This is a genomic window from Streptomyces sp. NRRL WC-3626, from assembly GCF_000718785.1.
GTDB classification, from domain to species: domain Bacteria; phylum Actinomycetota; class Actinomycetes; order Streptomycetales; family Streptomycetaceae; genus Streptomyces; species Streptomyces edwardsiae.
On the sequence record NZ_JOCA01000003.1, the window covers coordinates 168,413 to 224,501 of the forward strand.

53 protein-coding genes and 1 tRNA gene (2 of these 54 cut by a window edge) are annotated in these 56,089 nt (G+C 71.9%); 23 read left to right on the top strand and 31 right to left on the bottom strand.

Annotated elements, in window-relative coordinates; all coding sequences use genetic code 11:
• The 4 genes from IF28_RS0106415 to IF28_RS0106430 form a co-directional block, all read right to left on the bottom strand.
• A protein-coding gene (locus IF28_RS0106415; protein WP_078620937.1) for a dihydrolipoamide acetyltransferase family protein crosses the window boundary here: on the bottom strand, positions 1-117 show its beginning. It extends 1,251 nt beyond the left edge of the window; 117 of the gene's 1,368 nt are visible here — the first part of the coding sequence; the start codon lies at positions 115-117; its stop codon lies beyond the left edge, outside the window.
• Between the two features lie 20 nt (positions 118-137).
• A complete protein-coding gene (locus IF28_RS0106420) occupies positions 138-1,115 on the bottom strand; it encodes an alpha-ketoacid dehydrogenase subunit beta (protein ID WP_030215243.1) in 978 nt (325 codons plus the stop codon).
• Position 1,116: 1 nt separating this feature from the next.
• Positions 1,117-2,316: a pyruvate dehydrogenase (acetyl-transferring) E1 component subunit alpha gene (pdhA, locus tag IF28_RS0106425; protein ID WP_030215246.1), complete on the bottom strand. Its 1,200-nt coding sequence runs from the start codon at positions 2,314-2,316 to the stop codon at positions 1,117-1,119.
• Between the two features lie 398 nt (positions 2,317-2,714).
• Positions 2,715-4,334 (bottom strand): protein kinase domain-containing protein, encoded by a 1,620-nt coding sequence (locus IF28_RS0106430; protein ID WP_030215249.1) that lies wholly within the window; start codon positions 4,332-4,334, stop codon positions 2,715-2,717.
• Between the two features lie 347 nt (positions 4,335-4,681).
• On the opposite strand from IF28_RS0106430, the gene IF28_RS0106435 reads away from it, so the two are divergent.
• Positions 4,682-6,322 (top strand): protein kinase domain-containing protein, encoded by a 1,641-nt coding sequence (locus IF28_RS0106435; RefSeq protein WP_030215251.1) that lies wholly within the window; start codon positions 4,682-4,684, stop codon positions 6,320-6,322.
• 116 nt (positions 6,323-6,438) lie between these two features.
• Here the strand turns inward: IF28_RS0106435 and IF28_RS0106440 are convergent, their stop codons facing one another.
• On the bottom strand, positions 6,439-6,978 hold the full coding sequence (locus IF28_RS0106440) for a bacterial proteasome activator family protein (protein WP_030215253.1): 540 nt from the start codon (positions 6,976-6,978) through the stop codon (positions 6,439-6,441).
• A gap of 178 nt (positions 6,979-7,156) precedes the next feature.
• Here IF28_RS0106440 and IF28_RS39395 point away from each other — a divergent pair, with 178 nt between their 5' ends.
• A complete protein-coding gene (locus IF28_RS39395; protein ID WP_199808959.1) occupies positions 7,157-7,804 on the top strand; it encodes a hypothetical protein in 648 nt (215 codons plus the stop codon).
• Between the two features lie 17 nt (positions 7,805-7,821).
• Here the strand turns inward: IF28_RS39395 and IF28_RS0106450 are convergent, their stop codons facing one another.
• Entirely contained in the window at positions 7,822-8,805 is a 984-nt protein-coding gene (locus IF28_RS0106450; RefSeq protein ID WP_030215259.1) for an NAD(P)H-quinone oxidoreductase, read from the bottom strand.
• A 318-nt stretch (positions 8,806-9,123) separates the two neighbouring features.
• Between IF28_RS0106450 and IF28_RS0106455 the strand changes: the two genes are divergently transcribed.
• Both IF28_RS0106455 and IF28_RS0106460 read left to right on the top strand, forming a co-directional pair.
• Positions 9,124-10,134, top strand: a complete 1,011-nt coding sequence (locus IF28_RS0106455) for an ATP-binding cassette domain-containing protein (RefSeq protein WP_030215262.1) — start codon at positions 9,124-9,126, stop codon at positions 10,132-10,134.
• Entirely contained in the window at positions 10,131-10,979 is an 849-nt protein-coding gene (locus tag IF28_RS0106460) for an ABC transporter permease (protein WP_030215265.1), read from the top strand. The genes IF28_RS0106455 and IF28_RS0106460 overlap by 4 nt, the downstream gene beginning before the upstream one ends.
• Before the next feature lie 109 nt (positions 10,980-11,088).
• Here the strand turns inward: IF28_RS0106460 and IF28_RS0106465 are convergent, their stop codons facing one another.
• From IF28_RS0106465 to pdhA (IF28_RS0106490), 6 genes are all read right to left on the bottom strand, one after another.
• The gene (locus IF28_RS0106465; protein ID WP_030215267.1) at positions 11,089-12,183 is read right to left on the bottom strand and encodes a potassium channel family protein; all 1,095 of its coding nucleotides are present in this window, start codon (positions 12,181-12,183) and stop codon (positions 11,089-11,091) included.
• Positions 12,180-13,541, bottom strand: coding sequence for a molybdopterin molybdotransferase MoeA (locus IF28_RS0106470; protein WP_030215268.1), 1,362 nt, complete (start codon positions 13,539-13,541; stop codon positions 12,180-12,182). The genes IF28_RS0106465 and IF28_RS0106470 overlap by 4 nt, the downstream gene beginning before the upstream one ends.
• Positions 13,538-14,500, bottom strand: a complete 963-nt coding sequence (locus IF28_RS0106475) for an NTP transferase domain-containing protein (protein WP_030215269.1) — start codon at positions 14,498-14,500, stop codon at positions 13,538-13,540. Before IF28_RS0106475 ends, IF28_RS0106470 begins: the two co-directional genes overlap by 4 nt.
• 145 nt (positions 14,501-14,645) lie before the next feature.
• On the bottom strand, positions 14,646-15,992 hold the full coding sequence (locus IF28_RS0106480; protein ID WP_030215270.1) for a dihydrolipoamide acetyltransferase family protein: 1,347 nt from the start codon (positions 15,990-15,992) through the stop codon (positions 14,646-14,648).
• Positions 15,992-16,996, bottom strand: a complete 1,005-nt coding sequence (locus IF28_RS0106485) for an alpha-ketoacid dehydrogenase subunit beta (RefSeq protein WP_030215271.1) — start codon at positions 16,994-16,996, stop codon at positions 15,992-15,994. The genes IF28_RS0106480 and IF28_RS0106485 overlap by 1 nt, the downstream gene beginning before the upstream one ends.
• Positions 16,996-18,135: a pyruvate dehydrogenase (acetyl-transferring) E1 component subunit alpha gene (pdhA, locus tag IF28_RS0106490; RefSeq protein WP_030215273.1), complete on the bottom strand. Its 1,140-nt coding sequence runs from the start codon at positions 18,133-18,135 to the stop codon at positions 16,996-16,998. The genes IF28_RS0106485 and pdhA (IF28_RS0106490) overlap by 1 nt, the downstream gene beginning before the upstream one ends.
• Before the next feature lie 185 nt (positions 18,136-18,320).
• On the opposite strand from pdhA (IF28_RS0106490), the gene IF28_RS0106495 reads away from it, so the two are divergent.
• Entirely contained in the window at positions 18,321-18,806 is a 486-nt protein-coding gene (locus IF28_RS0106495; RefSeq protein ID WP_030215276.1) for an Lrp/AsnC family transcriptional regulator, read from the top strand.
• A 4-nt stretch (positions 18,807-18,810) separates the two neighbouring features.
• Here the strand turns inward: IF28_RS0106495 and IF28_RS0106505 are convergent, their stop codons facing one another.
• Positions 18,811-19,401, bottom strand: a complete 591-nt coding sequence (locus IF28_RS0106505; protein WP_030215279.1) for a TetR/AcrR family transcriptional regulator — start codon at positions 19,399-19,401, stop codon at positions 18,811-18,813.
• Positions 19,398-20,912 (bottom strand): 3-hydroxyacyl-CoA dehydrogenase, encoded by a 1,515-nt coding sequence (locus IF28_RS0106510; RefSeq protein ID WP_030215282.1) that lies wholly within the window; start codon positions 20,910-20,912, stop codon positions 19,398-19,400. Before IF28_RS0106510 ends, IF28_RS0106505 begins: the two co-directional genes overlap by 4 nt.
• Positions 20,913-21,073: 161 nt before the next feature.
• Between IF28_RS0106510 and paaN the strand changes: the two genes are divergently transcribed.
• The gene (gene paaN / locus IF28_RS0106515) at positions 21,074-22,765 is read left to right on the top strand and encodes a phenylacetic acid degradation protein PaaN (protein WP_030215285.1); all 1,692 of its coding nucleotides are present in this window, start codon (positions 21,074-21,076) and stop codon (positions 22,763-22,765) included.
• Here paaN and IF28_RS0106520 read toward each other — a convergent pair.
• From IF28_RS0106520 to IF28_RS0106530, 3 genes are read right to left on the bottom strand one after another with little or no spacing between them, the layout of a single operon-like run.
• Entirely contained in the window at positions 22,762-23,553 is a 792-nt protein-coding gene (locus tag IF28_RS0106520) for a TrmH family RNA methyltransferase (RefSeq protein ID WP_037892766.1), read from the bottom strand. The two genes, paaN and IF28_RS0106520, sit on opposite strands and share 4 nt — an antisense overlap.
• Positions 23,554-23,563: 10 nt before the next feature.
• Positions 23,564-24,787 carry an HTTM domain-containing protein gene (locus tag IF28_RS0106525; RefSeq protein WP_030215291.1) on the bottom strand — a complete coding sequence of 408 codons (1,224 nt, stop codon included), beginning with the start codon at positions 24,785-24,787 and terminating at the stop codon, positions 23,564-23,566.
• Positions 24,784-25,752, bottom strand: coding sequence for a DUF5819 family protein (locus IF28_RS0106530; protein WP_063829309.1), 969 nt, complete (start codon positions 25,750-25,752; stop codon positions 24,784-24,786). The genes IF28_RS0106525 and IF28_RS0106530 overlap by 4 nt, the downstream gene beginning before the upstream one ends.
• 301 nt (positions 25,753-26,053) lie before the next feature.
• Here IF28_RS0106530 and paaA point away from each other — a divergent pair, with 301 nt between their 5' ends.
• The 5 genes from paaA to paaE are packed head-to-tail and all read left to right on the top strand — an operon-like array spanning position 26,054 to position 29,670.
• Positions 26,054-27,061, top strand: coding sequence for a 1,2-phenylacetyl-CoA epoxidase subunit PaaA (gene paaA, locus IF28_RS0106535; protein WP_030215299.1), 1,008 nt, complete (start codon positions 26,054-26,056; stop codon positions 27,059-27,061).
• A complete protein-coding gene (gene paaB, locus IF28_RS0106540) occupies positions 27,058-27,345 on the top strand; it encodes a 1,2-phenylacetyl-CoA epoxidase subunit PaaB (protein WP_030215302.1) in 288 nt (95 codons plus the stop codon). The genes paaA and paaB overlap by 4 nt, the downstream gene beginning before the upstream one ends.
• Positions 27,342-28,076 carry a 1,2-phenylacetyl-CoA epoxidase subunit PaaC gene (gene paaC / locus IF28_RS0106545; RefSeq protein ID WP_030215304.1) on the top strand — a complete coding sequence of 245 codons (735 nt, stop codon included), beginning with the start codon at positions 27,342-27,344 and terminating at the stop codon, positions 28,074-28,076. The genes paaB and paaC overlap by 4 nt, the downstream gene beginning before the upstream one ends.
• Positions 28,070-28,612 (top strand): 1,2-phenylacetyl-CoA epoxidase subunit PaaD, encoded by a 543-nt coding sequence (paaD, locus tag IF28_RS0106550; RefSeq protein WP_030215307.1) that lies wholly within the window; start codon positions 28,070-28,072, stop codon positions 28,610-28,612. Before paaC ends, paaD begins: the two co-directional genes overlap by 7 nt.
• On the top strand, positions 28,612-29,670 hold the full coding sequence (paaE, locus tag IF28_RS0106555; protein ID WP_030215310.1) for a 1,2-phenylacetyl-CoA epoxidase subunit PaaE: 1,059 nt from the start codon (positions 28,612-28,614) through the stop codon (positions 29,668-29,670). The genes paaD and paaE overlap by 1 nt, the downstream gene beginning before the upstream one ends.
• A gap of 9 nt (positions 29,671-29,679) precedes the next feature.
• Here the strand turns inward: paaE and IF28_RS0106560 are convergent, their stop codons facing one another.
• From IF28_RS0106560 to IF28_RS0106575, 4 genes are all read right to left on the bottom strand, one after another.
• Complete coding sequence (locus tag IF28_RS0106560) at positions 29,680-30,009, bottom strand: rhodanese-like domain-containing protein (RefSeq protein WP_030215313.1); 330 nt, start codon at positions 30,007-30,009, stop codon at positions 29,680-29,682.
• Positions 30,010-30,062: 53 nt separating this feature from the next.
• Positions 30,063-30,902 carry a hypothetical protein gene (locus IF28_RS0106565; RefSeq protein WP_030215316.1) on the bottom strand — a complete coding sequence of 280 codons (840 nt, stop codon included), beginning with the start codon at positions 30,900-30,902 and terminating at the stop codon, positions 30,063-30,065.
• A gap of 130 nt (positions 30,903-31,032) precedes the next feature.
• Positions 31,033-32,466, bottom strand: a complete 1,434-nt coding sequence (locus IF28_RS0106570; protein ID WP_030215320.1) for a DUF2252 domain-containing protein — start codon at positions 32,464-32,466, stop codon at positions 31,033-31,035.
• A 156-nt stretch (positions 32,467-32,622) separates the two neighbouring features.
• Positions 32,623-33,288 (bottom strand): ScbR family autoregulator-binding transcription factor, encoded by a 666-nt coding sequence (locus IF28_RS0106575; RefSeq protein WP_030215322.1) that lies wholly within the window; start codon positions 33,286-33,288, stop codon positions 32,623-32,625.
• A gap of 257 nt (positions 33,289-33,545) precedes the next feature.
• On the opposite strand from IF28_RS0106575, the gene IF28_RS39780 reads away from it, so the two are divergent.
• Together IF28_RS39780 and IF28_RS0106585 are read left to right on the top strand one after the other, a co-directional pair.
• A complete protein-coding gene (locus tag IF28_RS39780; protein WP_158713667.1) occupies positions 33,546-34,508 on the top strand; it encodes a ScbA/BarX family gamma-butyrolactone biosynthesis protein in 963 nt (320 codons plus the stop codon).
• Positions 34,505-35,434: an NAD-dependent epimerase/dehydratase family protein gene (locus IF28_RS0106585; protein ID WP_037892694.1), complete on the top strand. Its 930-nt coding sequence runs from the start codon at positions 34,505-34,507 to the stop codon at positions 35,432-35,434. Before IF28_RS39780 ends, IF28_RS0106585 begins: the two co-directional genes overlap by 4 nt.
• Positions 35,435-35,492: 58 nt before the next feature.
• On the opposite strand, the gene IF28_RS0106590 is transcribed toward IF28_RS0106585, so the two are convergent.
• Positions 35,493-36,125: a response regulator transcription factor gene (locus IF28_RS0106590; protein WP_037892772.1), complete on the bottom strand. Its 633-nt coding sequence runs from the start codon at positions 36,123-36,125 to the stop codon at positions 35,493-35,495.
• A 23-nt stretch (positions 36,126-36,148) separates the two neighbouring features.
• A complete protein-coding gene (locus IF28_RS0106595; RefSeq protein WP_234324988.1) occupies positions 36,149-37,432 on the bottom strand; it encodes a sensor histidine kinase in 1,284 nt (427 codons plus the stop codon).
• 178 nt (positions 37,433-37,610) lie between these two features.
• Here IF28_RS0106595 and IF28_RS0106600 point away from each other — a divergent pair, with 178 nt between their 5' ends.
• On the top strand, positions 37,611-38,054 hold the full coding sequence (locus IF28_RS0106600; protein WP_030215335.1) for an ATP-binding cassette domain-containing protein: 444 nt from the start codon (positions 37,611-37,613) through the stop codon (positions 38,052-38,054).
• Positions 38,048-40,492, top strand: a complete 2,445-nt coding sequence (locus IF28_RS0106605; protein WP_030215337.1) for an ABC transporter permease — start codon at positions 38,048-38,050, stop codon at positions 40,490-40,492. Before IF28_RS0106600 ends, IF28_RS0106605 begins: the two co-directional genes overlap by 7 nt.
• 218 nt (positions 40,493-40,710) lie before the next feature.
• Here IF28_RS0106605 and IF28_RS0106610 read toward each other — a convergent pair.
• Positions 40,711-40,794: transfer RNA gene (locus tag IF28_RS0106610), tRNA-Leu, on the bottom strand.
• Between the two features lie 524 nt (positions 40,795-41,318).
• Here IF28_RS0106610 and IF28_RS0106615 point away from each other — a divergent pair.
• The 6 genes from IF28_RS0106615 (at position 41,319) to pknB (ending at position 49,512) form a co-directional block, all read left to right on the top strand.
• The gene (locus tag IF28_RS0106615; RefSeq protein WP_030215340.1) at positions 41,319-42,188 is read left to right on the top strand and encodes an FhaA domain-containing protein; all 870 of its coding nucleotides are present in this window, start codon (positions 41,319-41,321) and stop codon (positions 42,186-42,188) included.
• A 10-nt stretch (positions 42,189-42,198) separates the two neighbouring features.
• Positions 42,199-42,711 carry an FHA domain-containing protein FhaB/FipA gene (locus tag IF28_RS0106620; protein WP_030215344.1) on the top strand — a complete coding sequence of 171 codons (513 nt, stop codon included), beginning with the start codon at positions 42,199-42,201 and terminating at the stop codon, positions 42,709-42,711.
• Between the two features lie 140 nt (positions 42,712-42,851).
• Positions 42,852-44,393: a Stp1/IreP family PP2C-type Ser/Thr phosphatase gene (locus IF28_RS0106625; RefSeq protein WP_037892775.1), complete on the top strand. Its 1,542-nt coding sequence runs from the start codon at positions 42,852-42,854 to the stop codon at positions 44,391-44,393.
• 27 nt (positions 44,394-44,420) lie between these two features.
• A complete protein-coding gene (locus IF28_RS0106630) occupies positions 44,421-45,869 on the top strand; it encodes an FtsW/RodA/SpoVE family cell cycle protein (protein ID WP_030215350.1) in 1,449 nt (482 codons plus the stop codon).
• Positions 45,866-47,341 carry a peptidoglycan D,D-transpeptidase FtsI family protein gene (locus IF28_RS0106635; protein ID WP_030215355.1) on the top strand — a complete coding sequence of 492 codons (1,476 nt, stop codon included), beginning with the start codon at positions 45,866-45,868 and terminating at the stop codon, positions 47,339-47,341. Before IF28_RS0106630 ends, IF28_RS0106635 begins: the two co-directional genes overlap by 4 nt.
• A gap of 170 nt (positions 47,342-47,511) precedes the next feature.
• Complete coding sequence (gene pknB / locus IF28_RS0106640; RefSeq protein WP_030215359.1) at positions 47,512-49,512, top strand: Stk1 family PASTA domain-containing Ser/Thr kinase; 2,001 nt, start codon at positions 47,512-47,514, stop codon at positions 49,510-49,512.
• A gap of 70 nt (positions 49,513-49,582) precedes the next feature.
• Here pknB and IF28_RS0106645 read toward each other — a convergent pair whose 3' ends face one another.
• The 5 genes from IF28_RS0106645 to IF28_RS0106665 form a co-directional block, all read right to left on the bottom strand.
• Positions 49,583-50,347, bottom strand: a complete 765-nt coding sequence (locus tag IF28_RS0106645) for a class E sortase (RefSeq protein ID WP_030215361.1) — start codon at positions 50,345-50,347, stop codon at positions 49,583-49,585.
• Positions 50,348-50,360: 13 nt separating this feature from the next.
• Positions 50,361-51,473 (bottom strand): class E sortase, encoded by a 1,113-nt coding sequence (locus IF28_RS0106650; protein ID WP_030215365.1) that lies wholly within the window; start codon positions 51,471-51,473, stop codon positions 50,361-50,363.
• Positions 51,470-52,108: an aminodeoxychorismate/anthranilate synthase component II gene (locus tag IF28_RS0106655; RefSeq protein WP_030215369.1), complete on the bottom strand. Its 639-nt coding sequence runs from the start codon at positions 52,106-52,108 to the stop codon at positions 51,470-51,472. The genes IF28_RS0106650 and IF28_RS0106655 overlap by 4 nt, the downstream gene beginning before the upstream one ends.
• Positions 52,105-52,266: a hypothetical protein gene (locus IF28_RS0106660; RefSeq protein WP_040906698.1), complete on the bottom strand. Its 162-nt coding sequence runs from the start codon at positions 52,264-52,266 to the stop codon at positions 52,105-52,107. Before IF28_RS0106660 ends, IF28_RS0106655 begins: the two co-directional genes overlap by 4 nt.
• Positions 52,267-52,473: 207 nt before the next feature.
• On the bottom strand, positions 52,474-53,253 hold the full coding sequence (locus IF28_RS0106665; RefSeq protein WP_030215374.1) for a DUF881 domain-containing protein: 780 nt from the start codon (positions 53,251-53,253) through the stop codon (positions 52,474-52,476).
• 141 nt (positions 53,254-53,394) lie between these two features.
• On the opposite strand from IF28_RS0106665, the gene crgA reads away from it, so the two are divergent.
• The gene (crgA, locus tag IF28_RS0106670) at positions 53,395-53,649 is read left to right on the top strand and encodes a cell division protein CrgA (RefSeq protein ID WP_030215376.1); all 255 of its coding nucleotides are present in this window, start codon (positions 53,395-53,397) and stop codon (positions 53,647-53,649) included.
• A 279-nt stretch (positions 53,650-53,928) separates the two neighbouring features.
• Here the strand turns inward: crgA and IF28_RS0106675 are convergent, their stop codons facing one another.
• Positions 53,929-54,816 carry a rhomboid family intramembrane serine protease gene (locus IF28_RS0106675; protein WP_030215378.1) on the bottom strand — a complete coding sequence of 296 codons (888 nt, stop codon included), beginning with the start codon at positions 54,814-54,816 and terminating at the stop codon, positions 53,929-53,931.
• Positions 54,817-54,920: 104 nt separating this feature from the next.
• Positions 54,921-55,457: a peptidylprolyl isomerase gene (locus IF28_RS0106680; protein ID WP_030215381.1), complete on the bottom strand. Its 537-nt coding sequence runs from the start codon at positions 55,455-55,457 to the stop codon at positions 54,921-54,923.
• Positions 55,458-55,797: 340 nt separating this feature from the next.
• Between IF28_RS0106680 and IF28_RS0106685 the strand changes: the two genes are divergently transcribed.
• On the top strand, positions 55,798-56,089 hold the beginning of the coding sequence (locus IF28_RS0106685) for a DUF5324 family protein (RefSeq protein WP_030215384.1). 395 nt of this gene lie beyond the right edge of the window; the window shows 292 of its 687 coding nt (coding positions 1-292); the start codon lies at positions 55,798-55,800; its stop codon lies off the right edge, out of view.

Here is a 56,089-nt window from a genome sequence, read left to right on the forward strand (position 1 = left end):
CACCTGGCCGTCGGTGACCGTGTCACCCGGCTGGACGTACCACTTGAGGATCTCGGCCTCGGTGAGGCCCTCGCCCACGTCCGGCATCTTGAACTCGCGTACGGACGCGTTCGTCATCGTCGTCACGACCCTCTCCCTCAGTACGCCAGCGAGCGGTCGACGGCGTCGAGCACCCGGTCCAGGTCCGGGAGGTAGGACTCCTCCAGACGGGCCGGCGGATACGGGGCGTGGTAGCCGCCCACCCGCAGGACCGGGGCCTCCAGGTGGTAGAAGCAGCGCTCCGTGATCCGCGCGGCGATCTCCGCGCCGGAACCGAAGAACACCGGCGCCTCGTGGACCACGACCAGGCGGCGCGTCCTGCGCACCGACGCCTGGATCGCGTCGAAGTCGAGCGGGGAGACCGAGCGCAGGTCCAGCACCTCCAGGGAGCGGCCCTCCTCGGCGGCCGCGTCGGCGGCCTCCTGGCAGAGCTTCACCATCGGGCCGTACGCCGCCAGCGTCAGATCCGTGCCCTCGCGCACCACACGCGCGGTGTGCAGCGGGCCCGGGATGGCCTCCGTGTCGACCTCGCCCTTGTCCCAGTAGCGCCGCTTCGGCTCGAAGAAGATCACCGGGTCGTCGCTCTGGACGGCCTGCTGCATCATCCAGTACGCGTCCGACGCGTTGGACGGCGACACGATCTTCAGGCCCGCGACGTGCGCGAACAGCGATTCCGGGGACTCGGAGTGGTGCTCCACCGCTCCGATGCCGCCGCCGTAGGGAATCCGCACGACGACGGGCATCTTGACCTTGCCCAGCGAGCGGGCGTGCATCTTCGCGAGCTGCGTGACGATCTGGTCGTACGCCGGGAAGACGAAGCCGTCGAACTGGATCTCCACCACCGGGCGGTAGCCGCGCAGGGCCAGGCCGATCGCCGTACCGACGATGCCCGACTCGGCGAGCGGGGTGTCGATGACGCGGCTCTCGCCGAAGTCCTTCTGCAGGCCGTCCGTCACCCGGAACACGCCGCCGAGCTTGCCGACGTCCTCACCCATGACCAGGACCTTGGGGTCCGCGTCCAGAGCGTGCCTCAGCGACTCGTTGATCGCCTTGGCCAGGGCCATCTTCTGTGCCATCTCACTTACCCCCGTCCGCGTCCGCGAACGACGCCTGGTAGGCGGCGAACTGCGCACGCTCCTCGTCCACGAGAGCGTGTCCGTCCGCGTACACGTTCTCGAAGATGGCGAAGTGGTCCGGGTCCGGCATGGCACGGACCGCTTCGCGCACTCGTTTGCCCAACGCCTCGCTCTCGCTCTCCAGTTCCGCGAAAAATCCCTCGTCCGCGTGGTTTGCGGACTCCAGGAAGCGGCGAAGGCGCAGGATCGGGTCCTTGGCCTCCCAGGCCAGCCGCTCCTCGTCGCCCCGGTAGCGGGTCGGGTCGTCGGACGTGGTGTGCGCGCCCATGCGGTACGTGAAGGCCTCGACGAGCGTCGGACCCTCACCCGCGCGGGCCCGCTCCAGGGCCCACTTGGTGACGGCCAGGTTCGCCAGCACGTCGTTGCCGTCCACGCGCACGCCCGGGAAGCCGAAGCCCTGCGCGCGCTGGTACAGCGGGACGCGGGACTGCTTCTCGGTCGGCTCGGAGATCGCCCACTGGTTGTTCTGGCAGAAGAACACCACCGGCGCGTTGTAGACCGCGGAGAAGGTGAAGGCCTCGGCCACATCGCCCTGGCTGGACGCGCCGTCGCCGAAGTAGGCGATGACCGCGCTGTCCGCGCCGTCCTTGGTGATGCCCATCGCGTAGCCCGTGGCGTGCAGCGTCTGGGAGCCGATGACGATCGTGTACAGGTGGAAGTTGTTGCCGTTCGGGTCCCAGCCGCCGTTGTTCACGCCGCGGAACATCCCGAGCAGATTGGTCGGGTCCACCCCGCGGCACCACGCGACGCCGTGCTCACGGTAGGTGGGGAAGACGTAGTCGTCGTCGCGCAGTGCCCGGCCGGAGCCGATCTGCGCAGCCTCCTGGCCCAGCAGCGAGGCCCACAGGCCCAGCTCGCCCTGGCGCTGGAGCGCGGTGGCCTCGGCGTCGAAGCGGCGGGTGAGGACCATGTCGCGGTACAGGCCGCGCAGCTCCTCGGCGGTGATGCCGTCGACGTACCTGTCGAACTCGGCGTTCTTGACGCGCTTGCCCTCGGGCGTCAGCAGCTGGACGAGCGCGGGCTCGGCGCTCTTCCCGGCGCCTGCGGCCTTCTTGCTGGTGGTGCGCTTGGCGCCGGTGGTGCCGGCCTTCGTTCCGGCGCTGCGTCGCGGTGTGCGCGCGGCAGTGCTCTCCACGGTCACGTGTGCTCCTCCGTCGGTCCGGCCCCCGGGGTTGCCGGCAGGCCAGTGCGGCTCACCTGTTTCTCGACCACCGGGCACGGGGTGGGTGCCACTCGGCCGGGGAACAGGCGTGACAGGTGCCCCGGCGAGCGCCCTGCAATAGGCACGGTACCCAGTGCTCCACATATCTGTGAAACCCCACCTGACCTGCGATTTTGCTTGGATTTCCAAGTAAATCGGGGAAGGCCTGGAAGGCGCGCTGGTCACAGCCTTGCAGGAGGCCGGGGCAACGGCACGTTATCCCGGCCACCCCGGGCACGGGAAGGGTCGAGTTTCGCGACCGGACGTGGTACTCCGCGCGAGGTGAGCAGGGGCGCGACCGGAGCCGGAGGAGGCCGGCCGGTCGCGCCCGGACGGGGTCAGCCCGTCACGCCCTCGATGCTGCCCGCGCCGCCGTCCGCGGCGCCGCCGTCCGCACCGCCGTCCGCGGTGCCGCCGGTCTCCGTGCCGCCGTTCTCGGTCCCGCCGTCCTCGGTGCCGCCGTCCGCACCGCCGGGGCTGGTGCCGCCCGTCTCGGTCGGCTGGCTGGCGGACGGCTGGCCGGTCGGCTCCTCGGGCTGCGTCTCCGTGTACGTCGGCTCCTGCGGCGGCGTGTACGGCTGGTCCCAGTTGCCGCCCGATCCGTTGCCGGGGTCGGTGCCGGTCTCGTCGCCCGGGTCGGTCGTCTCCTCGGTCGCCTCGTCGCTGGGGCTCTCGCTGGACTTCTCGTCCTCGGTGCTCTGGGTGACGGACGGGGACGTGTCGGGCTTGCCGCCGCCTCCGCCGCCGCCGTTGTTCATCGCCAGCGCGACACCCGCCGCGACGGCGATCACCGCGAGCACCGCGAGGATCCACAGCCTGCCGCGGCCGCTGCCCTGGTTGCCGTGGCCCTCGAAGCCGCCGTCGTCCCCGTTGCCGTAGCCGGAGGGCAGGATCGGCTGCGGGATCGCCGCCGTACCGGCCATGTCCGGGTGCTGCATCGCGGTCGTGCCCGCGAAGCCCGCCGCAGGGGTGCGCGGGCCCTCGTGCATGTCCACCGGGCCGGTGTTCCAGGTGCCGGTGTGGCCGCCCTGGTCGTAGAGCATCTGCAGCGCGTACTGGATCAGCCCGCGCATCTCCTCGGCCGTCTGGAAACGGTCGTCGGGCTCCTTGGCGAGGGAGCGCATGACCATGCCGTCCAGCTCCGGCGGGCAGGCGTCCGAGGCCTCCGACGGAGGCGTGGGGATGTCCTGGACGTGCTGGTAGACCACCGACAGCGGCGTCTCGCCCGTGAAGGGGGGCCGCAGGGCCAGCAGTTCGTACAGCAGACAGCCGGTGGCGTACAGGTCGGACCGGTAGTCGACGGCCTTGCCGAGCGCCTGCTCGGGGGAGAGGTACTGCGGGGTGCCCATGACCATGCCGGTCTGGGTCATCGTCGTGGACGCGCCGTGCAGCGCGCGGGCGATGCCGAAGTCCATCACCTTCACCGCGCCGTTGTGCGTGATGATGACGTTGGCCGGCTTGATGTCGCGGTGCACGATGCCGTGCTGGTGCGAATAGGCGAGCGCCTCCAGGACACCGGAGACGATGATCAGCGCCTGCTCGGGACCCGGCGCCTCCGCGTTCATCAGCAGGTCGCGGATGGTGCGGCCCTCGACGATCTCCATCACGATGTACGGCACCGACTGGCCGCCGACGACGTCCTCGCCGGAGTCGTACACGGCGACGATGGCATGGTGGTTGAGACCGGCCACCGACTGCGCCTCACGCGTGAAGCGCGCTTTGGAGACGGGGTCCTCGGCGAGGTCCGCGCGGAGCAGCTTGACGGCGACGGTACGGCCGAGTCGTACGTCCTCGGCGGCGAACACCTCGGCCATGCCGCCCCGGCCGAGCCGGTGGGTCAGCCGGTACCGGCCGTCGCCCACGAGCCCGCCGTTACCCCAGTTGTCCGGCGCGTCCGAGATGCCGCCGCCAGTCGCCTCGGGGTCGGACGGGCCCTGAGCGCGCTGCTGCTGTGCCATCAGTCCTCGCCGTCGTTTCTGCCCGCGGTGCGCGCGGTGTTGTCACGGTCTTCGTCGGGCCACGCTACAGCCTCGGCGTGTGCCGCCGGTCCGGGACGGGCTCCCCGGTCCGGCACGAGACGGACCGGCCATGAAACCCGTTCTCCTTACTGTCGTGCAAATTCCGTGTACCGGTAGTACGACCGCTGTAACGCTTCCGCGACGCTTCCTTCGCGTACGGTCACGGAACGGGCACCGCGCTTGACGTGTCAGTGGCCTGGGGCAGACTTGGCCGGGAATAGCACATTGGATCTACGACGGATCGGCCACCGACGGCGGCGCCGGAGAGGCTACGGGGGACGCGGAACATGAGCCAGGACGGCGCACAGGGCCAGTACGCGGGGCGGGCGCTCGCCGGCGGACGCTACCAATTGCGGGACCTGCTCGGCCAGGGCGGCATGGCGTCGGTGCACCTCGCCTACGACAGCGTGCTGGACCGTCAGGTCGCGATCAAGACGTTGCACACGGAACTCGGCCGGGAGCAGGCGTTCCGTGAGCGCTTCCGCCGCGAGGCCCAGTCCGTGGCGAAGCTCACGCACACCAACATCGTCTCGGTCTTCGACACCGGCGAGGACGATGTGGACGGCATGACGACGCCGTACATCGTCATGGAGTACGTCGAGGGCCGCCCGCTCGGCTCCGTGCTCGACGAGGACGTACGGCAGCAGGGCGCGATGCCCGCCGACAAGGCGCTGAAGATCACCGCGGACGTGCTGGCGGCGCTGGAGATCAGCCATGAGATGGGGCTGGTCCACCGCGACATCAAGCCGGGCAACGTGATGATGACCAAGCGCGGTGTGGTCAAGGTGATGGACTTCGGCATCGCCCGCGCCATGCAGTCCGGGGTCACGTCGATGACGCAGACCGGCATGGTCGTCGGCACCCCGCAGTACCTCTCCCCCGAGCAGGCGCTCGGCCGGGGCGTCGACGCGCGCTCCGATCTGTACTCGGTCGGCATCATGCTGTTCCAGCTGGTCACCGGGCGGCTGCCGTTCGAGGCGGACTCGCCGCTGGCCATCGCGTACGCGCATGTGCAGGAGGAGCCGCCGACGGCGTCCTCCATCAACCGTTCGCTGCCGCCGGCCGTGGACGCGCTGATCGCCCGCGCGCTGAAGAAGAATCCGAACGAGCGTTTCCCCAGCGCGGAGTCCATGCGCGGGGAGTGCCTGCGGGTGGCGCAGTCCTTCCAGCCGGCCCCGCCGAGCATCGTCCCGGGCTCCCAGGGGCAGAGCGGCGCGGGTGTCGGTTCCGCGGTGTTCCCGCCGGTCGGCCAGGGCACCCCGGCGCCCACGGGCCCTGTGCAGACGCCGTACCAGCCGGGTCCGGCGCCGACGCCGAACCCGTACGGCACGCCGTCCCCCGCCTACGGCTATCCGCAGCAGGGCGGCTACCAGACGCCCGCGCCCTCGCCGTACGCGCCGCAGCCGGGGCCGTCGACCCCGGCGCCGTACAACATCACGCCCCAGACGTCCGGTCCGGGCGGCTCGGGCGGCGGCGGCCGGAACAAGTCGGTGATCATCGGTTCGGTCGCCGTCTCGCTCCTCGCCGTCGGCGGTCTGATCACGGCGCTGATGATGAACGGCGGAGGCGACGAGGACCCGCAGGGCGGTGGAGGCGCCTCCACGTCGGCCTCGACCGGCCCGGCGGAGGGTTACCGCGGTCCGGACACGTCGAAGACGATCGACAAGGAAGAGTGCGAGGAGCCGCACGAGGCGTACAACGACCCCGACAAGATCCGGCTGCCGAACTTCAAGTTCAAGTACATCGGCTCCGTGAAGGAGTGCCTCCAGGCCGCCGGCTGGGGCGACTTCAAGATCGTCGACGTGGACGAGAACACCTACGGCGAGGGCTCCATCCGGGAGCAGTTCCCGCCGGCGGGCACGGACGTCGACCCCGAGGACATGCCGGAGATCACGTTCAAGGTCTCGACGGGCAACCCCCCGTCCTGACCCGGCCGTACCAGGCGACACGGCGAAGGGGCCCGGCATCGGATGCCGGGCCCCTTCGCGCTGTCCGTGTCGTCCGGGGGGTACGGGCTTACGGGTACGGGTTCACACGTTGGGGTCTACAGGTACGGGCCGCCCGCGCGGCCGCCCATGGTCGGGTCCTCCTGACCGTCACCGACGCCCGGCGGAAGGGCGCGGCGCATCTGCTCCAGCTGGGCACGGGCGGCCATCTGCTGGGCGAAGAGGGTGGTCTGGATGCCGTGGAAAAGGCCCTCCAGCCAGCCCACCAGCTGGGCCTGGGCGATCCGCAGCTCGGCGTCGCTCGGGGTGCCCTCGTCCGTGAACGGCAGCGAGAGCCGCTCCAGCTCCTCGACCAGCTCCGGGGCCAGACCGTCCTCCAGTTCCTTCACCGAACTGGCGTGGATCTCCTTGAGACGGACCCGGCTGGCCTCGTCCAGGGGAGCAGCGCGCACCTCCTCCAGCAGTTGCTTGATCATGCTGCCGATCCGCATGACCTTCGCCGGCTGCTCCACCTGCTCCGTCACCGGGATCTCGCGGGAGTCCTCGTCCCCTGTACCTCCGCCGAGCGCCATTCCGTCCTGACCGACGACCAGGATCTGCGGATTGTCGGGCGACCGTTCGTTCCTCGGCATCTCCATACGGCCATTGTCGCGCACGGCCCTGTGCCGCTCGGGCGGTGCCCCCGGAAGCGGGGTCCTCCTGACGGCCGTATCCGGAATGCCGGACGTGTATGGGGATGCGAGGCTGTCAGGCGTCCATCCGGCCCATCTTGCCGACGGTGCGGACAGGCACCGGCCGGCGCGGGAGGTCACGGTCGTGACTCCATGGCTGCGTGCAGTGGGAGCGACGGTCGCTCTGGTGGCGGGGGCCGCGGTGCTGCCGTACGGCTCCGCCGCGGCGCCCTTCGGTCCGGGGGCGGCGTACGGTGCTCCGTCGACCCGGGCCCCGTCGGCTGACTCGGCGTCCTCGTCCTCTTCGTCGCCCTCGTCCTCATCGTCGTTTCCGCCGCGCGGGCCGTCGCCCTCCGGGGCGCCGTCGCGGGCCGACCGGCCGGGCCAGGAGCGGGACCGGCCGGGGCGGCACAAGGACGCGCACGAACGGGAGCACGGCGACCGGGACGGTACGGACGACGGGGGAGCCGGTGCCGTACCGCGGAAGCCGGGGCGGGCCGACGGCGGGGCGAGCGACCGGCCGGACGCCGAGGACATGCCCGGCCCCGGGGACGACGAACAGGCCGTGTCCGAGGCACCGGACGCGGGCGGCACCGTCCCGGCGGCGCCCACGTCCCAGGCCGCGGTACCGGTGCCCTCCGCGACCTCGCGGGCACCCGGGCACGACACCGTCGCGGCCACCGAGCCCGTCCTGCGCATCCTGCCGCTGGGCAGCGGGCTGATGCTCATCGGGCTCGGCTTCGGCCTCGCCTTCGTGGCCCTGCGGATGCGGCAGGGGCGCGGCGCGTCCTGATCCCCCCGCGCGGGGGCTCAGTTCGGCGTGACCAGCAGGACCTTGCCGATGTGGCCGCTCTCCTCCACGACCCGGTGGGCGGCGGCCGCGTCCGGCATCGGGATCTCCCGGTCGACGACGGGACGTACGTGTCCGCCGGTGACGAGCGGCCACACGTGCTCGCGTACGGCCGCCACGATCGCCGCCTTCTCCTCCAGCGGCCGGGCCCGCAGCGAGGTCGCGCTGATCGCCGCGCGCTTGCTGAGCAGGGCGCCGATGTTCAGCTCCGCCTTCACCCCGCCCTGCATCCCGATGATCGCGAGCCGGCCGTTGACGGCGAGGGCCCGCACATTGCGGTCCAGGTACTTGGCGCCCATGTTGTCCAGGATCACGTCCGCGCCGGTGCCGCCGGTGGCCCGCTCCAGCTCGGCGACGAAGTCCTGCTCACGGTAGTTGACCAGGATGTCGGCGCCGAGTTCGGCGCAGCGCTCCAGCTTCTCCCCGGTCCCGGCGGTGACGGCGACACGCGCGCCGACGGCCTTGGCGAGCTGGATCGCCATCGTGCCGATGCCGCTGGAGCCGCCGTGCACCAGGAGGGTCTCACCGGGGCGGAGGTGGGCGACCATGAAGACGTTGGACCAGACCGTGCAGACGACCTCCGGGAGCGCCGCGGCCTGGTCGACGGTGAGCCCTTCGGGGACGGGCAGCAGCTGCCCGGCCGGTACGGCCACCTTCTCCGCGTAGCCGCCGCCGGACAGCAGCGCGCAGACCTCGTCGCCCACGGCCCAGCCGCTCACCCCGTCGCCGAGCGCGGCGATCCGTCCGGAGCATTCGAGGCCGGGGTAGGGGGAGGCGCCGGGCGGGGGGTTGTAGAAGCCCTGCCGCTGGAGGATGTCGGCCCGGTTGACGGCACCGGCCACCACCTCGACCAGGACCTCACCGGGACCGGCCACGGGGTCGGGGACCTCGTCCCACACCAGGGCATCGGGTCCGCCGGGTTCGGGAATCGTGATCGCATGCATGAGGGGGACGGTACTCCTGGGGGGAGGTGGGGCCGGGGTTCGTCGGTCGTCCCGAGTGCGTCGCCGGTGAGTGGTGCGCCCGTGGTGCCGTGGTGGGTCCGTGGTGCCGTGGTGGGTCCGTGGTGCCGTGGTGGGTCCGTGATGCCGTAGTGCCGTGGTGCCGTGGTGCGTCCGTCGTGCACCGGTCGTACGTCCGGAGGCGGGTCCGTTCTCGGTCGTGCGGCCGGTTCCGGGAAAAGCCGGGTGCGGGACCGATGAGTTTGCGCGACGGTAAAGGTCTGTCCATGCGTAGCCCAAGCATGCGGAAGGACCCGAAGCATGAGCACGCAGACGTCCGGCCTGGCGATCGAGACCGCGGGCCTGGTCAAGACCTTCGGTGAGACACGAGCCGTCGACGGTGTCGATCTCGCCGTACCGGCCGGCACGGTGTACGGGGTCCTCGGACCGAACGGCGCCGGCAAGACCACCACCGTGAAGATGCTCGCCACCCTGCTGCGGCCCGACGGCGGCGAGGCCCACGTCTTCGGCCACGACATCGTGCGCGAGGCGGACGAGGTACGCGGCCGGGTGAGCCTCACCGGCCAGTACGCGTCCGTGGACGAGGACCTCACCGGCACCGAGAACCTGGTCCTGCTGGGCCGGCTCCTCGGCCACCGCAAACCCGCCGCCCGCACCCGCGCCGCCCAGCTCCTGGAGGCGTTCGGCCTCACGGAGGCGGCCGGGAAGCAGGTCAAGCACTACTCGGGCGGCATGCGGCGCCGTATCGACATCGCCGCGTCCATCCTCAGCACCCCCGACCTGCTGTTCCTCGACGAGCCGACGACCGGGCTGGACCCGCGCAGCCGCAACCAGGTGTGGGACATCGTGCGCGCGGTCGTCGCCCAGGGCACGACGGTGCTGCTGACCACGCAGTATCTGGACGAGGCCGACCAGTTGGCGTCCCGGATCGCCGTCATCGACCGCGGCAAGGTGATCGCCGAGGGCACCAAGGGCGAGCTGAAGGCGTCCGTCGGCGCCGGCTCCGTCCATCTGCGGCTGCGGGATCCGGAACGGCGGGAGGAGGCCGTACGCATCCTGCGGGACCTGCTCACCGCCGAGGTGCAGCTGGAACCCGACCCGGTCGCGCTGACCGCACGCCTCGGCGTGGCGGCGAGCGACACCGCGGCCGACCAGGCCGCGCGGGCCCTCGGTGAACTGGCCCGGGCCGGCATCACCGTCGACAACTTCTCCCTGGGTCAGCCCAGCCTCGACGAGGTCTTCCTGGCGCTGACCGGACACGACACCGGTCAGGGCACCGGCCCCGAGACGAAGGACGAGGTGGCGGCATGAGCACGGCCACGAGCACCGAGAACAAAGAACTCGCCCCGGTCAGCACCGAGTCGCTGGCCGCGCTGCTCGTCGCGAAGGAGCGGCCGCCCCGGCCCGGCTCACTGTCGACCTCGCTGACCTTCGGATGGCGCGCGATCCTCAAGATCAAACACGTCCCCGAGCAGCTGTTCGACGTCACCGCCTTCCCGATCATGAACCTCCTGATGTTCACGTACCTCTTCGGCGGTGCGCTGGCGGGGTCGCCCCGTGACTACATCCAGTTCGTGCTGCCCGGCATCCTCGTGATGTCGGTCGTGATGATCACCATGTACACCGGGGTCTCGGTCAACGTCGACATCGAGAAGGGCGTCTTCGACCGCTTCCGCTCGCTGCCGATCTGGCGGCCGTCGGCGATGATCGGCTATCTGCTCGGCGACGCCCTGCGCTACACCATCGCGTCCGTCGTCATGCTCTCCGTGGGCCTGCTCCTCGGCTACCGGCCGGACGGCGGCATCGGGGGTGTGGTCGCGGGGATCGCGCTGCTGCTGGTGTTCTCGTTCGCGTTCTCGTGGATCTGGACGATGTTCGGGCTGATGCTGCGCACCGAGAAGTCGGTCATGAGCGTCAGCATGATGGTGATCTTCCCGCTCACCTTCCTGTCCAACGTCTTCGTCGACCCGAAGACCATGCCGGGATGGCTGCAGGCGTTCGTCAACAACAGCCCCGTCACCCACCTGGCGTCCGCGGTGCGCGGACTGATGGCGGGCGACTGGCCGGCCGACGAGATCGCCTGGACGCTGGGCTGGTCCGCCGCGTTCGTGCTGGTCTTCGGACCGGTCACGATGCGGCTGTACAACCGGAAGTAGGGGGCGGCCGCAGGGCCTGGGCGGACACGCGCCCGGGGTACGTGCGGTCGCACAGCCGCGCGGACACGGCCGTACGGCAGTCGTGCCGTACGGCCGGAAGGCGCCGGCCTCAGCTGCGCAGCGGGCGGAAGTCGGGGGCGACCTGCGTTCCCGGCGACGCCCGCACAATGGTGATCAGCCGGTCCGTCAGCTCCAGCGTCCCGACGTCCCGGTCGTCGTAGCCCAGCACCCGGTGCCCGCGGACCACGCTCACCACCAGGTCGCCGAGCTCGCGGGGCGTCTTTCCCACCTCGGCCTTTATGACCGGCCGCTCGACCATGTCGAGCCCGGAGCCCTGCTGGATGAGATCCTCCATCACCATGCCGGCCGCGGGGCTGAGCACGGAGAGGCCCAGCAGCCGACCGGCCGCGCTGGCACTGGTGATGACCGCGTCGGCGCCCGACTGCTTCAGCAGCGGGGCGTTCTCCTCCTCGCGCACCGCGGCCACGATCTTCGCGCCCCGGTTGATCTGCCGCGCCGTCAGCGTCACGAGGACGGCCGTGTCGTCGCGCTGGGTGGCGATGATGATCTGCCGGGCCCGCTGCACCTCGGCACGCATCAGCACCTCACTGCGCGTGGCATCCCCTATGACGCCCGCGTAGCCGTCCGCCGTGGCCGCCTCGACCGCCTTCGCGCTGGGGTCCACGACGACGACCTGCTCCTTCCTGAGCCCGGTCGCGCAGACGGTCCTGATCGCGGACCTGCCCTTGGTGCCGAACCCGACGACGACGGTGTGATCCCGCAAGGTGGACCTCCAGCGGTTCAGTCGCCACTCCTCCCGGGTGCGTTCGGTGAGTGCCTCGAGGGTGGTGCCGACCAGGATGATGAGGAACAGCACGCGCAACGGCGTGATGACGAAGATGTTGGTGAGCCGGGCAGCGTCGCTGACCGGCGTGATGTCGCCGTATCCGGTGGTGGAGAGGGTGACGGTCGCGTAGTAGAACGCGTCGAGGAAGTCGAGGGATCCGTCGGCGTTGTCGTTGTAGCCGCCGCGGTCGGCGTACACGACGAACGCCGTGACCACCAGCACCATCAGCGCCAGCGACAGCCGCTTGGCGACCTGGCGGATCGGGTGCTCCACCAGCTGCCTCGGGAGTTTCACCCGATGGGTCACCAGATGTTCGTCGGCCTGGCGGGCGATGGCGTCCTGGCCCGGAAGTTTCACGTGAAACACACCCCGATTCCCCCGGATGCCCAGGGCAGGTCGAGCAGTTCCGCCTCCTGGCCGGGCCGTGTTCCGCCCGGAGGTACGACGGCGAGCGCGTCGGCCGCCGCGATACCGCGCAGCATGGCCGGGCCGTTGTAGAGCAGCGGCAGCGCCCGGTCGCCGCGCAGGGCCACGGGGATCAGCCGGGTGTCGTACGGGTGCCCCTGCACCGCGTCGCGCAGCGGCAGCGTGTACGGCTCGGGGGCGGGGCGGGCCGCGAGGGTACGCAGCAGCGGCTCGGCAAGGGTGAGCAGGCCGGAGACGGCGGCGAGGGGGTTGCCGGGCAGCCCGACGAGGTGCTGGTCCTCCTTGGTGCGGGCCAGCAGCATGGGATGGCCGGGGCGCACCTTGACGCCGTCCACGAGGAGTTCCGCGCCCATGCGGCGCAGGGCGGGGTGCACATGGTCGACGGGGCCCGCGGCGGTGCCGCCGGTGGTGACGACGACATGGGCGTCGGACGCGGTGATCGCCTCGTACAGCGCCTGCTCGGTGTCGCCGACCCGGCGCACGGCGGTCACCTCGGCGCCGAGTGCGCGCAGCCAGGGCGGCAGCAGCGGGCCGAGCGCGTCCCGGATCAGTCCGTCGTGCGGGAGGCCCTCGGCGAGCAGTTCGTCACCGAGGACGAGCACCTCGGCGCGCGGGCGGGGGACGGCGGTGAGGGTGTCGTAGCCGGCGGCGGCGGCCATGCCCAGGACGGGCGGGGTGATCAGGGTGCCGCTGGGCAGCAGCTGGTCGCCGCTGCGGCACTCCTGGCCGCGCGGGCGGATGTCCTGGCCGTGGGTGACGGTGTGCGGCGGCCGGGTGGCGGCGGTGACGTGCAGCCGCCCCTTGTCGTCGGTGCGGCCGTGTTCGCTGCGCAGTACGGCGGTGGTGTCCGGGGGGATGCGGGCGCCGGTGGCGATGCGGACGGCGCCTCCGTCGGTGAGGGGCTCGTGCGCGGTGTGCCCGGCGAGGACACCCTCGTCCCGTACGGACCAGGGGCCGGGGCCGGAGACCGCCCAGCCGTCCATCGCCGAGGTGTCGAAGGAGGGCAGGTCGGTGAGGGCGGTGAGGGGAGCGGCGAGGGTGAGGCCCAGGGCGGAGCCGAGGGGGACGGCGACGGGGGGCAGACAGCCGGTGCGCCGTGCCGCGCCGTGACGCGGAGCGCGTTCGGCGACGGCACGGGCCTCGGCCCAGTCGGTGGCGTCGTGGCGCGGGTGGCGGGGGGTGCCGGTGGTGCCGGGGGCGCCGCCGGGGTGTTCCTTCACGAGGGCGAGCGCCTCCTCGACGTCGAGGTCGTCGCCGTTCTGTCCGGCCCGGGCGGCGCGCGCGGTCATCCCGCGTCCGGGCGGGTCTCGGGGGCGGTGCCGGCGGGGGGCGCGGGGTCCGTGGCGTCCGGGGTGTCCTCGTCGGCCCAGCGCAGGGCGAGCGCCGTGGCCTTGCGGGCCGCCTCGGCGACGGCCTCCGGGCCGCCGCCCGCGTGCGCGGCCGCGTAGCCGACGAGGAAGGTGGTCAGCGGGGCGGCGGGCCTGGCCACGCCGTGGGCGGCGTCACGGGCGAGGTCGAGCAGTACGCCGGTGTCGACGTCCAGGTCGATGCCCAGCTCGTCCTTGACTGCGGAGATCCATTCATCCAACACGTGTCCATGCTCCCTGATGCGTGCCCTGGCAGTGGCGATGTCGTCCCAGGTGTCGCAGTCGAAGGACGCCACCGGGCCGGGGATTCGGGTGAGGTCGAGCGAGCCGGTCAGCCGGCGCAGGGGGAGCCCCGCCAGATCGCCGTGGCGGCCGGTGAGCACGGCCAGTTCGCGGCGCAGGGAGGCCGTCCGGTACGCGGCGACCAGCGGCTGGTCCCGGCCGTCGGCGTCGGTCAGCAGCACGCCGTCGGCGGTGGCGCCGTGGCCGAGGGGTGCCAGCAGTCCCCGGACCGTGCGGCGGTCGAGGAAGGGCAGGTCGGCGGAGAGCAGGACGACACGGTCGGCCGTGGTGTGCCGCAGTCCGGCGGCGAGCGCGGCCAGCGGGCCGCCGCCCGGGGGTTCCTCGCGGGCCCAGATCACGGGCCGGGCGGTGGGCCGGGGGCCGGCCACGACCACGGTGGTGCGGGCGCCGGCGCAGGCGGTGAGCACCCGGTCGAGCAGCGCCCGTCCGCCGACGCGCACTCCGGGCTTGTCCGCGCCCCCGAGCCGCCGGGCGGCGCCGCCCGCGAGCACGACGGCGTCGTACGCGGGACCGGGGTCCCCGCAGGCGCCGCCGGACGGATCACCGGAGGAGTCGCCGGGTGGCTGATACTCGGTCACCCTCCGAGTATGCGTGCCCCCGCGATCACAGGGAACGCGGGGGCACGAACCGACGATCGCGGAGTACCGGTGACACGGTCCGGACTCCCGGAGTCCGCGGGGGCACCCGCCTATTCACCGGGGCCGTGGCAGCACCGTCACCGGCTCACAGGGTTCGCAGCAGCACCGCCGGCTGTTCCACGCAGTCCGCCACGTACCGCAGGAAACCGCCCGCCGTGCCGCCGTCGCAGACCCGGTGGTCGAAGGTGAGCGAGAGCTGCACGACCTGCCGCACCGCCAGCTCGCCCTCGTGCACCCACGGCTTGGGGACGATGCGGCCGACGCCGAGCATGGCGGCCTCGGGGTGGTTGATGATCGGTGTGGAGCCGTCGACGCCGAACACGCCGTAGTTGTTCAACGTGAAGGTGCCGCCCGTGAGTTCCGCCGGTGTCAGCGCGCCGGTGCGGGCCGCCTCCGTCAGCCGGGCGAACTCGGCCGTGAGCGACTCGGCGTCCCGCGTGTGCGCGTCCCGGACGACGGGGACGACCAGCCCCCGGTCGGTCTGCGCGGCGAAGCCCAGGTGCACGGCCTCGTACCGGACGATCTCCCTGGCCCCGGTGTCCACCGAGGAGTTGAGCTCGGGGAAGCGGGCGAGCGCGGCGGCGCAGATCCGGGCCAGCAGGGCGATGACGGAGATCTTCGGCCCGCCGGCCGCGTTCATGACGGCCCGCGCGTGCATCAGCCCGGTCGCGTCGGCGTCCACCCAGCAGGTGGCGTCGGGGATCTCGGTACGGCTGCGGGAGAGCTTGTCGGCGACGGTGCCGCGGATGCCCTTGAGGGGGACGCGGGTGACGCCCGGGGCGTCCGCCGTCGGTGCCGGGGTGCGGGTGCGCGATTCGCCGGCCGCCTGCTCCGGGCGCGCCTGTGCGGCGGCGGCGCGCAGGGCGTACTCCACGTCCGCGCGAAGGATCAGCCCCTCCGGTCCGGAGCCGGTCATCTCCCGCAGATCCAGGCCGTTCTGCCGGGCGAGCCTGCGCACCAGCGGGGAGATCACGGGGACGGGTCCGTCCGCCGCGGCCGGGGTGAGGTCCCGCCCGTTCGCGGCCGGTGCGGCCGGTGCGGCCGGTGCGGTCTCCGCCGGACGCACCCGGCGGCGCCGGGCCGGCGCCTCCGAGGTGCCGTAGCCGACCAGGACGTTGCCGGAGCCCTCGGCGGGGGCCGTGGCCCGCTCGGGTTCCGCCGCCGCGGGGCTCGCGTCCTCGGTTCCCTCGCCCACCGCCACCGTCAGCAGCGGGGCGCCGACGGGCAGTTCCGTGCCCTCCGCGCCGAAGCGGGCTGTGACGACTCCGCCGTAGGGGCAGGGCACGTCCACCATCGCCTTGGCCGTCTCGACCTCGACGACCGGCTGGTCCACGGCGACGACGTCACCGACCTCGACCAGCCAGCGCACGATCTCCGCCTCGGTGAGCCCCTCACCGAGGTCGGGCAGCTTGAACTCCAGCACCTGTGCCATCAGCTCTCGGCCTCCCACTGCAGACGCCCCACGGCGTCCAGGATCCGGTCCACTCCGGGCAGGTGGTGGCGCTCCAGCATCGGCGGCGGATACGGCAGGTCGAACCCGGCCACACGCAGCACCGGCGCCTCCAGATGGTGGAAGCAGCGCTCCGTGACCCGGGCCGCGATCTCCCCGCCCGGGCCGCCGAAGCCACCCGACTCGTGGACGACGACCGCGCGCCCCGTCCGCCGTACCGAGGCGCTCACCGTCTCGTCGTCGAACGGCACCAGGGAGCGCAGATCGACGACTTCGAGGTCCCAGCCCTCGGCCCGGGCCGCCTCCGCCGCCTCCATGCAGACGGGCAGGGACGGCCCGTACGTGATGAGCGTGGCGCTCCGGCCCGAGCGCCGCACCACCGCACGGCCGATCGGTTCAACGGCCGAAGGCTCCTCCGGGTTCCAGGAGTCCTTCGACCAGTACAGCCGCTTGGGCTCCAGGAGGACGACCGGGTCGTCGGAGGCGATCGCGGCGCGCAGCAGCCCGTACGCGTCGGCGACGGTGGCGGGCGTGACCACATGGAGCCCCGGAGTCGCCATGTAGTACGCCTCGGAGGCGTCGCTGTGGTGCTCGACGCCGCCGATGCCGCCGCCGTACGGGATGCGGATCGTGAGCGGCAGGGGCAGCTTCCCGCGCGTGCGGTTGCGCATCTTCGCGACGTGCGAGACGAGCTGCTCGAACGCCGGGTAGGCGAACGCGTCGAACTGCATCTCCACGACCGGCCGCAGCCCGTACATGGCCATGCCGACGGCCGTGCCGAGGATGCCGGCCTCGGCGAGCGGTGTGTCCGTGCAGCGGTCCGCGCCGAACTCCTCGGCGAGTCCGTCGGTGATCCGGAAGACACCGCCGAGGGTGCCGACGTCCTCGCCCATGACGTGCACGGACGGGTCGGCGGCCATGGCGTCGCGCATCGCGCGCGTGAGGGCCTGCGCCATGGTGGCCGGCTTGACGGCGACGGTGGTCATCACTGCGCCCCTTCCGGTGCGGCCCCGGCCGCCAGCTCGGCCCGCAGCTGCTCGCGCTGCTCGAGGAGCTGCGGGGTGGGTTCGGCGTACACGTGCGCGAAGAGGTCCATGGGGTCGAGCGCCGGGTCCTGGTTCATCCGGGCGCGCAGCGAGGCGGCCAGGGTCTCGGCGTCCTGGCGGGCGCTCTCCACGGCGGCCTCGTCGAGCACACCGCGTGCGGTCAGCTCCTGCTCCAGCAGGGCGATCGGGTCGTGCCGCTTCCAGGTCTCCACCTCGGCGTCGACGCGGTAGCGGGTGGCGTCGTCGGCGTTGGTGTGCGCCTCCACGCGGTACGTGATCGCCTCGACCAGCGTCGGACCGCCGCCCGCGCGGGCACGGCGTACGGCGTCGGCGAGGACCTCGTGCACGGCGGCGGCGTCGTTGCCGTCGACCAGGCGGCCGGGCATCCCGTAGCCGACGGCCTTGTGGGCCAGCGACGGGGCCGCGGTCTGCTTGGCGAGCGGTACGGAGATCGCGAAGCCGTTGTTCTGGACGAGGAAGACCACCGGCGCCTGCCAGACGGCGGCGAAGTTCAGGGCCTCGTGGAAGTCGCCCTCGCTGGTGCCGCCGTCGCCGACCATGGCGAGCGCGACCACGTCGTCGCCCTTGAGACGGGCGGCGTGCGCGAGCCCCACCGCGTGCGGAAGCTGGGTGGCGAGCGGGGTGCTCAGCGGGGCCACGCGGTGCTCACGGGGGTCGTAGCCGGTGTGCCAGTCGCCGCGCAGCAGGGTGAGCGCCTCGACGGGGTCCACTCCGCGTGCGACGACGGCGAGGGTGTCGCGGTAGCTCGGGAAGAGCCAGTCCTGCTCGGCCAGGACGAGCGCGGCGGCGACCTCGCAGGCCTCCTGGCCGGTGCTTGAGGGGTAGACGGCGAGACGGCCCTGCTTGGTGAGGGCGGTGGCCTGCGCGTTGTAGCGGCGGCCCTTCACCAGCTCCGTGTACAGCCTGCGCAGCAGCTCCGGGTCGGCCTTCGCGGCCGCGTCGGTGCCGAGTACGCGGTACGGCTCCGCGTCGGGCAGCAGCGGCGCGGGGTCGGTACGGGGCTGCCAGGCGGGCGGCGGGGTCGGCCGGTAGGCCCCCCGCTGCTCCATGACCGTCATGACGGCACCTCCTCGTGGGAAGACGGAGGCGCGGCGTCTGTGACGCGCCTCACCAACCGATTGTTCGGTCGCCGGCACATTTTGGCTACGGGTGGCGCCAGGCTGTGGACAAACGGTTCTCCACAGCCTGAGATGGATGCAGGACGTCCACGGCGGAGAGGTGGGGGCGGGTGGCAGCTGAACAAATGGCCGAGGGCCAGGAGGGGGGCGGTCCGCTCTCTCCCGCGCGGCCCCTGGACGCCATCGACCAGGACATCCTGCGGATGCTCCAGGCGGACGGCCGCGCGTCCGTGCGGTCGGTCGCCGAGCGGGTGCACGTCTCCCGCGCGAACGCGTACGCGCGCATCAACCGGCTCGTCGAGGACGGCGTGATCCGCGGCTTCGGGGCCCGCGTCGACCATGAGCGGGCCGGTCACGGGACGTCCGCGTACATCACCCTGAAGATCGTCCAGAACACCTGGCGCACCGTCCGCGAGCAGCTCAGACAGCTCCCCGGCGCCTCACACATCGCGCTGGTGGGCGGGGACTTCGACGTCCTCCTGCTGGTGCACACGCCCGACAACCGGGCGCTGCGCGAGCTGGTGCTGACCCGGCTGCAGGCGATCCCCGAGGTGCAGAGCACGCGCACCCTGCTGGTGTTCGAGGAGGAGGATCTGGAACCGCAGGGGTGAGAGCTCAGGACGCCTTGCGGAGGCCTCCGAAGGCCACCTGGGTGACCGCGTCGGCGACCTCGCGCTCGTTCATGCCGCGCCCGTCCGGCCGGTACCACTCCACGATCGAGTTGATCATCCCGAAGACCAGCCGGGTCACCAGGCGCACCTCTATGTCCTCGCGCACGTCCCCGTCGGCCGCCGCCGCCTTCAGCAGGGCGGCCACCCGGTGGTCGAAGTCGCGCCGCCGCTCCAGCGCCCACCGTTCGGTGTCGGTGTTGCCGCGCACGCGCAGCAGCAGCGTCACGTACGGCAGCTCGGCGATCAGCACCTCGACCATGCGCCGTACGACGTACTCCAGGCGCTCGGCGGCGCGCCCCACGCGCGCGTGCTCCTCGTCGAGGATGCCGAAGAGGCCGTCCAGGGCCCGGCTCACCGCGCGGCGCAGCAGTTCCTCCTTGCCGGCCACGTGGTGGTAGATCGACGACTTGGAGATACCGGCCGCCTTGGAGAGGTGCTCCATGGAGGTGCCGTCGTAACCGCGGTCGTTGAACACCTGGACGGCGACGGACAGCAGCGTCTCCGGGGTGTACGTGTCGCGCTTGGCGGTGGTCACGAGGTTCCCTCCCGCTTGTCCGAGGCGTAGGCGTGGCGGTACAGGGCGAGGGAGGGCGCGTAGCGGCCGGACGGCTCGCACTGGTGCAGGTTGTCCAGCACGGAGCAGGCCCAGCCGCCGCCGAGGCGCCGGCTCCACTCCAACGGCCCCAGCGGGTAGTTCACACCCAGGCGCATCGCGGTGTCGATGTCCTCCTCGGTGGCGACGCCCTTGGCGACGGCGTCGTGCGCCAGGTCGATGATCCGGGCCACCGTCCGCGCGACGATCATTCCGGGGACGTCCCCGATGACGCTGACCTTCTTGCCGAGGGCCTGGAACAGGCCGGTTGCCTCGGCGACGGTCACCGGGGAGGTGTTCGGGGCGTGCGACAGGGCGATCCGCGTGGCCGCGCGGTAGTCGAGGGCGAGGTCGAAGTAGACGACGTCGCGGAACTCCACGGAGGTCTGCCCGTCGGCGAGCACCAGTTGGCCGCCGCCGGGCAGCACCAGCCGGGTGCCGTTGTCCTCGGCCTCCTCGCGTACCTCGATGCCGGCCTCGCGGATCAGGGCGAGCAGTTCCGAGGCGGGCTCCAGGTCGCCCTCCGCGACGACGTACGCGGGCGGTACGGCGGGCTCGGCGGTGTGCGGTTCGGGGCGCTCGGCTCCGTCGCCGTGGTCGTACCAGCCATGGCCGGTCTTGCGGCCGAGGCGGCCGGACTCGACCAGGCGGCGCTGGGCGAGCGAGGGGGTGAAGCGCACGTCGTGGAAGAACGACTCCCACACCGAGCGGGTGACCGACTCGTTGACGTCCTGCCCGATGAGGTCGGTCAGCTCGAAGGCGCCCATGCGGAAGCCGCCGGACTCGCGCAGGACCGCGTCGATGGTGGCCGGGTCGGCGCCCTGGGACTCGTGGACCGCGAAGGCCTCTGCGTAGAAGGGCCGGGCGACGCGGTTGACGATGAAGCCGGGGGTGTCCGCGCAGGCGACGGGCGTCTTGCCCCACGCGCGGGCCGTCTCGTACGCGCGTGTGGCGTGGGTGACGTCGGTGGCGAAGCCGGAGACGACCTCGACGAGCGGCAGCAGCGGCGCCGGGTTGAAGAAGTGCAGGCCGACGAAGCGGCCGGGCACGCGCAGGGCGCCGCCGATCGCGGTGACGGAGAGGGAGGAGGTGTTGGTGGCGAGCAGGCAGTCGTCGGGAACGACGTCCTCCAGCGCGCGGAACAGCTCCTGTTTGACGTCCAGGCGTTCCACGACGGCCTCGACGACCAGGGTGCAGTCGGCCAGTCCGGCGAGCTCGTCGACGGGCCGCAGCCGGGCGCGTGCCGCGTCCCGCCGGTCGGCGGTCAGGCGCTCCTTCTCCACCAGCCGGTCGAGCCGGGCGCCGATCGCGTCGGCCGCCCGACGGGCCCGCCCGGGAACGGCGTCGTACAGCCGCACGGGATGGCCCGCGATCAGCGCGACCTGGGCGATTCCCTGGCCCATGGTGCCGGTGCCGACCACGGCCACGGGACTGCTGAGGTCGAGTGCTGTCATGTGCGCGATCCTCCCGCACGGGGTTTTCCACAGATGCGGCGGACCCCCTTGTCCCGACCGATCGTTCGGTTACTCTAACCCTGACCGCCCGTTCCTGACTACGTTTCCGCACCGGTCCATGAGCTCGACGAAGAGTTCCTGAGACGAGGAGTTGGTCCCGCATGGCCGCCGAACTCACGGCGCACGAGCTGATCGCCCGCCACCGTCCCACCCTGGACCAGGCGCTGGAAGCGATCCGCACACGCGCGTACTGGTCCCCCCACCCCGAGCACCCCAAGGCCTACGGGGAGAACGGCAGCCTGGACATGGCGGCGGGCAAGGCCGCCTTCGACGCCCTGCACGGCACCCGCCTCGACCTCGGCCAGCCCGGTACGGACGGCTGGGTGGACGGCGAGACCTCCCCGTACGGCATCGAGCCGGGCGTGAGCTACCCGCACGCGGACCTCGACGAGCTGCTGCCCGCCATGAGGGCCGGGATGCGGGCCTGGCGGGACGCGGGCGCGGAGACCCGCGCGGTGGTCTGTCTGGAGATCCTCAAGCGGATCGGCGACCGGACGATGGAGTTCGCCCAGGCGGTCATGCACACCTCGGGCCAGGCGTTCATGATGGCGTTCCAGGCGGGCGGACCGCACGCGCAGGACCGCGGCATGGAGGCGGTGGCGTACGCGTACGCGGAGCAGGTCCGCACGCCCGGCACCGCGGAGTGGACCAAGCCGCAGGGCAAGCGCGATCCGCTGGTGCTCACCAAGGAGTTCGTCCCGGTCCCGCGCGGCGTCGCCCTGGTCATCGGCTGCAACACCTTCCCGACGTGGAACGGCTATCCGGGCCTGTTCGCCTCCCTCGCCACGGGCAACGCGGTGCTGGTCAAGCCGCACCCCCGCGCGGTGCTGCCGCTCGCGCTGACCGTGCGGGTGGCCCGCCAGGTGCTCGCCGAGGCGGGCTTCGACCCGAATCTGGTGGCGCTGGCCACCGAGCGGCCCGGTGAGGGCATCGCCAGGACGCTGGCCACCCGGCCGGAGATCCGGATCATCGACTACACCGGCTCCACGGAGTTCGGCGACTGGCTGGAGACCAACGCCCGCCAGGCGCAGGTGTACACGGAGAAGGCCGGCGTCAACACGGTGATCCTGGAGTCGACCGACGACTACAAGGGGATGCTCGCCAACCTGGCGTTCTCCCTGTCGCTGTACAGCGGCCAGATGTGCACCACGCCGCAGAACCTGCTGATCCCTCGCGACGGCATCACCACCGACCAGGGCCCCAGGTCCTTCGACGAGGTCGCCGCCGACCTGGCGAAGGCGGTCGACGGCCTGCTCGGCGACGACGCGCGTGCCAACGCGCTGCTGGGCGCGATCGTCAACCCGGACGTCAAGGCCCGCCTGGAGGCGGCCGCCGGGCTCGGCGAGGTCGCCCTCGCCTCCCGCGAGGTCACCAACCCGGAGTTCCCGGGCGCCGTGGTGCGCACGCCGGTGATCGTGAAGCTGGACGGCGCCAAGCCGGACGCCGAGGCCGCCTACATGAGCGAGTGCTTCGGCCCGGTCTCCTTCGCCGTCGCGGTCGACTCGGCCGGTGACGCGGCGGAGCTGCTGCGGCGCACGATCCGCGAGAAGGGCGCCATGACGGTCGGCGCGTACACGACGTCCCCGGAGGTCGAGGAGACGGTGCGGGAGGTCTGCCTGGAGGAGGCCGCCCAGCTCTCCCTGAACCTCACCGGCGGGGTATACGTCAACCAGACGGCCGCCTTCTCCGACTTCCACGGCTCCGGCGGCAACCCGGCGGCCAACGCGGCCCTGTGCGACGGCGCGTTCGTGGCGGGCCGCTTCCGCGTGATCGAGGTGCGCCGGGAGGTCTAGACGGCGCGGGGTGCGCCCCCGGTGGCACTCCAGTGGTACAGCGTCATGGCGACACTGGTCGCGAGGTTGTAGCTGGAGACCTGGGGGCGCATCGGCAGCGCCACCAGCCGGTCGGCCCGCGCGCGGAGCTCCGCCGACAGTCCGCTGCGCTCGGAGCCGAAGGCGAGCAGCGCGTCGTCCGGCAGCTTCAGCGAGCGGATGTCCTCGCCCTCCGGGTCGAGCGCGAAGACCGGTCCGGGCGGCAGCTCCCCGGCGGTCAGCCGTTCCACGGCGGTGGCGAAGTGCAGCCCCGCCCCGCCGCGTACGACGGTGGGGTGCCAGGGGTCGAGGGTGCCGGTGGTGACGACCCCGGTGGCGCCGAAACCGGCGGCCAGCCGGATCACCGCCCCCGCGTTGCCGAGGTTGCGCGGATGGTCGAGGACCACCACGGGGGCGGTGCGCGGGGAGTGCGCCAGCCGCTCCAGGTTGCCCGCGCGGGAGGGGCGTACGGCCAGCGCGGCCACGGCGGTGGGGTGCGGCCGCGGCACGAGCGCCGCGTACGTCTCGTGGGGCACCTCGGTCAGCAGTGCCGCCAGCGTGTCCCGTACGTCCCCGGCCAGCTCGTCGGCGAGGGCGAGCGTGGCGGCCCGGTCGGCGGTGAGCGCCATGCTCACGTCGGCCCCGAAGCGCACGGCGTGCTTGAGGGCGTGGAAGCCGTCGAGCAGGACGGCGCCGCCGGCCAGCCGGCGCCAGGCGGACACGGGGTCGGCGGCGGTCTCGGGTGCGGTGCCGCGGGCGGGGTCGTCCATGGCGTGCAGCCTACGTGCGCGGGCCGGGCGCTCCGTCCGGTGCGGGGGCCGCCTCCACCGGGTCCGCTCCGGCCGGGGAGCGAGGCTGCGGGACCGGCGCCGCCCGGCGCGGGCGCAGCCGCCCACGCGCGCGCGGCGCCAGGTTCCCCAGGCGGCGCAGGAACGACGTCGGCAGGAAGACCGCGTCGGCCGCGATCATCGCCAGGGAGAAGAAGGGCAGTCCGAGCACGACGGCGATGACCGCGTGCTCCATGATCATGAAGGCCAGCAGGACGTTCTTGACCCGCCGGTTGAACAGCGTGAACGGGAAGGCGACCTGCATGACGACCGTGCCGTAGGTCACCAGCATCACCATGGTGCCGCTGGCCGCCAGCAGGTCCCCGAGGGCCGGCCAGGGGGAGAAGTACTCCAGGTGCAGCGGGTAGTGGACGGCGGTGCCGTCCTGCCAGCGGGAGCCCTGGACCTTGTACCAGCCGGCCGTGGCGTAGATCAGACACGCCTCGGCCATGATCACAAGCAGTGCGCCGTTGTGCACGATGTTCGCGACGACGTCCAGCAGGATCCTCGGCTGTCCGGTCCTCGCGCGGCGCCCGACCAGCCACCACAGGGCCTGTCCGAGCCACACGGCCCACAGCAGGGCCGGTATGAATCGGTCGCCGTCCATCCTGCCCGCCAGCGTCGCCACGGCGAGCACGAGGCCGAGGACGCTCCACAGCAGCGGTCCGACCCGGTCACGCGGCCGCTCGCCCCGCGCGCGGGCCCGCGCCGCGCGGCGTGCGTCCAGGGACCAGACCTGGCCGCAGCGGGTGAACACCAGGTAGATCGACATCAGGTGCAGGACGTTGTCGCCGCCGTCGCCCATGAAGACGCTGCGGTTCTGCAGCGCCAGCACCCCCACCATGAACAGCACCGACATGGTGCGGGTGCGCCAGCCGAGCAGCAGCAGGAGGCTCGCCAGCACGGCCAGCGCGTAGACGGCCTCGAACCAGATCTGGCCGTCCGTCCAGAGCAGCGGGGTGAACGCGTTGTTCGTGGCGACCAGCTGGTCGGCGAGATCCCAGCTCCAGGGGCCGTCGGGGCCGTACAGCTCCTGGCGGTGGGGGTACTCGCGCAGCAGGAACAGCAGCCAGGTCAGGCTGAAGCCGATGCGGATCACGGCGGTCTGGTGGGGGCCGAGCGCCGCGTCGGTGACACGGGCGATCACCCGGGACAGCGCCAGCGAGAAGCGGTTCACCCGATGCCTCCGCGCGCCTCGTCGTCGGGCACGGACCACCAGGGCAGCGTGCGGTACACGGGCGTGGTGGAGATCTTCTCGGTGCTCCAGTCGGGCGGGGGCACGTTGGCGGTGCGTGAGCGTATCTGGACGCGCGCGACGGAGCCGTCCGGGCCGGCCGCGTCCGCGCGGTCCAGGCGCAGCACCGTGATCCGGCGCAGATAGGTCTCGGACAGCGCTCCGCGCAGGCCCACCGGCCGGTTGTTCTCGTCGTGCGTGGCGAGGAAGAGGTCCCACGCGCGGCGCAGTGCGTTCTGCTGGGTGTGGCTGGGCAGCAGGTTGCCGTCGATGGCGCGGCCGTCCTGCGCGGACAGGTCGTACCAGCCGGTGGTCCGGACGTCCCCGCCGGCCGTGAGGACCTCGGCGCGCACCTGGACGGCGATGTTCTGCTGCAGCGGGTTCGGCGCGAACAGTTTCCAGTTCTGCTCGAACTCCGGGTAGATCCAGTCCTCGACCGTTCCGCTGTGCTCCTTGCTGACCGTGTTCGGGGGCGCGACGTGCAGGAACGTCATGCCGAGGTGCACACAGACCCCGACCGCGACGACCGCGAGCGCCACCGCGGCCCCGATCTGGTAGCGCAGGGAAAGGGCGGCCACACCGGTACGGGACTCGGCGGGCGGGGCGGCGGGGGGCGGCTCGGGCGGCGGCCCGGCGGGGCGCCCGGGGGCGGGCGGAGGGGTGTCGGGTGCCCGAGCGCCGGCCGACGGCAGGGGACCGGGGGAAGGGGTACGGGGCGCCGGGAGGTCCGCCGGTGACGCGAGGCCGGGTTCATGGGCGGGAAGCGCCGGGGCGTTTGCCGGTGAGGCGGAGCCGGGCTCACGGACGGGGGGCGCCGGGGCGTTTGCCGGTGAGGCGGGGCGCGGGTCCGGCACGTCCTGCCCGGCAGGGCCGTGCCGGGCGTCCGAGCCCTTGTCGTACGCGTTCATCCCGCCCCGATCCGCCGATCCCGGTCCGTCACCGCTTCCGCCCCGCCACGAGGGACCGGCGCCAGTCCGCCGTGTCGCAGGGAACGGTACTCAGCACCGGCCGTCCGGGCACAGTCCAGTCGGCGACCCGTTCCCCGGCCGTCACCGCACCGCGACCCGATCCCGGTTGTCCACAGGTGACCCCCGCAGGTTATCCACAGCGGTTGACACCTTGCGGCGCCCGTCCCACCATGGAATCGCACGAACCGAACGATCGGTCGGGAGCGTGCTCCGGGAAGCATCCAGGTCGAGGGGGAACCTCATGGCGACAGCAGCCGCCCGCGATACGGCCGGCGGCCGGGCGTCCGACGCACCGGCCGACGACACCGCGGACTTCCAGCGCGCCTTCGACGCGGCCGTGGCCGCCGACGAGCGGATCGAACCGCGCGACTGGATGCCGGACGCCTACCGGGCCACGCTCGTCCGGCAGATCGCCCAGCACGCGCACTCCGAGATCATCGGCATGCAGCCGGAGGCCAACTGGATCACCCGCGCGCCCTCGCTGCGCCGCAAGGCGATCCTCATGGCCAAGGTGCAGGACGAGGCCGGGCACGGCCTGTATCTGTACAGCGCCGCCGAGACGCTCGGCACCAGCCGCGACGAACTGCTCGACAAGCTGCACTCCGGCCGCCAGAAGTACTCCTCGATCTTCAACTACCCGACGCTGACCTGGGCCGACGTCGGCGCCATCGGCTGGCTGGTGGACGGCGCGGCGATCACCAACCAGGTGCCGCTGTGCCGCTGCTCCTACGGGCCGTACGCGCGCGCGATGGTCCGCGTCTGCAAGGAGGAGTCCTTCCACCAGCGCCAGGGCTACGAGCTGCTGCTGGCCCTCAGCAGGGGCACCCCGGAGCAGCACGCGATGGCGCAGGACGCGGTGGACCGCTGGTGGTGGCCGTCGCTGATGATGTTCGGCCCGCCCGACGACGAGTCCCAGCACTCCGCGCAGTCGATGGCCTGGAAGATCAAGCGGCACTCCAACGACGAGCTGCGCCGGCGCTTCGTCGACATCTGCGTCCCCCAGGCCGAGTCCCTCGGTCTCACCCTCCCCGACCCGGACCTGAAGTGGAACGAGGAGCGGGGGCAGCACGACTTCGGGGCGATCGACTGGACGGAGTTCCGGGACGTCCTCAAGGGCAACGGCCCGTGCAACGAGGAGCGGCTGACCCGGCGCAGGCGGGCCCACGAGGAGGGCGCCTGGGTCAGGGAGGCCGCGGCGGCCCACGCCGCCAAGCACAGGAACAGCGAGACGGGAGCGGCACGCGCATGACCCACACCGACTGGCCCCTGTGGGAGGTCTTCGTGCGCTCGCGCCGGGGCCTGTCCCACACCCACGCCGGCAGCCTGCACGCCCCGGACGCGGAGCTCGCCCTGCGCAACGCCCGCGATCTGTACACCCGGCGCGGCGAGGGCGTCTCCATCTGGGTCGTCCCGTCGTCCGCGATCACCGCCTCCTCGCCCGACGAGAAGGACCCGTTCTTCGAACCGGCCGCCGACAAGCCCTACCGGCACCCGACGTTCTACGAGATCCCCGAGGGGGTGCGGCACCTGTGACGACGACCCCCGCCAAGGACACCGCCCACACGGCGGCCGCGCTCGCCCTCGGTGACGACGCGCTGGTGCTCTCCCACCGCCTGGGCGAGTGGGCCGGGCACGCCCCCGTGCTGGAGGAGGAGCTCGCTCTCGCCAACATCGCGCTGGACCTGCTGGGCCAGGCCCGGGTGCTGCTGTCGGCGGCCGGTGACGAGGACGAGCTGGCGTATCTGCGCGAGGAGCGCGCCTTCCGCAACCTGCAGCTGGTGGAACAGCCGAACGGCGACTTCGCCCACACCATCGCCCGCCAGCTGTACTTCTCCGCCTACCAGCACCTGCTGTACGGCGAACTGGCCGCCGGCGACGGCCCGTTCGCGCCGCTGGCCGGCAAGGCCGTCAAGGAGACCGCCTACCACCGCGACCACGCCGAGCAGTGGACGCTGCGGCTGGGCGACGGCACCGACGAGAGCCACGCCCGGATGCAGCGGGCCGTGGACGCCCTGTGGCGCTACACCGGCGAGATGTTCCAGCCCGTCGAGGGCGTGGACGTCGACCCGTCCGGCCTGGAGACGGCCTGGCTGGAGCGGGTCTCGGAGGTGCTGCGCCGGGCCACCGTCACCGTGCCCGACGGCCCGCGCACCGGGGCGTGGACGGCCGGTGCGGGCCGGCAGGGCCTGCACACCGAGTCCTTCGGCCGGATGCTCGCCGAGATGCAGCATCTGCATCGCAGCCATCCGGGGGCGACATGGTGACCACCACCCCGCTGGAGGCGGAACTGCTGGAGCTCGCCGGTTCGGTGCCCGACCCCGAACTGCCCGTGCTGACCCTGCGCGAGCTGGGCGTCGTCCGCGCGGTGCACGCGCGCGGGGCCGGCACCGTCGAGGTCGAGCTGACCCCGACGTACACCGGCTGCCCGGCCGTCGAGGCGATGAGCACGGACATAGAGCGCGTGCTGCGCGAGCACGGGGTGCGCGAGGTCACCGTGCGCAGGGTGCTCGCGCCCGCCTGGTCCACCGACGACATCACCGACGAAGGGCGCCGCAAACTGCGGGAGTTCGGCATCGCCCCGCCGCGGGTACGGACGTCCCCCTCCGGGCCGGTTCCGGTGGAGCTCGGGACGACCCGCACCCAGCAGACGGGGCCGGACGACCACACGGACCCCGTGCGCTGCCCGCACTGCGGCTCGGCGGAGACCGAACTGCTCAGCCGTTTCTCGTCCACCGCGTGCAAGGCGCTGCGCCGCTGCCTGGCCTGCCGTGAACCGTTCGACCACTTCAAGGAGTTGTGATGGCCCGCTTCCACCGGCTCCGGGTGGCCGCGGTCGACCGGCTCACCGACGACTCCGTCGCCCTGACCCTCACCGTCCCACCGCACCTGGGCGAGGAGTTCCGGTACGTCCCCGGTCAGCATCTGGCCCTGCGGCGCGTCGCGGACGGCGAGGACATCCGGCGCACCTACTCCATCTGCTCCCCCGCTCCCGACGGCGAGGCCCCGAGCACCCTGCGGGTCGGTGTGCGGCTGGTCGACGGCGGCGCCTTCTCCACCTACGCGCACAAGGAGATCGGCCTCGGCGACGAGCTGGAGGTGATGACCCCGGCCGGGCGCTTCACGCTCCCTCCGGCACCCGGCCGGTACGCGGCGATCGTCGGCGGCAGCGGCATCACACCGGTGCTGTCGATCGTCTCGACCCTTCTCGCGCGCGAGCCCCGGGCCAGTTTCTGTCTGATCCGCAGCGACCGTACGGCCGCTTCGACGATGTTCCTGGAGGAGGTCGCCGATCTGAAGGACCGCTACCCCGACCGGCTTCAGCTGGTGACGGTGCTCTCCCGTGAGGAGCAGCAGGCGGGGCTGCCGTCCGGGCGGCTGGACCGGGAGCGGCTGACCGCGCTGCTGCCGGCCCTGCTGCCGGTGGAGCGGGTCGACGGCTGGTTCCTGTGCGGGCCGTACGGCCTGGTCGGGGACGCCGAGCGGGCGCTGCGCGGCCTGGGGGTGGCGCGCTCCCGCGTCCATCAGGAGATCTTCCATGTGGACGCCGGTACGGAGACCGTCGTCACGGCCCCCGCGCCCGCGCACAGCACGGTCACCGCCCGGCTCGACGGACGCGGCGGCAGCTGGCCCGTGCGGGACGGCGAGTCCCTGCTGGACACGGTGCTGCGCAACCGGCCCGACGCGCCCTACGCCTGCAAGGGCGGGGTGTGCGGAACCTGCCGCGCGTTCCTCGTCTCGGGCGAGGTGCGGATGGACCGCAACTTCGCGCTGGAGACGGAGGAGACGGAGGCGGGCTATGTCCTGGCCTGCCAGTCCCACCCGGTCACGGAGCGGGTGGAGCTGGACTTCGACCGGTAGCGGCGGGCGTTACAGCACGTGCCCCGGGGTCCCGTCGTCGATGACGACGGGACGGCCGGCGGCCTCCCACACCTGCATGCCGCCGTCCACGTTCACGGCGTCGACGCCCTGCTGACCCAGATACATGGCGACCTGGGCCGACCGTCCGCCGGACCGGCAGATCACATGCACCCGGCCGTCCTGCGGGGCGGCCTCGGTCAGCTCGCCGTAGCGGGCCACGAACTCACTGATGGGAATGTGCAGCGCTCCCGCCGCGTGACCGGCCTTCCACTCGTCGTCCTCGCGGACGTCCAGCAGGAAGTCGCCGTCCTTCAGGTCCGCGACCTGGACCGTGGGCACCCCAGCTCCAAAACTCATGCCCCCGACGCTACCGGAAGGGACCGGTCCCGGGCTCAGACCAGCAGCGCCGCGAGCTCGGCCTCGCGTTCGAGGACCTCGGCCCGCAGCTGTCCGGCGATCTCCTCGAGCAGCCGGTCGGGGTCGTGCGGGGCGAGGCGGAGCATGGAGCCGATGGCTCCGTCCTCCAGTTCGCGGGCGACCAGGGTGAGCAGTTCCTTGCGCTGGGCGAGCCATTCGAGGCGGACGTAGAGCTCCTCGCTCGCGCTCGGCACCCGCTTCAGCTCCGGCCCAGCCGCCCATTCCGCGGCGAGTTCACGCAGCTCGTCCTCGTTGCCTCGGGCGTAGGCGGCGTTGACGCGGGTGATGAACTCCTCGCGGCGGGCACGTTCCGCCTCCTCCTGCGCCAGGTCCGGATGGGCCTTGCGGGCGAGGTCGCGGTAGAGCTTGCGGGCCTCCTCGCTGGGCCGCACCCGCTGCGGGGGCCGGACCGGCTGGTCGGTGAGCATGGCGGTGGCCTCGGGGAAGAGGCCGCCGTCGTCCATCCAGCCGTTCAGCAGCTCCTCGACACCGGGGATGGGCAGCAGCCGGGCGCGCGCCTCGTCGGCCCGGCGCCGGTCCTCGGGGTCGTCACTGCGGGCCGCCTTGGCCTCCAGGATCTGGGCTTCCAGTTCCTCGAGACGGGCGTACACCGGGCCGAGCTTCTGTTCGTGCAGCCGGGAGAAGTTCTCGACCTCGACGCGGAAGGTCTCCACGGCGATCTCGAACTCGATCAGCGCCTGCTCGGCCGCGCGCACGGCCTGCTCCAGCCGCTCCTCGGGCCGTGCCGCACCACCACCGCCGGGCGCGTTCTCCGCGCCGGCGCCGCCACCCTGCTCACCCTCCGAGGTCGTCACCCGGACAGCGTAGGCCACCCGCCGGGCCGCCACGCGCCGCTCCGGCGGCGCACACCCCGGCCGGGCCCCGCGTCCCCGGCATGATCCGCCGGCCAGGACCCGGGACGGCGCAACCGCGCCGCCCGCCCGCTCACACCCCCGTCTCCGCCGCGATCCGTCCCTCGCGCACCGCGGTGACGAGGTCCGTGTGGTCCGCCTCGGTGCGGTCGGCGTAGGCGACGGCGAAGTCCGCCACCGCCTCGTCCAGCTCGTCGTTCTTGCCGCAGTAGCCGGCGATCAGACGGGGGTCGGCGCTGTGCGCGTGGGCGCGGGCCAGCAGGGCGCCGGTCATCCGGCCGTAGTCGTCGACCTGGTCGGCGGCCAGCGCGGCCGGGTCGACACTGCCCTTGCGGTTGCGGAACTGGCGTACCTGGAAGGGGCGTCCGTCGACCGTCGTCCAGCCCAGCAGGTTGTCGCTCACCACCTGCATCCGCTTCTGGCCGTGCACCACCCGCCTGCCCTCGTGGCCGGCCTCGGGGACGTCGAACCCGGCCGTCGGCAGATGCGGCACCAGTACCGAGGGGCGGGCCTCCTTCACCTGGAGGACCAGGGGCTCGCCCCGGTGGTCGAGGAGGAGCACGACATACGAGCGGGTGCCCACACTGCCGGTGCCGACGACGCGGAACGCCACGTCGTGCACCGCGTGCCGGGCCAGCAGCGGATGGCGGTCCGGCGGGAGCGTGCCGAGGTACTCCTCCAGCGACGCGGCCACCGCGGCGGCCTCGGCGTCGGGTATCCGGCGCAGCACCGGGGGCGCCTCGACGAAGCGCCGTCCGCCGTCCTCGGTCCGCTCGGTGGACTTGGCCGCGAACCGGCCGCTGGTGTTGGCGCGGGCCTTCTCGGAGACCCGCTCCAGGGTGCCCAGCAGGTCGTGGGCGTCGGTGTGGGAGACCAGTTCCTCGTCCGCGATGGCGTTCCACGCGTCCTGCGCCGACAGCTTCGACAGCAGCCGCATCGTGCGGCGGTAGGCGCCCGCGGTGTCGCGTGCCGCCGAGCGGCAGGTGTCCTCGTCGGCGCCGGCCTCGCGCCCGGCGAGCACCAGTGAGGTGGCGAGCCGCTTGAGGTCCCACTCCCAGGGGCCGTGCACCGTCTCGTCGAAGTCGTTCAGGTCGATGACCAGTCCGCCGCGCGCGTCGCCGTAGAGGCCGAAGTTGGCCGCGTGGGCGTCGCCGCAGATCTGCGCGCCGATCCCGGTCACCGGTGTACGGGCCAGGTCGTACGCCATGAGGCCGGCCGATCCGCGCAGGAACGCGAACGGAGTGGCCGCCATCCTGCCCACCCGCAGCGGCGTGAGCTCGGGCAGCCGCCCCCGGCTGGACTCCTCGACGGCGGTCACGGCGTCGGGGCGGGAGCCGTCCGGATCGAAGGCGGCGTGTGCCGCGCGGGGAACACCGCCGCGCAGCGCCTTGCCCTCGTCCTTGGGGCTGCCCCCGGCGGACCGTCCGGCGAATCCCGGCACCCGCGGCAGCGCTCGCGCCGGAGCCGCACCGGCGGGCTCACCGGCGGGCTCACCGGCCCTGGACACCTGGGCAACGACTTCGGTCACGGCGACCGCCTCCCCCGTACATACGTGCCGTACGCACGCTTCGACATCGATCGTGCCGACCGTACAGCCGGTGGCCGAAACGCGTCAGACCCTGTGGACAACTCCCCCGCTGTGGAAACGCCCGGACGCCGAGACCTACCCGGCCTCCGCGACCTGGCCCTCCAGCGGCAGCGACCGTCCCTCGGCCAGCAGCCGTCCGGCGCGGTCCTGCGTGATCTCCAGCCGGGCCAGGACGGCCGGAACGGCCACGCCCGGCAGCAGGTGGTGGAACAGCACGACGACCCGGTGCTCCAGGTCCTGCCGCTGGCAGCGCACCTGCGACAGGAGCTGCACCCCGCTGAAGCTCGCGACCAGCAGTTCCGCCGTCTCCGTGGCGTCGACGTGCGGCAGCAGCTCGCCCCCCGCCTTCGCCTCGGTTAGCGTGCGGGTGGTCTGGTCGATCCACATGCCGAACGCCGGAGTGCGGTCCAGCCCCAGCGCCCCCTGGTCGAGGGCCAGTCCGACACTGGCCCGCACCAGTGGCTCGGTCCGCAGCCGCAGCGCCAGCACCAGTCCGGAGTCGACCAGTTCCTGCAGCTTGCTGGACTGGGACGGCAGGGAGATCGCCAGCTGCTCCTCGAACACGCCGAGGGCCAGCTCCTCCTTGGAGGCGAAGTGGAAGTACAGCGCGCCCTTGGTGACCCCGGCCCGCTCCAGGATCTCCCCGATGGTCGCCGAGGTGTAGCCGCGTTCGTCGAAAACGGCCGCCGCCGCCTCCAGAATGGTCCGCCGGGTGCGGATCGCGCGCTCCTGTCGCGCCATCGGGGGTGCCTCCTGATCTGGGTGGATCTCATGGATCTCGTGGTTCGCACCGTGCAGTCACGGTGAAGCCTCCGTGAAGCCCTCGTGAAGCCGCCGGGTGGTTGTCGTGTCGTGCGGGGCGCGTGGGCTCGTCTCCGGCGGTGTCGATCACCCTTGGAAAAAAACCAACTCGTCCGTATCTTAGTGCGAACCGACCGGAGCCTGATTCTCGATCCCGGGGGTTCCTCATGCCGCAGCCGGATTCCTCGAGCGCACCCATGGATCAGACCGGACGGCGGGCCTCGCCCGCAAACGCCGCCGGCGGTTCCCGGCCCGGTGACCGCACGCGCGTCACGACGGAACTGGCCCATCGCCCCCGCACGGCGGACGTCTTCCCGGTCGACTGGGTACGGCTCTCCGACGCGCGCTTCCGCGTGAGCGCCCACTGGCCCGCCGACCACCCCTTCTTCGGCCCCGTCGACGACCGCCGCCTGGATCCGATGATCGTCGGCGAAACGTTGCGTCAGACGTCGATGGCCCTCGCCCACGCGGAGTTCGGCGCCCCCGCCGACACCCACTTCGTCATGCGCGACCTGGAGATCTCCACCGATCCCGACCGGCTGCTGCTCGCGGACACGGCCGAGCCGGTCACCGTCGACGTCGTCTGCTCCGAGGTCCGCCGCCGGGGCCGCGGCCTGAACGGCATGCGCACCACGATGGAGTTCCACCGCGCGGGACGCCTCGTCGCCCGCGGCACCGGCAGCACCGGCTGCACCTCCCCGGCCGCCTACCGCCGCCTGCGGGCATGCCGGCCGGCCGTGCCGGGGGCCCGAATACCACTGCCCGATCCGGTGTCACCCGAACTGGTGGGCCGTCACCGCGCGGAGGACGTCGTCCTCGCCCCCGCCGACCGGCCCCGCTCCTGGCTGCTGCGCGCGTCCACCGGGCACCCGGTCCTCTTCCCGCGGCCCAACGACCACGTGCCCGGCATGGTCCTGTTCGAGGCCGCCCGCCAGGCCGCCACCGCGGCATCGGGTCTGCTGCCCTTCCTGCCGTCCGAACTGGCCGTCTCCTTCAGCCGCTACGCCGAACTGGACAGCCCCTGCCGGATCGACGCCGAGGTGCTCGACAAGGGCGACGACGGCGTGACGGTACGGGTGTCGGGCAGGCAGGACGACGAGCCCGTCTTCGCCGCCACCCTCACCTGCGCGCCCACGACCCCGGTACGGTCCCTGCCGTGACCGTCGACATCCTGCTCACCGGCGCCACGGGCTTCATCGGTGCCAGGGTCGCCACCGCGGCCCGCGCCCGCCCCGGCGTCCGCGTCCGCACACTGTCCCGCCGGGCGCCGGCCGGGCGGGCGGACTCCACCACGGTGCCCGGCGATCTCGCCGACCCCCGCACGCTGCACGGCGGTTGCTCCGGCGCCGACGTCCTCGTCCACTGCGCCTCCCGCGTGGGCGGCGATCCGGAATCGGTCACGGCGGTCAACGACCTCGGCACGAAGGCCCTGATGGAAGAGGCCGTAAGGGCGGGGGTGCGCCGGATCGTGTACGTGAGCACCGCCGCCGTCCACGGCCGGGGCCCCTTCCGCGGCGTACGGCCCGGCGAGGCGCCGATCGCGCCCGCCTCCGCCACCAGCCGCACCCGCGCGGCGGCCGAACGGCATGTCCTCGACGCGGGCGGCCTGGTGCTGCGCCCGCATCTGGTGCACGGCGAGGGCGACCGCTGGGTGGTGCCCGGACTGGTGGGACTGCTGAGGGAGTTGTCGGCGACCCTGTCCGGCTGCACGGCACTCCAGTCGGTGATCGACGTCGACACACTGGGCCGGGCGGTCGTCTCGGCGGCCCTGTCCCCGCACCACGGGCCCGGCGCCCACTACGTCGGGCACCCGGACCCCGTCCCCGCCTCCGAACTGCTCGCGGCCGTGTGCGAGCGCGTGGAACGGCCCGGCGGCGGCGCGGCCGTCGACGTGGACACCGCCCGCGCGCGGGCCGCCGGCTCCCCGCGCGCGCTGCATCACCTGGGCATGCTGACCGTGGACCACTGGTTCGCGGACGACGGCTTCTGGAAGGACCTGGACTGCTCGCCGGGCGAGGGTTTCGCGCGGACGTTCGCGCGGTCGGCGCCCTGGTACCGGTCGTATGTGACGAAGACTCGCATGTGACGAAGACTCGTATGTGACGACAATCAGCAAATAAACCGACCGGTCGGTTTCCCTCGTCTCACTCCCGCAGGTACGCGAGCACCGCCAGCACCCGCCGGTGCGTCCCGTCCGTCGGCGGCAGGTCCAGCTTGGTGAAGATGCTGCCGATGTGCTTGCCGACGGCGGCCTCCGAGACCACCAGGGCGCGGGCGATCGCCCCGTTGGACCTGCCCTCCGCCATCGACGCCAGCACCTCCCGCTCACGCGGGGACAGCCGCTCCAGCGGGTCACGGCGGTGGCGCAGCAACTGCCGTACCACCTCGGGGTCGATCACCGTGCCGCCGTCCGCGACCTGGCCGAGGGCGGTCACGAACTCCTCGATCTGGCCGACCCGGTCCTTCAGCAGATAGCCGACGCCGGTGCCGTCGCCGGAGTCCAGCAGGTCGGCGGCGTACCGGCGCTGCACGTACTGGCTGAGCACGAGGACGGGCAGCGCGGGCCGCTCGGTGCGCAGCCGCACGGCCGCGTGCAGGCCCTCGTCCTGGAAGCCCGGGGGCATCCGGACGTCCGTCACCACGATGTCGGGCCGGTGTGCACCGGCCTCGGTGATCAGCGCCTCGGCGTCGCCGACCGCCGCGACGACCTCGTGTCCGCACCTGTGGAGCAGGCCGATCAGGCCCTCGCGCAGCAGCACACCGTCCTCGGCCAGCACCACGCGCAGCGGCCGGCCGGCCGTCAGGGGGAGCAGGGGGCGCAAGGGATCTCCACACGCAGCAGGGTCGGTCCGCCCACCGGGCTGGACAGGGTGAGTCTGCCATCGAGCACCGACACCCGGTCGGCGAGTCCGGTCAGCCCGCTGCCCTCCCCGGCCCGTGCGCCGCCCCGGCCGTCGTCGCGCACCTCCAGCAGCAGCCGCCCGTCGCGATGCCCGCCGCCCACCCGCGCGCGGCTCGCCCCGCTGTGCCGGGCGACGTTGGCGAGCGCCTCGCACACCACGAAGTACGCGGCGGCCTCGACCGGCGTGGGCAGCCGCGCGGCGAGATCCAGGTCCACGTCCACGGGTACGGCGGACCGGTCGGCGGCGTCGGCGACGGCGGCCCCGAGACCGTAGTCGGCGAGGACCTGGGGGTGGATGCCGTGGATGAGCTCCCGCAGTTCCCGAAGCGCCCGCCCGGCTTCGTCGTGGGCCTGGGCGAGCCGGTCGGCGAGCGGGCCCGGCGGCGCGTCCAGGCGGGCCAGGCCCAGTGTCATGGTCAGGGCGACCAGACGCTGCTGGGCCCCGTCGTGCAGATCGCGTTCGATGCGCCGCCTTTCCGCCTCGAAGGCGTCCACCAGCCGCGCCCGGGACCGGGTCAGTTCGGTCACCCTCGCCCCCAGCTCGGCCTCGCGCGGGACGAGCAGCAGCCGGGTCAGGCCCGCGCGGGCGCCCGCGGCGACCCCCAGCAGATAGGCGCCCGGGGCGAACAGGAGGAGTCCGAGCAGGGCGGCGCCGGCCGCCGAGGGCCAGGTGGTGACCGTCCACAGCTTGAGGATCTTCGCCTCCTCGCCGCCGCCGGCCGTGGCCATCAGCAGGGGCGTGGCGGTGACGACCGCCGGGGCGAGCAGGCCGGCCATGAGCGCGAGGGCGTCGACGGGCCACAGCAGGCCCGCGAAGAGCAGGGTGTGGCCGAGCTCCCGCCAGGTGGCCCGCTCCCGGAGCCGAGTGGTCAGCCAGGCCCGCAGGCCGGGTGCGGCGGGCGTTGAGTGCGGGTCGGCGGCCGGATCGCGGTCGACGAGCCGCAGCCGCCACCGCTCCAGCCGCGCGACCGGCAGTCCCGCGAGGGCGGTGCCGAGCAGCAGCGGCAGCCCGATCAGGGCGAGCGCGAGCACCCCGCCGGCCACCAGCGACACCACGACGCCCACGAGCACGACCGCGCCGGTGAGCGCGCCCGTGAGCAGGTATCCGGCCGCGCGCCATGGCCACGGGGACAGGACGTAGCCGGGGCGGGACATGGCCTGCCAGGGGTTTCGAGGCTGCATGCGGATCACCGTAGAAGCGGGCGCCGCGCGGGGCCATCGCCCTGGACCGAGGCTTCGGGGTATGCCTGGCCCTACCCCTTTTCTCGCCCCTGCCGCACTGCGCCCGCCGGCCCCCGCGCGGTTTCGTTCAGGCAGGCGTCCGGCGGGCAGCGGCCGGGCCGGACGAGGGGAGTAGGACATGGGCCGGAGAGACGGCGACGCGGTCGCCCTGCGGCGGGTGAGCCGGCGGTACGGCACCGTGTACGCGCTGGACGAGGTGTCCCTGTCGTTCCCGCGCGGGAGCTTCACCGCCGTGATGGGCCCGTCCGGGTCCGGCAAGTCGACGCTGCTGCAGTGCGCCGCGGGCCTCGACCGGCCCACCTCGGGCTCGGTCACCGTCGGCGGCACCGAGCTGACCGGCGCTCTGGACTCCCGCACCGGCCACGAGGTGCTCACGCTGCTGCGCGCCATGGTGGACCGCGAGCGGCAGACGGTCGTCATGGTGACCCACGACCCCGTGGCCGCCTCCCGCGCCGACCGCGTGGTCTTCCTCGTCGACGGCCGCCTCCACGGCGAGCTGACGGGGGCCGGCGCCGACGCCGTGGCCGCGCGGATGACCGGACTGGAGACCGTGCCGTGCTGAGCCTCGCCCTGCGCACCCTGCGCTCCCGGTGGATCACCTTCACGGGCAGCTTCATCGCCCTCGCGCTGGGCGTGGCCCTCCTCACCGTCATGGGGCTCGCCCTCGCCTCCTCCCTCGACGCCCCCGCGCGGCAGCCCGAACGGTTCGCCGCCGCCCCGGTCGTGGTCGAGGGCGCGGACACCCTGCGCGTACCGACGCCGAACGGCGACCGCACCGCGGAACTGGCACACCCGCGCGCGGTCCCCGACGCCACCGTGGCAAAGCTGCGCCGGCTCGGCACGGTCGTCGAGGACCGCTCCTTTCCCGTCCGCGCGAAGGGCGCTCCCGGCGAACTGACCGGCCATCCCTGGTCCACCGCCGCGTTCACCCCCTACGAGATCGAGTCCGGCCGTGCACCCCGCGCGGACGACGAGGTGGTGATCGGCGGCGACTGGGCGCGGCCCGGCACCCGGCTGCGCACGGATCACGGCACCGTACGGGTCGTGGGCACCGTGGCCGGCCGCGGCTTCGAACACGCCCTCTTCCACACCGACGCGCGCGCCGCCGAGCTGTCCCCGGCCGTCGACCGCCTGGTCGTCGACGCCGGCCCGGCGGCCGTACGCGAGGCCGTGCGCGGGACCGACGGCGTACGGGTCCTCACCGGGGCGGACCGCCGGTACGCCGACCCCGGTCCGGAGCGCGACAGCGAGGCGCTGACCGCGATGAACGCCCTGTTCGGCACGGCGGGCGGGGTCTCCGCCTTCGTCTCGGTGTTCGTGGTGGCGTCCACCTTCGCCTTCGCGGTGGAGCGGCGGCGCCGGGAGTTCGGGCTGCTGCGCGCCACGGGGGCGACCCCGGGGCAGCTACGGCGCATGGTGGCCGCGGAGGCCCTGCTGGTCGGCGTACTCGCCTCGGCGGCCGGCTGCGCGCTCGGCGGCCGTGCGGCGCCCGCGCTGGCCGCGTGGGTGGCCGAGGTGGAACTGGCGCCGCGCTGGTTCACGATCGGCGACGCCGACTGGCCGTACCACGCGGCGTTCTGGACGGGGCTCCTGGTCGCCCTGAGCGGTGCCGTCGTGGCCTCCTGGCGGGCGGGCCGTACCAGTCCCCTGCAGGCGCTGCGCGAGGCGTCCGCCGACGGCGGGGCCATGACGCCGGCACGGTGGCTGTGCGGTACGGCTCTGCTGCTGACCGCCGGCGTGACGCTCGCCCTGGCGCTGCTCGGCGACCCGGGCGGCCTGCTGCACCGCAAGGCCTACGTCAGCCGGCCCATGCTGCTGATCACCGCCGCCGCACTGCTCGCCCCGCTCGCCGTGCGCCCCCTCACGCGACTGCTGACGGGGCTGCCGGGGGTGACCGGCACGCTGGTTCGGGAGAACACGGCCGCCGGGGTGCGCCGTACGGCGGCGGTCGCGGCGCCCGTGCTGGTCACGGTCGCCCTGGCGGGCTCCCTGCTCGGCGCCATCGCCACCCTGGACCGGGCGAGGGCCGCGGAGACGCGGGAGCGGACCACGGCGGCGTTCGTCGTCACCCGCGCGGGCGACGGGGCGTTCCCTCCCGGGACGCTGGAGCGGCTGCGCGCAATACCGGGCGCGCGGGTGTCGGCGAGCGCGCCGAGCGCGGTGTACGTCCTGGAGGAGGGCGTGGCACTGGTCAGGTCCGAGGCGCGGGCCGTCGGCCCCGGCGGGCCGGCGGCGACCGCGCGGTTGCCGCTCACCGCGGGGAGGGTCACCGACCTCGACGACGGTTCGATCGTCGTCAACGAGGAGTGGGAGCGGCACACGGTGGGGCAGCGGGTACGGGTGTGGCTCGGGGACGGCACGGAGCGGACGCTGCGGATCGCCGCGGTGATGGCCACCGGCACCGGTGACAACGGTGTCTACGTCACCCCGGCCAACGCGCCGGGCGCCCGCGTGGACCGGGTGGACGTCGCCCTCACGGCCGGCGCCGACGCGCGTGCGGTGGCCTCCGGCCTGGAGCGGGCGGTACGGCCCGTCGGCGGGCTGGTCCGCACCGGGGAGCAATGGGCGTCCGCCACGGATCCCGGGAGCGAACGCACCACCCGGTACGGCTTGCTGCTGGTTCTCGGCATCGCCCTGCTCTACACGGGCATCTCCGTGGCCAACACCATGGTGACGGCCACCTCCGGCCGGGTGCGCGAGTTCGCGGCTCTGCGGCTGGCCGGCGCCACCCACTGGCAGGTGCTGCGGATGGTGGGCGCGGAGGCGCTGACGGTGGTCGCGTTCGGGGCGGTACTGGGCCTGGCGGTGGCCGTACTCAACCTGGCCGGCATCCGGGGCGCCCTGGCCTTGCTCTCGGCCCCCGCCCCGCTCACCGTCCCCTGGCCCGCCCTGGCCGTGGTCACAGCGGCCTGCGCCGCACTGTCCACGACCGCCGCGGTCGTTTCCACGGCCCTCGCCCTGCGCCACCCCCCGCTGTCCTCGGCGGGCGTACGCGAATGATCCCGCGCGGGACGTCTCCCCGCGCTCCCCCTCGCCCCCGCGGGGCCCTCCCCGCGGCCCCTGACCCGGCGCCCGGAGGCGCCCCCGAGCGCCTCTCCGCGGCGAAAAGGATCATGAGATGTTCCTCACACGCCGCCCCGCCGCCGTACTGTCTCCGGGCACGCGAAACAGGCATGCGAAACGGGCGGCATCCGATGGATGCCGCCCGTTCGACGATGTGCGCGAGGGGGGAGTTGAACCCCCACGCCCTTGCGGGCACTGGAACCTGAATCCAGCGCGTCTGCCTATTCCGCCACCCGCGCATTGGGTGTTGCCTTCGGGCCCTGCCCCCTGGGGGCCTTGCGCCTTCCGACATCCAGAACATTAGCACGCTGGTCCGGGTGCGTTCACATCCCTTTTCGCCGCCCCCGCCCCGACCGGCCCCGATCCCGTCCGCCGGGCCCCGGACCGCCTCCGGCCCGCCCCCGCGCGGTCCGCGATGTCGCGGCGGCGACCGCTTCACGTATCAACCTCGTACCGGTAGTCCCCGTCTTCCCATGAGCCGGACGGAGTCCACAGCCGGGTGCGGGACACTGGTCTGCGTCCCCCTCTACGATCCATGGCAGAACAACGCGCACGGCCACGGCCGGTGGAGTTCGCCGAAGGAGTTCGAAGAGGGGCTTCGGAGGGAACTTCGTCAGGCGTCGACACCCGTCGACCGTGCCGACAGGGGGAACCGGCCGATCGACCGGCGCGTGGATACGATCAGTAAGCAGTACCAGGTAGGCGGTGCACGAAACAGTGCGCCGGGCAGTACACAGGACGGCAGCTACGGAGGAGGTGCCCCATGGGAGTCCTGAAGAAGTTCGAGCAGCGTCTCGAAGGTCTGGTCAACGGCACCTTCGCCAAGGTGTTCAAGTCCGAGGTGCAGCCCGTGGAGATCGCGGGAGCGCTCCAGCGTGAGTGCGACAACAACGCCACCATCTGGAACCGCGACCGCACCGTCGTACCCAACGACTTCATCGTCGAACTGAGCACACCGGACTTCGAGCGGCTCAGCCCGTACTCCGGCCAGCTCGGCGACGAGCTCGCCGGGATGGTGCGCGACTACGCCAAGCAGCAGCGCTACACCTTCATGGGTCCCATCAAGGTGAACCTGGAGAAGGCGGACGACCTCGACACCGGCCTCTACCGGGTCCGCAGCCGTACGCTCGCCTCCTCCGCCAGCCAGGCGGCCCCCGGCGGCGCGCCCGGAGCACCGGGCGCACCCGGCGGCGCACCGCCCGCCGGCCGCCCCGGGGGCTACGGCTACCCGTCGGCCGGCCCCGCGGGCGCCCCGCCCATGCCGGCCGCGCCACCGCCTCCCGGCGGCGGCTACGGCTACCCGCAGCCCGCGGCGGCCCAGCGGCCGCCCGCCGGACCCGCGTCCGGCGGACGCACCCGCTACTGGATCGAGATCAACGGCACCCGCCACCAGATCTCCCGCGCCACCCTCGTGATGGGCCGCAGCACCGAAGCCGACGTGCGGATCGACGACCCCGGCGTCTCCCGCCGGCACTGCGAGATCCGGACCGGAACGCCCTCGACGATCCAGGATCTCGGATCCACCAACGGCATCGTGGTGGACGGGCAGCACACCACCCGCGCTACGCTCCGCGACGGCTCGCGGATCGTCGTGGGCAGCACCACCGTTATCTATAGGCAAGCCGAAGGGTGAAGCGGGGGCAATGTCAGAGCTGACCCTCACGGTCATGCGGCTGGGGTTCCTGGCCGTACTGTGGCTGTTCGTGATCGTGGCCGTGCAGGTCATCCGGAGTGACCTGTTCGGCACTCGCGTCACGCAGCGCGGAGCGCGGCGGGAGACCGGCCGGCCGCAGCAGGCCGCCGCCCGTCAGGCGCCGCCGCCGCAGCGCCAGCAGTCCGGCGGCCGCCGCGGCGGCCGCAACACCCCCACCAAGCTGGTCGTGACCGAGGGCACCCTCACCGGCACCACCGTCGCCCTCCAGGGCCAGACCATCACCCTGGGCCGGGCACACGACAGCACGATCGTGCTGGACGACGACTACGCCTCCAGCCGCCATGCCAGGATCTACCCGGACCGCGACGGCCAGTGGATCGTCGAGGACCTGGGCTCCACCAACGGCACCTACCTGGACCGGACCCGGCTGACGACCCCCACAGCGATTTCGCTGGGCGCCCCGATCCGCATCGGCAAGACCGTTATCGAGCTGCGGAAGTAGTGCCACGTCATGAATGAGCGCGAGCGGAGCGAGCACGCAGTGGGGGTCCCCGACCAGGGGCCCTGCGCGCTCCCGACCGGAGGGTGGGCAGTGTGGCTCGACACGACCGGCTGTACCCGGAGCCGACGGGCGAGGTGCGCATGAGTCTGTCCCTGCGCTTCGCCGCCGGATCGCACAAGGGCATGATCCGGGAGGGCAACGAGGACTCCGGTTACGCCGGTCCCCGGCTGCTCGCCATCGCCGACGGCATGGGCGGCGCCGCCGCCGGCGAGGTCGCCTCCTCCGAGGCGATCTCCACCATCGTCGCCCTCGACGACGACGTGCCCGGCTCCGACCTGCTCACCTCCCTCGGCACCGCCGTCCAGCGCGCCAACGACCAGCTGCGCATGATGGTCGAGGAGGACCCCCAGCTCGAGGGCATGGGCACCACCCTGACCGCCCTGCTGTGGACCGGTCAGCGCCTCGGCATGGTGCATGTCGGAGACTCCCGCGCCTACCTCCTGCGCGACGGCGTCCTCACCCAGATCACCCAGGACCACACCTGGGTGCAGCGTCTGGTGGACGAGGGCCGGATCACCGAGGAGGAGGCCACCACCCACCCGCAGCGGTCCCTGCTGATGCGGGCCCTCGGCAGCGGCGAACACGTCGAACCCGACCTGTCCATCCGCGAGGTCCGGGCCGGCGACCGCTACCTGATCTGCTCCGACGGCCTGTCCGGCGTGGTCTCCCACCAGACCCTCGAGGAGGCCCTGGCCAGCTACCAGGGCCCCGAGGACACCGTCCAGAGCCTGATCGAGCTGGCCCTGCGCGGCGGCGGCCCCGACAACATCACCGTGATCGTCGCCGACGTCCTCGACCTCGACACCGGCGACACCCTCGCCGGGCAGCTGTCCGACACCCCTGTCGTGGTCGGCGCCGTGGCCGAGAACCAGAACCAGCTGCACGACAACGGCATCATGCAGACCCCCGCCGGCCGCGCCTCCGGTCTCGGCCGCCGGCGCGGACAGGGCGGCGGGGGCGAGTTCGGCCCGCCCGGCAGCGGAGACGTCACCGGCTTCATCCCCACCGACGGCTTCGACTACGGCGACGACGACTTCGCCAAGCCCGGCAAGGACCGCAGGTGGCTCAAGCGGTCCGTCTACAGCCTGCTGGCCCTCGCCGTCCTCGGCGGCGGCCTCTACGCCGGCTGGCGCTGGACCCAGACCCAGTACTACGTCGGCACCAACGGCGAACACGTCGCCCTGTACCGGGGCATCAGCCAGGACCTGGCGTGGGTCTCCCTCTCCGACGTGGAGAAGGACCACCCCGAGATCGAACTCAAGTACCTCCCGCCCTACCAGCGCAAGCTGGTCGAGGCGACCATCGCCGAAGGCGACCTCTACGGCGCCCGCGAGAAGATCGAGGAACTGTCGGTGCAGGCCTCCGCGTGCAGGAAGGAGGCCGAGCGGCGCGACGCCGAGAGCGAGAAGAACGCGAAGACCGGCGAGGGCGAGGCCGGAGGCACCACGGGAACCACTCCCGCCTCCTTCACGTCCAAGGCGTCGCCGACGCCGAACCCCTCGGGTTCGGCACAGGCCCCGGAGCAGTCCACGCCCCCGTCCACGACCGCACCCACCTCCAGCCCCGGCCCCAGCCTCTCGGAGGAGGAGCAGAAGGTCGTCTCGCTGTGCGGTAAGCAGTAGGCAAGCCGTGAGAGGCCCTGTCACACGATGAGCAGTACTACCAACCCGTCGCCGCAGCACACGTCCACGATCGGCGCGATCGGAGCGCCCAGCCGACGCAACACCGAGCTCGCGCTCCTGGTGTTCGCCGTCGTCATCCCGGTCTTCGCCTACGCCAACGTGGGACTGGCCATCAACGACCAGGTGCCCGCCGGGCTGCTGAGCTACGGCCTGGGCCTCGGTCTGATGGCGGGCGTCGGCCATCTCGCCGTACGGAAGTTCGCCCCGTACGCGGACCCGCTGCTGCTGCCGCTGGCCACCCTGCTCAACGGCATCGGTCTGGTCGCCATCTGGCGACTGGACCAGTCGAAGCGGCTGCAGGCGAGCAGTACGTTCGTCGAGGCGGCGCCGCGCCAGCTGATGTACTCCGCGCTCGGTGTCGCGCTGTTCGTGGCCGTCGTGTTCTTCCTCAAGGACCATCGCGTCCTGCAGCGCTACACCTACATCTCCATGGTCGGCGCGCTGATCCTGCTGCTCCTGCCGCTGGTCCCGGGCATCGGGCACAACGTCTTCGGCGCCCGGATCTGGATCAAGATCCCCGGACTCGGCACGCTGCAGCCCGGTGAGTTCGCCAAGATCGTCCTGGCGGTCTTCTTCGCCGGCTACCTCATGGTCAAACGCGACGCCCTGGCCCTGGCCAGCCGCCGCTTCATGGGGCTCTACCTCCCGCGCGGACGCGACCTCGGCCCGATCATCGTCGTCTGGATCATCTCCATCCTGATCCTGGTCTTCGAGACCGACCTCGGTACCTCGCTGCTGTTCTTCGGCATGTTCGTGATCATGCTGTACGTCGCCACCGAGCGGACCAGCTGGATCGTGTTCGGTCTGCTGATGTCCGCGGTCGGCGCCGTCGGCGTGGCGAGCTTCGAGCCGCACATCCAGACCCGTGTGCAGGCCTGGCTCGACCCGATGCACGAGTTCGAGCTCAGCCGCGCCGGGGTCCAGGACGGCATCGTCCACTCCGAGCAGGCCATGCAGGCGCTGTGGGCGTTCGGCTCCGGCGGCACCCTCGGCACCGGCTGGGGCCAGGGCAACTCCGACCTCATCGGCTTCGCCGCCAACTCCGACTTCATCCTCGCCACCTTCGGCGAGGAGATCGGCCTGGCCGGCGTCATGGCGCTGCTGCTGCTGTACGCGCTGATCGTGGAGCGCGGCGTGCGCACCGCCCTGGCCGCCCGCGACCCGTTCGGCAAGCTGCTCGCCATCGGCCTGTCCGGCGCCTTCGCCCTCCAGGTCTTCGTCGTCGCCGGCGGCGTCATGGGCCTGATCCCGCTGACCGGTATGACGATGCCCTTCCTGGCGTACGGCGGTTCCTCCGTCATCGCCAACTGGGCACTGATCGGCATCCTGCTCAGAATCAGTGACACCGCCCGCCGCCCGGCGCCCGCTCCCGCCGCCAACCCCGACGCCGAGATGACCCAGGTGGTCCGCCCGTGAACAAGCCCCTGCGCCGGGTCGCGATCTTCTGCGGCCTGCTCATCCTCGCCCTCCTCGTCCGGGGCAACTGGCTGCAGTACGCCCAGGCAGACAAGCTGAGGACCGACGAGGAGAACCGCCGCGTCGCCATCGAGCGCTATGCCTCGCCGCGCGGCGACATCATCGTCGACGGTGAGCCCATCACCGGGCACAAGGCCACCACGGGCGACTTCAAGTACAAGCGCACCTACAAGGACGGCGCCATGTGGGCGCCGGTCACCGGCTTCGTCTCCCAGGCCTTCGGCGCCACCCAGCTGGAGTCCATCGAGGACGGCATCCTCACGGGCAACGACGACCGCCTCTTCTTCCGCAACACGCTCGACATGCTCACGGGCAAGAACAAAGAGGGCGGCAACGTCGTCACCACCCTCAGCGGCGCCGCACAGAAGGCCGCCTACGACGGTCTGAAGAAGCAGGGCGCCAAGGGCTCCGTCGTCGCCCTCGAACCGTCCACCGGCAAGATCCTCGCCCTGGCCTCCTACCCGTCCTACGACCCGTCCACGATCGCCGGCAACAGCCTCGACACGGACACCAAGGCGTGGCAGAAGCTCCAGAAGAAGAACAACCCCGCCGACCCGACGCTCAACCGGGCGCTGCGCGAGATCTACCCGCCCGGCTCCACCTTCAAGGTGCTCACCGCGGCCGCCGCCCTGGAGTACGGCCTCTACGACGACGCGGACTCGAAGACCGACTCGCCGCTGCCGTGGACCATGCCGGGCACCACGACCGAGCTGAAGAACGAGGGCAACATCCCCTGCGAGAACGCCACGCTGCGCGAGGCGCTGCGGGTGTCCTGCAACACCGTCTTCGGCAAGGTCGGCTCCGACCTCGGCAACGAAAAGATGCTGGAGATGGCCAAGAAGTTCGGCTTCACCGAGGAGCAGTTCACCCCGGTCCGCTCCAACGCCTCCGTGTTCTCGGAGGACATGGCCCCCTCCGAGGTCGCCCTGTCCTCCATCGGCCAGTTCAACACCGCCGCCACCCCGCTGCAGATGGCCATGGTCTCCGCGGCGGTCGCCAACAACGGCACCCTGATGAAGCCCTACATGGTCGACGAACTCCAGGCCCCCAGTCTCGACACCATCGAGAAGACGGACCCGGAGGAGATGAGCAAGCCGATGTCGGCGGAGACCGCCCAGACCCTCCAGTCGATGATGGAGACGGTCGTCAAGGAGGGCACGGGAACCAACGCCCAGATCTCCGGCGTCACCGTCGGCGGCAAGACCGGTACCGCACAGCACGGCGAGAACAACAGCAAGAACCCCTACGCATGGTTCATCTCCTACGCCAAGACCTCCGACGGCAGCTCGCCGGTGGCGGTCGCCGTCGTGATCGAGGACGAGAACGCCGTGCGTGACGACATCTCCGGCGGTGGCCTCGCCGCACCGATCGCCAAGAGCGTGATGGAGGCCGTCGTCAAGGGCAAGCAGTGACCCCGATCACGTCTGCTTCACATCGGTGCACGTTGCGGTACCGGTCCTGTATCGGCTGACGCACTTGGCCAGGTCACACAAAGCGAGCCGGGTACGGTAGGGCCCGGACGGCAGCCTCCGGCGGCACACGCGTGCCGCCCGGGACCGACGGAGAGGGCTGGTAGGTAGCTATGGAAGAGCCGCGTCGCCTAGGCGGCCGGTACGAGCTGGGCCCGGTGCTCGGCCGTGGTGGCATGGCGGAGGTTTACCACGCTCATGACACCAGGCTCGGGCGCCAGGTGGCGGTGAAGACGCTCCGCGCGGATCTCGCGCGCGACCCGTCCTTCCAGGCCCGGTTCCGCCGTGAGGCCCAGTCGGCCGCCTCGCTCAACCATCCCGCGATCGTGGCGGTCTACGACACGGGCGAGGACTACATCGACAACGTGTCGATCCCGTACATCGTCATGGAGTACGTCGACGGTTCCACGCTCCGTGAGCTCCTGCACAGCGGCCGCAAGCTGCTGCCGGAGCGCACACTGGAGATGACCATCGGCATCCTCCAGGCGCTGGAGTACTCCCACCGGGCCGGCATCGTCCACCGTGACATCAAGCCGGCCAACGTCATGCTGACGCGCAACGGCCAGGTCAAGGTCATGGACTTCGGCATCGCCCGCGCGATGGGCGACTCCGGCATGACGATGACCCAGACCTCGGCCGTCATCGGCACCGCGCAGTACCTCTCGCCGGAGCAGGCCAAAGGCGAGCAGGTCGACGCCCGGTCCGACCTCTACTCCACCGGCTGTCTGCTGTACGAACTGCTGACCGTACGGCCGCCCTTCGTGGGCGACTCCCCGGTCGCGGTCGCCTACCAGCATGTACGGGAGGAACCGCAGCCGCCGAGCGTCTTCGACCCCGAGATCACGCCCGAGATGGACGCGATCGTGCTGAAGGCGCTGGTCAAGGACCCCGACTACCGGTACCAGTCGGCCGACGAGATGCGCGCCGACATCGAGGCCTGCCTCGACGGCCAGCCCGTCGCGGCCACGGCCACCCTGGGCGCGGTCGGCTACGGCGGCTACCCCGACGACCAGCCGACGACGGCGCTGCGCGCGGACGGCGGGGCCGGGGGGGCGACCTCGATGCTGCCGCCGATGAACCCGGACGACGGCGGCTTCGGCTACGACGACCGTCAGGGCAGGCGCCGCCAGCCGAAGAAGAACAACACCTCGACGATATTGCTGGTCGTGGCGGGTGTCCTGGTCCTCATCGGCGCCATCCTGATCGGCCGCTGGGCCATCAGCGGCAGTGGCGGAGTGGACAACAGCAAGGTCGACACCCCGAACTTCATCGGCGCGACCAAGGCGGACGCCGAGAAACAGGCGGTCAACGCCGACTTGAAGCTCACCTTCGAGGAAAAGCCCTGCGAGGACCAGAGCAAGGGCAAGATCTGCGACCAGAACCCCGCCGCGGGTACCGAGGTCGACAAGGACTCCACCGTCAGCGTGGTGGTCTCCACCGGCGCGCCGAAGGTGGTCGTGCCGAGCGTCGTGGGTGACAACGTCGACGACGCCAAGGCCGAGCTCGAGGGCGAGAAGTACGAGTTCACCGTGGAGGTCAAACAGGAGGTCGACGCCGAGGAGCCCGGCACGGTCCTCAAGCAGGACCCGCCGCTCGGCGAGGAGGTGGAGAAGGGCACCACCATCACCCTCACCGTCGCCAAGGAACAGGCCAAGTCCACCGTCCCGGACGTCCTCAACCAGACCTGTGACGCGGCCGTGGCCCAACTGGCGGACAGCGACCTCGTCGGCAACTGCGTCGACGAGGAGACCGACGACCCGAACAAGGTCGGCAAGGTCATCCGCACCACGCCGGGAGGCGGCCAGCAGATCGACAAGAACTCCCAGGTCCAGGTCTTCATCGGCAAGGCCAAGGAGAACCAGCAGGTCGCGGTCCCGAACGTCAACGGTCAGTCCCTCAGGGACGCCCGGAGGCTGATCGAGGAGGCCGGACTCGTGGTCGGCAACGTCGGCCCCGCCCAGGACGAGAACGCCCAGGTCGTCGCCTCCGACCCCGGCCAGGGCAACCCGGTCGACAAGGGCTCGGCGGTCAACCTGGTGACCGTGGGCCAGGGCGGCAACAACAACGGCGGCGGCTTCTTCGGGGGCCCCACCGGGGGCAACGAGGACGACTGACCCCTCCACGGCACAGAGCCCCGGCACCCTCAGAGGGTGCCGGGGCTCTGTCGTGCCCTGCCGCGCCGCGTCAGCGCAGTTCCTTCGGCGGGGTCCGCTCGTCGTTCACCTTCTCCGTGCGGACCAGTTCGCCCCACACGATGTAGCGGTACTTGCTGGTGTACACCGGCGTGCAGGTGGTCAGCGTGATGTAGTGGCCGGCCTTCGTCCTGCCGGACTCCTTCGGGATCTTCCCAAGGACGTCGACGTTGTACTTCGAGGTCTCGGGGAGGACGCCGTAGACCTTGTAGACGTACCACGTGTCCTTCGTCTCGAAGACGATCGGGTCGCCCTTCTCGATCTTGTGAATGCCGTGGAACTTCGCACCGTGGCCGTCCCGGTGGGCGGCGAGGGAGAAGTTGCCCTCCTTGCCGCTCGTCGGCAGGGTCGCCTTCACGGGGTCGGTGTAGTAGCCGGCGACGCCGTCGTTGAGGACCTTGTTCGACGTGCCCTTCTCGACCAGGATCTCGCCACCGCTCATCGCGGGCACGTGCAGGAACCCGATCCCGTTCTTGCTGTCGAACGAGACGGGGCCGCCGGCGCCGTCACCGCCGCCGGACTCCTGCGCCCACGAGTCACGGACCTTGTCCGCCTGCTTGTCCGCCGCGCGGTCCGCGACGACGTTCGTCCACCACAGTGAGTAGACGACGAACAGGCCGAGCAGCAGGCCCACGGTGATGAGGAGTTCGCCGAAGAAGCTGACGACCATCGCCACCGGGCCCAGCCGGCGCCGGCCCGGCGGCGGGGACGCGGGCCGATGGATGTGTCCTGTGGTGCCGTCGGTGGTCGATGCCACGTGTCCTCTGCCCTTAACTGACGAGCGCATCCGGCTTGCCCTTGCTGCGCGGCCGTTCCTCGACCATCTTTCCCCAGACGATCAAGCGGTATTTGCTGGTGAACTCCGGTGTGCACGTGGTCAGCGTGATGTAGCGGCCGGGCCCCTTGAACCCCGATCCCTTCGGCACGGGGTCCAGGACGCTCACATTGCTCGGCGGTGTCACCGGCAGCACCGACGCCATCTTGTAGACGAAGTACTCGTCCTGCGTCTCCACCACGATCGGGTCGCCCGGCTCCAGGCGGTTGATGTACCGGAACGGTTCCCCGTGCGTGTTGCGGTGGCCCGCCAGCCCGAAGTTGCCGGACTTCGCGTCCGGCATCGCCGTCTTCAGCGCGCCCTCCGCGTAATGCCCCACCATGCCCCGGTCGAGCACCTTCTTGCTGCTGATGCCCTCCGCGATCGGCACCACCACGTCCAGCTTGGGAATGTGCAGCAGCGCGAAACCCTGCCCGGGCTCGAACACCCCCGGCTTGCCCTCGCCGCTCGCCCAGTCGTTCTGGAGGTCGCTGGCCTCCTTGCCGGCCTGCGCGTGCGCCCGCACGTTCGTCCACCACAGCTGGTAGGTGACGAACAGCAGCATCAGCACACCGCAGGTGATGAACACCTCGCCGATCGCCCGGCTCGCGACGACCGCCGGACTCGCCTTGCGCGCCCGCGCCTGCCGACGCGCCTCCATCCGCGACAGCGGAGCCCGTGACAGGCTCTCAGAGACGTCGTCGGACTCCTGGACGTCCTGCGAGTCCTCCACCGCCTTGTGAGAGCCTCCACGGCGCCCGTGGCGCTTCTTGGCGGCCTTCCTGCGAGCCGCCCGGCCCCCTGGCTCCGCAGCGGAAGCGGAATCCCGGCGAGCCGTCCGCACCGGAGGCGGCTCGGGAATCCGCAGCGCCACCGTCTCCTCGTCGACCGGCGGCAGATACGCGGTGCTGTCCGAGGCGCCGCCGTAGGAGTCGGACGCCGTGGGGCCGTACCAGCCGTCCTCGTGCGCACCCGTCGCCCCGTACGGCTGCCCGCCGTACGAGGTGCCCTGTCCACCGGCGCCGTACGCGTCGGCACCGGACTCCCGCTCGGGGCGCAAGGCGGTCACGCCGAGGACCTGCCCACCACCGGGGCGAGCCCCGCCGACCTCGCCACCGCGCCCTGGTCGCCACACTCCGCCAGCCAGTTGGCCAGCATCCGGTGACCGTGCTCGGTCAGCACCGACTCGGGATGGAACTGCACTCCCTCCACCGGGAGTTCACGGTGCCTCAGTCCCATCACCATCCCGTCCGGCGTCCTGGCCGTGATCTCCAGCTCCGGCGGGACCGTGGCCGGTTCGGCGGCCAGCGAGTGATAGCGCGTCGCGGTGAACGGCGAGGGCAGGCCCGCGAAGACGCCCTTGCCCTCGTGCTCCACCGGCGACGTCTTGCCGTGCAGCAGCTCGGGCGCACGGCCCACCACACCGCCGTACGCCACCTGCATGGACTGCATGCCGAGGCAGACGCCGAACACCGGGACGCCGGTGGACGCGCAGTGCCGCACCATGTCCACGCAGACGCCGGCCTCCTCGGGAGTGCCGGGGCCCGGCGACAGCAGGACCCCGTCGAAACCGTCCTGGGCGTGCCCCGTCGACACCTCGTCGTTGCGCAGCACCTCGCACTCGGCGCCCAACTGGTACAGGTACTGGACCAGGTTGAAGACGAAGCTGTCGTAGTTGTCCACGACGAGAATGCGCGCGCTCACTGGTTGTCCACCGTCACATCGTTGAAGGGCAGCAGCGGCTCGGCCCACGGGAAGACGTACTGGAAGAGGACGTAGACCACGGCGGTGATCAGCACGAGTGAGAGGAGTGCCCGCACCCATCCGTTGCCCGGCAGATGCCGCCAGATCCAGCTGTACATGCCGTCCCTTCCGTCGTACCACGGCACCAGACCCACGCCGTACGGCAACAGACTAACGGCGTGACGCCTCCGTTTTCCCGGCCTCCACAGGCTGTGTGGGGTCCGTTCGAGCCCGGGCGCGTGCACTCATATGTACGCGGCGCAGCGCCGATTGCCTCGAAGTCCGTCGATGTTCCACGTGAAACATCGACGGAGGGCCGCCGCCGTTTACTCCACCGGCTCCGCGTAGTGCAGGTCCACCGTGCCCGTGTAGCCGGGAAGGGTGACCGCCCCGTTGTCCTCGACCTGCCAGCCGAGCCCGTAGACGTTGACGTACACCATGTAGTTCTGGATCGCGGGCGCGGCAGCGAGCGCCTTCTTCAGCTTCTCCGGGTCCCCGACCGCCGTGATCTTGTACGGCGGTGAGTACACGCGGCCCTGGAGGATCAGGGTGTTGCCCACACAGCGCACGGCGCTGGTGGAGATCAGCCGCTGGTCCATGACCTTGATGCCCTCGGCACCGCCCTCCCACATCGCGTTCACCACGGCCTGGAGATCCTGCTGGTGGATGACCAGGTAGTCGGGCTGCGGCTCGGGATATCCGGGGAGCTTGGCGGTGGCGTCCGGCGGCGCGTCGTTGAGCGTGACCGTGATCGCCTCGCCCTCGAGCTTCTGGGTGCCCGCGCGCTGCTCCAGGTCGGCGAGCTTGTCGTCCTCCGCCTTGGTGCTGCCGTCGTCGCGCTCGGCGAGGGACTCCACGTCCTGACGCAACGCGCCGTTGGACTCCTCCAGCTCGCCGTTCTTGCGGCTGCGGTCGTGGATCAGGTCGGAGAGCTTCAGCAGCGAGGCGTCCGTGCGGATGTTGGTGCCGTTGGCCGTGTCGAAGCTGGTGAAGAAGATGAGTCCCGCCAGTGCGAAGACGCCCGCGGTGAGCACCCGAACGGGCCGGACACGGCGACGGCGGGCAGGACTGGATTCCTGCCCGGGGAAGTCGGCAGAATTGCTCAACGTACCCTTATCTCCTTCGGCGCCGTGGAAGCACTACGCTAACGGACGCCCGGGGAAGCGCTCAGAGTCCCCTTGTACGCTGCTCCGAGCCCGACCCAGAACCCTGCGCGGCCACGCAGCGCATCGACAGGAGAGACCCTCGTGCCGAAGTCACGTATCCGCAAGAAGGCCGACTACACGCCGCCGCCCGCGAAGCAGACGACCGCGCTCAAGCTGACGAACCGTGCCTGGGTCGCGCCGGTGATGCTGGCCTTGTTCCTCATCGGGCTGGCATGGATCGTCGTCTTCTACGTCACCGACGGTTCGCTGCCCATCGACGCCCTGGGCAACTGGAACATCGTGGTGGGCTTCGGGTTCATCGCCGCCGGATTCGGCGTCTCGACCCAGTGGAAGTAGCGCTTGCCGCACGCTGAGCACTCCTCTGCCCAGAGCTGTCCCACAGCTCTGGGCAGGGTTGTCCTCTGAGTTATCCACAGGGCTTGTCCACATGTGGATAGAGAACCCGATCTGTGGATAACTTCACGGACGTTGACGCTGGTGTGACAGAAACACCGGCAACCGAAAATGTGTTCGCAAGCTGCCTGACCTGCGTAAACAAGGGTTGCCCCAGTCGGCCACGGGCGGCTTCGCACCCTGTGCACAAGATCCACCACCGACTGTGGACAAACCTGGTGGTCAGGTCAGCTGCGCCGTCCTCACCAGCGTGATCAGGACGACCGCGGCCAGCACCAGCGCACAGGTGCCGTACTGCACCAGCGCCCGCCGCTCCCGCGGGGCGTGCACCATGGCGTACCCGATCACGACACCGGCGACCAGGCCTCCGATATGGGCCTGCCAGGCGATGTTGCTCCAGCCGAAGGTGAAGATCAGGTTGATCACCAGCAGGGCGATGATCGGGCGCATGTCGTAGTTCAGCCGGCGCATCAGTACGGCGGTCGCGCCGAACAGACCGAAGATCGCGCCGGACGCGCCCAGCGATGCCGAGGTCCCCGCGGCCAGCAGATACGTCAGCGCGCTGCCCGCCAGTCCGGAGATCAGATAGAGCGCGAGATAGCGGGCGCGGCCGAGGGCCTGCTCCAGCGGTCCGCCGAGCCACCACAGGCTGAGCATGTTGAAGCCGATGTGCCAGATCTCCTCGTGCGTGAACATCGAGGTGACCAGGCGGTACCACTCGCCGTCGGCCACTCCCTCGGTCGGCGTGAACGGTGCCGGCGGCCAGACACCGACGAGCACGAGGTGGTCCAGCAGAGACGACCGGGCCTGAACGGCGAGGAACACCGCCACGTTGATCCCGAGCAGGATCTTGGTGACCAGCCGGGGGTCGGCGGCGACGGATCCGCCGGCGATCGTACGGGGGAGGGCTGCCGAGGGAGCGTGTCCCGTGCCCGAGCCCTTGCGGACGCACTCCGGACACTGGAACCCGACCGAGGCGTCGATCATGCACTCGGGGCAGATCGGCCGCTCGCAGCGCGTGCAACGGACACCGGTCTCACGGTCCGGGTGGCGATAGCAGCCGGGGACGCGCTGGGCGTCCTGTGGGCTGCCGGCAGCCTGGTCGTCCATGGGTACCCCTAGGTCGTGTGGAAAAGCCCCGCCCCGCCCATCCTTACGGATGAGCGGGGCGATTGGTTCCCTTCGAGGGCTTTCGCGCTCCGGGGGACGAGGTGTCAGCCCTTGCTGATCTCGCCGAACTCGACCGACTCGATCACGACGTCGTTCACCGGGCGGTCGGTGCGCGGGTTGGTCTGCGCGGCCGCGATGGCGTCGACCACCTTCTGGCTGGCGGGGTCGGCGACCTCACCGAAGATGGTGTGCTTGCGGTTCAACCAGGCCGTCGGGGCGACGGTGATAAAGAACTGCGAGCCGTTGGTGCCCGGGCCCGCGTTGGCCATCGCCAGCAGGTAGGGCTTGTCGAAGCGCAGGTCCGGGTGGAACTCGTCCTCGAACTGGTAGCCCGGGCCGCCGGTGCCGTTGCCCAGCGGGTCTCCGCCCTGGATCATGAAGCCGCTGATCACCCGGTGGAAGACCGTACCGTCATAGAGCTTGTCCGTGGACTTCGCACCGGTCTGCGGGTGGGTCCACTCCCGCTCGCCCTTGGCGAGCTCGACGAAGTTCTTGACCGTGATCGGCGCCTGGTTCGGGAAGAGCCGGACCTGGATGTCGCCGTGATTGGTCTTCAGGGTGGCGTTGAGCTGCTCAGCCACGATGTGCCTTCCGTTGTCTTTCCGTGACTCCCTGATCCTCGCACGGACGGGGCACGCAGTCGCCCGCCGTCCCCGCACAGGTGGGCAACCGTGCCGTTCCGGTTGCGGAAAACGGGCTGAGCCACCCCGCGCCGGGGGCGCATGGCGGGGATCCGTGGCATTGTCGACGGCAAACTCCCTGTTGACCCGAATTCATCCGCTCTCGCACGTGATATCGCGATCGACCGACGTCACCGGCACCCGGATGCCCGTCCGCGCATGCCGCACGACGACCCGACAGGCATGATCCGTAAAAGGGTGGAAAGTCGAAATACCGTACGCCACCGAGGAGGAGGAACCCGTGACCCGCATCGACAGCGTGCGCGCCGCGACCGGTTCGGCGAAGGACAGCGTGCTGCACGCCGCGGAAGCGGTGGCGCCCTACGCCGACACGGCCAAGGTCAGGGCCGCGCACTACGCACAGGAGGCCCGCGTACGGCTCGCGCCCGTGATGACGCAGGCGGCGGGCCAGGCCCGCGTCCAGTACGGCGCCCATGTGCAGCCGTATCTGGAACAGGCCCGGACGCATGTACCGCCGAAGGTCGACCAGGCCGCCGCACGGACACGCCAGGCCGCCCGGCAGGCGGCGGACT

Excerpts from the sequence above, each read along its gene's own strand:
- paaE (WP_030215310.1), top strand. The coding sequence starts at position 28,612 with ATGGCCCGCTTCCACCGGCTCCGGGTGGCCGCGGTCGACCGGCTCACC.
- IF28_RS0106480 (WP_030215270.1), bottom strand. The coding sequence starts at position 15,992 with ATGGCACAGGTGCTGGAGTTCAAGCTGCCCGACCTCGGTGAGGGGCTC.
- IF28_RS39780 (WP_158713667.1), top strand. The coding sequence starts at position 33,546 with ATGGATCAGACCGGACGGCGGGCCTCGCCCGCAAACGCCGCCGGCGGT.
- IF28_RS0106470 (WP_030215268.1), bottom strand. The coding sequence starts at position 13,541 with ATGACCGCGCGCGCCGCCCGGGCCGGACAGAACGGCGACGACCTCGAC.
- pdhA (WP_030215273.1), bottom strand. The coding sequence starts at position 18,135 with ATGACGGTCATGGAGCAGCGGGGGGCCTACCGGCCGACCCCGCCGCCC.
- IF28_RS0106450 (WP_030215259.1), bottom strand. The coding sequence starts at position 8,805 with ATGCATGCGATCACGATTCCCGAACCCGGCGGACCCGATGCCCTGGTG.
- IF28_RS0106575 (WP_030215322.1), bottom strand. The coding sequence starts at position 33,288 with ATGGCGCGACAGGAGCGCGCGATCCGCACCCGGCGGACCATTCTGGAG.
- IF28_RS0106660 (WP_040906698.1), bottom strand. The coding sequence starts at position 52,266 with ATGTACAGCTGGATCTGGCGGCATCTGCCGGGCAACGGATGGGTGCGG.
- IF28_RS0106615 (WP_030215340.1), top strand. The coding sequence starts at position 41,319 with ATGGGAGTCCTGAAGAAGTTCGAGCAGCGTCTCGAAGGTCTGGTCAAC.
- IF28_RS0106455 (WP_030215262.1), top strand. The coding sequence starts at position 9,124 with ATGAGCACGCAGACGTCCGGCCTGGCGATCGAGACCGCGGGCCTGGTC.
- IF28_RS0106620 (WP_030215344.1), top strand. The coding sequence starts at position 42,199 with ATGTCAGAGCTGACCCTCACGGTCATGCGGCTGGGGTTCCTGGCCGTA.
- IF28_RS0106600 (WP_030215335.1), top strand. The coding sequence starts at position 37,611 with ATGGGCCGGAGAGACGGCGACGCGGTCGCCCTGCGGCGGGTGAGCCGG.
- IF28_RS0106625 (WP_037892775.1), top strand. The coding sequence starts at position 42,852 with ATGAGTCTGTCCCTGCGCTTCGCCGCCGGATCGCACAAGGGCATGATC.
- IF28_RS0106440 (WP_030215253.1), bottom strand. The coding sequence starts at position 6,978 with ATGGAGATGCCGAGGAACGAACGGTCGCCCGACAATCCGCAGATCCTG.
- IF28_RS0106420 (WP_030215243.1), bottom strand. The coding sequence starts at position 1,115 with ATGGCACAGAAGATGGCCCTGGCCAAGGCGATCAACGAGTCGCTGAGG.
- IF28_RS0106675 (WP_030215378.1), bottom strand. The coding sequence starts at position 54,816 with ATGGACGACCAGGCTGCCGGCAGCCCACAGGACGCCCAGCGCGTCCCC.
- paaB (WP_030215302.1), top strand. The coding sequence starts at position 27,058 with ATGACCCACACCGACTGGCCCCTGTGGGAGGTCTTCGTGCGCTCGCGC.
- IF28_RS0106435 (WP_030215251.1), top strand. The coding sequence starts at position 4,682 with ATGAGCCAGGACGGCGCACAGGGCCAGTACGCGGGGCGGGCGCTCGCC.
- paaD (WP_030215307.1), top strand. The coding sequence starts at position 28,070 with ATGGTGACCACCACCCCGCTGGAGGCGGAACTGCTGGAGCTCGCCGGT.
- IF28_RS0106485 (WP_030215271.1), bottom strand. The coding sequence starts at position 16,996 with ATGACCACCGTCGCCGTCAAGCCGGCCACCATGGCGCAGGCCCTCACG.
- paaN (WP_030215285.1), top strand. The coding sequence starts at position 21,074 with ATGGCCGCCGAACTCACGGCGCACGAGCTGATCGCCCGCCACCGTCCC.
- IF28_RS0106430 (WP_030215249.1), bottom strand. The coding sequence starts at position 4,334 with ATGGCACAGCAGCAGCGCGCTCAGGGCCCGTCCGACCCCGAGGCGACT.
- IF28_RS0106495 (WP_030215276.1), top strand. The coding sequence starts at position 18,321 with ATGGCCGAGGGCCAGGAGGGGGGCGGTCCGCTCTCTCCCGCGCGGCCC.
- IF28_RS0106630 (WP_030215350.1), top strand. The coding sequence starts at position 44,421 with ATGAGCAGTACTACCAACCCGTCGCCGCAGCACACGTCCACGATCGGC.
- IF28_RS0106595 (WP_234324988.1), bottom strand. The coding sequence starts at position 37,432 with ATGCAGCCTCGAAACCCCTGGCAGGCCATGTCCCGCCCCGGCTACGTC.
- pknB (WP_030215359.1), top strand. The coding sequence starts at position 47,512 with ATGGAAGAGCCGCGTCGCCTAGGCGGCCGGTACGAGCTGGGCCCGGTG.
- IF28_RS0106510 (WP_030215282.1), bottom strand. The coding sequence starts at position 20,912 with ATGACAGCACTCGACCTCAGCAGTCCCGTGGCCGTGGTCGGCACCGGC.
- paaA (WP_030215299.1), top strand. The coding sequence starts at position 26,054 with ATGGCGACAGCAGCCGCCCGCGATACGGCCGGCGGCCGGGCGTCCGAC.
- IF28_RS0106530 (WP_063829309.1), bottom strand. The coding sequence starts at position 25,752 with ATGAACGCGTACGACAAGGGCTCGGACGCCCGGCACGGCCCTGCCGGG.
- IF28_RS0106460 (WP_030215265.1), top strand. The coding sequence starts at position 10,131 with ATGAGCACGGCCACGAGCACCGAGAACAAAGAACTCGCCCCGGTCAGC.
- IF28_RS0106520 (WP_037892766.1), bottom strand. The coding sequence starts at position 23,553 with ATGGACGACCCCGCCCGCGGCACCGCACCCGAGACCGCCGCCGACCCC.